Genomic DNA, 57,671 nt, shown 5'->3' on the forward strand with positions numbered 1-57,671 from the left:
ACGCCGGCCTGCCCAACGCGTTCGGTGGCTACGACGAGACTCCCGCCGTGACCGGTGGGCTGCTCCAGGGTTTCGCCGCCGATGGCCTGGTCAATATCGTCGGAGGCTGCTGCGGCACTACCCCGGCGCACATCGGCGCGGTTGCCGACGCGGTCCGTGGCGCCACCCCGCGCGTCATCGACCCGCCCGCCCCGACCACCCGGTTCAGCGGCCTGGAGCCGTTCGCGATCGGCCCGGACACCGGCTTCGTCATGATCGGCGAGCGGACCAACGTCACCGGCTCGGCCAAGTTCCGCCGCCTCATCGAGGCCGACGACCACCAGGCCGCCGTGGACGTGGCCCTGGAGCAGGTGCGCGGCGGCGCCAACCTGCTCGACGTGAACATGGACGCCGACCTGCTGGACAGCGAGCGGGCCATGGTCACCTTCCTCAACCTGATCGCCACCGAGCCCGAGGTGGCCCGGATCCCGATCATGATCGACAGCTCGAAGTTCTCGGTGCTCGAGGCCGGCCTCAAGTGCGTGCAGGGCAAGGGCGTGGTCAACTCGATCAGCCTCAAGGAGGGCGAGGGTCCCTTCCTCGCACAGGCCCGCCGGATCCGGGACTTCGGCGCCGGTGTGGTGGTGATGGCCTTCGACGAGCAGGGCCAGGCCGACACCCGCGACCGCAAGGTGGCGATCTGCGGCCGCGCCTACGACCTGCTGGTCGAGGACGGGTTCGACCCGACCGACATCATCTTCGACCCCAACGTGCTGGCGGTCGCCACCGGCATCGCCGAGCACAACGGGTACGCGAAGGCGTTCATCGAGGCCCTCCCGCTGATCAAGCAGCGGTGCCCCGGCGCCCGTACCAGTGGGGGTATCTCGAACCTGTCGTTCGCCTTCCGTGGCAACGACGTGGTCCGCGAGGCCATGCACTCGTCGTTCCTGTTCCACGCCGTCAAGGCGGGCCTGGACATGGGCATCGTCAACGCCGGCCAGCTCGCCGTCTACCAGGACATCCCGGCCGACCTGCTGGAGCTGGTCGAGGACGTGCTCTTCGACCGCCGCGAGGACGCCACCGACCGCCTGGTCACCTTCGCCTCCACGGTCACCGGCTCGGGCGCCAAGCGCGAGGTCGACCTGTCGTGGCGCGAGGCCCCGGTCGAGGAGCGGCTCAGCCACGCCCTCGTCCACGGCATCGTCGACTTCATCGAGGCCGACACCGAGGAGGCCCGGCTCAAGCTGCCGCGGCCGCTCGACGTCATCGAGGGCCCGCTGATGACCGGCATGGGCGTGGTCGGTGACCTCTTCGGCTCCGGCAAGATGTTCCTGCCGCAGGTGGTCAAGAGCGCCCGGGTGATGAAGCGGTCGGTCGCCTATCTGCTTCCGTTCATGGAGGACGAGAAGGAGGCGGGCTCCCGCGGCCAGGGCAAGGTCGTGCTCGCCACGGTCAAGGGCGACGTCCACGACATCGGCAAGAACATCGTCGGCGTGGTGCTGGGCTGCAACAACTACGACGTGATCGACCTCGGTGTGATGGTCCCGGCCGCCAGGATCCTGGACACCGCGATCGCCGAGGGCGCCGACGCCATCGGCCTCTCCGGCCTGATCACCCCGTCGCTGGACGAGATGGTCGCGGTGGGCGCCGAGATGCAGCGCCGGGGCATGAAGCTCCCGCTGCTGATCGGCGGGGCCACCACGTCCAAGCAGCACACCGCGGTGCGGATCGCCCCGGCGTACGACTCGCCCACCGTGCACGTGCTGGACGCCTCCCGCGTGGTCGGCGTGGTCTCCGACCTGCTCGACCCGGTCCGTGCCGGCCAGCTCGACGAGGCCAACCGGGCCGAGCAGGAGCGCCTGCGGATCCAGCACGAGCAGCGCCACTCGCAGCCGCTGCTCACCGTCGAGCAGGCCCGCGCCAACCGTGAGACGGTCGACTTCGGCGACCTGCCGGTGCCCGTGTTCACCGGCGTCCGCGAGGTGGCGCCGACCATCGCCGAGTTGCGCCGGCTGATCGATTGGCAGTTCCTGTTCCTGGCCTGGGAGCTCAAGGGCAAGTACCCGGCGATCCTGGACCAGCCGGTGGCCCGCGAGCTGTTCGACGACGCCAACACGCTGCTCGACCAGATCATCGCGGAGGGCTCGTTCCAGGCCCGCGGCCTGTACGGGTTCTGGCCGGCGCACGCCGACGGCGACGACATCAGGCTGGCGAACGGCGCCTCGTTCCCGATGCTGCGGCAGCAGACCGAGAAGCCGGCCGGTCGCGCCAACCGCTGCCTCGCCGACTACGTCGCTCCCGAAGGTGACCACATCGGCGGCTTCGCGGTGGCGATCCACGGCGCCGGGAAGCTGGCCGCGAAGTACGAGGCGGAGCACGACGACTACCGGGCCATCATGGTCAAGGCCCTGGCCGACCGGCTGGCCGAGGCGTTCGCCGAGTACCTGCACCTCAAGGCCCGCCGCGACTGGTTCGAGCCGGACGCCCAGCCCGTGCTCGCGGACCTGCACGCCGAACGGTTCCGTGGCATCCGCCCGGCCCTCGGCTACCCGGCCTGCCCGGATCACAGCGAGAAGCGCGACCTGTTCGAGCTGCTGGGCACGTCGTCGATCGGCGTCGGCCTCACCGAGTCGTACGCGATGACTCCGGCCGCCGCGGTCAGCGGCCTGATCTTCGCGCACCCGGAGGCCCGCTACTTCACGGTCGGCCGGCTCGGGAAGGACCAGATCGAGGACTACGCGCGGCGCCGCGGCGTTCCGGTCGCCGAGGTGGAGCGCTGGCTGCGGCCGAACCTCGCGTACTCGATCGACTGAGTGGTTCCGGCCGGGCCGCGGAGTGATCCGCGGCCCGGCCGTGCCTCAGCGACTGGCCCAGACGTCCAGGTTGAAGCGCTCCAGCAGGCTCGGGACGAACAGCCCGGCGATGGACAGCAGCGCGATCACGGTGAACGCGGTGCGCAGGATGACCACCTCGACCTTGCCGCCGACCTTCACCGCCATGCTGTTCGGGATGCCGACCATCATCCACATGCGGCGCTTGACCGGGATCGGCCACATGATCGGCACGCCGTTCTTGGTGATCATGTCGCCCAGGATGTGTACGAAACAGCCCACCCCGACGGCCAGTCCCAGCAGCGGATAGCCGCGGTCGCTGGGCAGGTTCGCCGCCGTGAACCAGGCGATCAGCGCGGAGCACAGCGTCACGATCACCCAGCCGGCCCGCTCCGCCCAGTCGTCGAACAGGCCGCGCAGCGCCAGGCCGCCCATGAAGAAGACGATCCCGATCACCGCCCAGTAGCCGTAGCGGTCGGCCAGCGCGGTCGTGCCCCAGCCGATCAGGGCACAGAACGGCAGCGTGTGGGTGAAGGTGCGGTGGCCGTTGTCGCGGCGCGGGTCCCGGCTCAGCTTCGTCGCCGTGTAGACGCCCAGCGAGAACTTCTCCACCACCTCGGCCACGAACAGCGACGCCACACCGAACGTGCGGGCCACCGTGGCGCCACCCTGGTTCCGGGTCACCTTGCCGGAGAGATCCAGGTCGGGCAGCAGGGCGCCACCGGCGCAGATCGCCGTGCCCACCGCCACCTCGAGTGGTGTCTGGCTCACGTTGGCGAACTGGTCGAGCGCCCAACTGCCGGCCAGCCAGGCGGCCGCGCCCGAGAGCGCGTGCGACGGACCCATCATCTTCTCTTGTCCCTCCCCGAACAAACTGGCCCACTCTGGCAGAGTGAACGGGGAAGATCAACGACCGTCGGGTCCATGTCGGAGTGGGGTCGGCCACCCGACACTTCCGGCGATCAACGACGGTGGTGGTGGCCGAACGTGTACTCCGGCCGCCAACGACCGTAGGCGGCGTGCTTGACCAGCCCCACCACCAGGAACGTCAGCGGGATCGCCGGCCAGAAGAAGCCCGAGCCCGAGATGATCCACAGTCCGGTGAGGACACCCGCGAGGATCATGACGAAGCTGGCGTGCCGGCGCAGCGACCGGCGTGTCGCGGCGCGCGCCTGCGGGGTCCGGGCCAGGGCATGCCGGCCGTCGCCGGGCAGATCGGCCGTCAGCGACGTCAGCTCGTCGCGATACTTCGCGGCGTACGCCGAGGCCAGCCGCTCCTCTCCCTCCACCATGTCGAGACGGCCCTCGGCCATCGCGGCACGCAGGATCTCGGCGACCTGCTCCCGCTCGGTGTCGGAGGTGCGCAGGCGGGCCGGAGTGGTTTCCATGATGTCGTCTCCCTCGATCGCGTTTCCCTGCACACCAGAGTGGGCGCCGGACGAGGGCGCGCGCGTCGGCCCGGTGAGGCATCCGTGCGGCGCATTCCGCGCCGTTCTCGATCTTCCTTGTACGCCCGGAGTCGTACCCGGCCCGCGGCGGGTGCGCCCCGGGTCGTACCGGAGGGAGCTACCGCGCGGCGATGTGCGGGCCCGCACGGTGCCGTAGGTTCGGGTGCATGAGGCAGGCCGACGACTGCGGGCCGCGTGCGGTGGACCCGGCCGGGCCGCCGTGGCGGCGGCACGGGAGGCATGCCAACTGGCCTCCCGGGGCCGCGGTGGCGGCGTCCCTCTTCCACCTGGTGGGCACCGGCGAGCTGGCCGACCGGGGTGGCGTCCACCTCGCCACCGGGCCGCTCTACTACTTCCTCCTGCTCGCCGGGCCGGTGGCGCTGCTCTGGCGGCGACGCGCCCCGCTCGCGGCCTTCGCCGTGTCGGCGGCCGCGTCGATCGCCTTCGCGAGCCACGCCGAGCCGTACTGGATGTATGCGGTCGCCCCCGCCATCGCCCTGTTCACCCTCGCCAAACAGGGCCGCCGGACCGCCGCCGCGATCGCCGCGTCCGCCGCCTGGACCGGGTACCTCCTGGTTACCGTGGTCCTCGCCGGCCCGCTGGACCTGCCGGCCGGAGTCAGCCCCGGGCTGCGGGAGTTGACGCTCGCCGCGGCCGGGCTCGGCGGCGCGGTGCTCGCCGGCATGGTGTCCCAGGTGCACCGCGACCAGATGGCGACCATCGCCCGGGCCCGGCGCGAGCGGGCCCGCGCCGAGGAGGAGCAGGAGCGGCGGCAGGCTTCGGAGGAGCGGCTGCGGATCGCCCGCGAGCTGCACGACGTCCTCGGGCACCACCTGTCACTGATCAACGTCCAGGCGGGAGTGGGTTTGCATCTGATGGACAACCGGCCGGAGCAGGCGCGGGAGGCCCTCTCGGCGATCAAGACGGCCAGCGCGGAGGCGTTGCGTGAGGTGCGGTCGGTGCTCGGCGTCCTGCGTACCGAGGACGAGGAGGCGCCCCGGCAACCGGCCCTCGGCCTGAGCCGCCTGTCCGACCTGACCGCCGGCGCCGGCTTCCCGGTGCGGACCCGTGTCGACGGCGAGGAACGCGAGCTGCCCGCCGAGGTGGACCGCGCGGCGTACCGGATCGTTCAGGAGGCCCTCACCAACGTGCGCCGCCACGCCGGCCCGGAGCCGACCGCCCTGGTCGAGATCCGCTACACCCCCGGGTCGCTGATGCTGTCGATCACCAACACCGGCCGGGCGGCCGCTGACCCGGCCGACGGCGCCGGTTCGCGGGGGAGTGGCATAGCCGGAATGCAGGCCCGCGCCGACAGCCTCGGCGGGACCTTCACCGCGAGGCCGTCCTCCGGCGGCGGCTTCCTGGTCACCGCGGTCCTGCCCACCGAGCCGGCCCGTACCCCCGTCGCCGAGCCGGCGCTGTCCGAGAACGGGCCGGGGGTGGAACGGTGATCTCGGTGGTGCTCGCGGACGATCAGGCGCTGGTGCGGGCCGGGTTCCGGGCGCTGCTCGACGCGGAGCCGGACATCGACGTGGTCGGGGAGGCGGCGGACGGGCTGCGGGCGGTCGAGGTGGTACGGGCCACGCGGCCGGACGTCGTACTGATGGATATCCGCATGCCCGGGGTGGACGGCCTGGAGGCCACCCGCCGGATCGCGTCGGACCCGGCCCTCGCCGGTACGAAGGTCGTCATCCTGACCACCTTCGAGCTGGACGAATACGTCTTCGAGGCGCTGCGGACCGGGGCGTCCGGGTTCCTGGTGAAGGACACCGAGCCGGTGGATCTGCTGCGCGGGGTGCGGGCGGTCGCGGCCGGTGACGCGCTGCTGTCGCCGAGCGTGACCCGGCGGGTGATCGGCTCGTTCACCGCGGCCGCGGCCCGGGGGCGGCCGCCGGAGCCGCCGCGTGAGCTGGACCAGCTCACCGACCGGGAGCGGGAGGTGATGGTGCTGGTCGCCGAGGGGCTCTCCAACGACGAGATCGCGGCCCGCCTGGTGATCAGCCCGGCGACCGCGAAGACGCACGTCAGCCGCACGATGATCAAGCTGGGCGCACGGGATCGCGCCCAGCTGGTGGTCTACGCCTACGAGGCCGGCCTGATCCGCCCCGGCTGGCTGGCCACCTGACCCGGCCGGGCTAATGGCCCGGGATCATGGTGTCGCCGGGTGGAGCGAACCAGGCGGGGCCCTCTTCCGCCAGCGACGTGCGGATACGGTGCAGCGCGTAGGGGTTGAGGTCCGGGAGCGCGTCCAGCGGGAACCAGCCGACGGCCAGCGACTCGGTGTCGTTGACCCGGGCCACGCCGGAGACCGCGCGGCAGCGGAACCAGGTGTTGACCATCTGGCAGTGGTCGCCGTTGGGGTAGGTGACCTCGTGCAGCGCCACCCCGGCCAGCCGGTCGATCCTCACCCGGACCGACGTCTCCTCCTCCACCTCCCGGATCACCGTGTCGGCCGGCTGCTCGCCGGGGTCCATCATCCCGGCTATCAGCGTCCAGCTCGCGTTGTCGCTGCGCTGGTGCAGGAGGATCTGGCCGCGGTCGTCGAAGACCACGGCGGTCACCGACGGGAACATGATCAGGCCGGGGCCGGTCTTGGCCCGCAGGCCGGTGACGTATTCGGAAGCTGGCACGTGGCCGACCTTAACGGGCGGCCGACAGGATGGCGCGGTTTCGGCCGGCGGCCTTGGCGGCGTACAGGGCCTCGTCGGCGTCGTGCAGCAGCGCCTCCGGGTCGGGGTCGACGGCGACGGCGGCGCCGATCGAGACGGTCACCGACAGCAGCTCGCCGCCGACGTCGACGGGGAGGCCGGCCATCTCCTCGCGGAGGCGCTCGGCGAGGGCGTAGAGCTCGCCGGGGCCGGTGTGCGGGGCCAGCACCACGAACTCCTCACCGCCGTAGCGGGCGATCACACCGCCGGCCCGGCTGCCGGCGGCCAGGCGCCGGGCCACCTCACGCAGGACCTGGTCGCCGGCCGGATGCCCGTACCCGTCGTTGACCTTCTTGAAGTGGTCGACGTCGATGATCAGCAGGCCGACGCCGTGGCCGGCGCGGGCGGCCCGGCGGCACTCGACGGCCAGCGCCTGGGTGAAGTGCCGTCGGGTGTGCAGGCCGGTCAGGCCGTCCGTGACGGCGGCCCGCCGCTGGGCCGCGACCAGGCCGTACATCCGGGCGAGCACGAGCAGGAACATGACCGCGCAGGCCGCGCTGATCAGCGGCACGCTGACCGGTGTGCCGCGCAGCCACTGGATGAACTGGACGCCCGGCGCCATCAGCACGGCGATGGCGAGGACGCCGAGCCGGCCCGGTGACGCGTCCGGCAGGGCGGTGTCGCTGCGCTTGTCGAATCGGCGGATGCCGGGGTGCAGGGCGGCCATGCCGAGCAGCCCGAGCGAGATCATCCACATGGCGTCGAGGTACGCCTCGTCGACCGAGCTGCCGTCGGCGATGCCCTCCACCGCGTACGCCGTGTCCACGGCGAACATGAGGGTGAGGCTGCTGAGGATGAGCCAGAGCACCGGCCCACGGTTGCCGGTGCCCATCACCAGACGAATCGCCAGGATCAACACCATCAGATCCAGGACCGGGTACGCCGACTGGGTCAGTTTCGCGTTGAGCGGCAGCGCCGAGTCGGAGGTCAGCGGCTGGAGCACGTAGATCCAGACGAGTAGGCCGGCGCTGATCGCCACGACCAGGGCGTCGATGCCGCCCGGCAGGTCCCAGCCGGGGGTGCGGCGCCGGATGAACACCACCACGGCGGCGCAGAGCAGCAGGTAGGAGGCGAAGTACACGAGGTCGGCCGGGGTGGGCTCGAGGAAATCGCCGAGCCAGTCGTCGCGCACCGTCATTCCGTCCGCGACGGCGTACACCACCTGGGCCGCGGCCAGCAGGAACCAGCCGGCCCGGTGCGGTGGCCGGTGCCGGTGCGTACCGATCAGCACGGCGACCGGCGTGCCGGCGCTGACCAGCATGTACGGCGCGACGGTAACCAGGTAGGAGGTGCCTGTGGTCCCGAAGCCCACCCGCAGGGCGACACAGACCACCATCACACCGGCCCAGGTGAGTCCAGCCCAGAGTTCTCGTCGCACGTCAGGAAGGATCCGGTGCCGGAGTTGCTCACCGGGTGCGGATTCGGGGGACCTCTGGTGCCGGCGTCCCGGGCCTTACATGTTTGACATATGAGCGTGACAGTCTCAGTGTGATCGACTCCGAAAGATGAATTCGGATGATGGGGGTGGGGACGGACGTGTCGGAGCGGGTACGCCTCGCACAGGCCGATTCCGGTGAGCAGCCGTGGCGCGCGTGGGGGCCGTACCTCGCCGAACGCGCCTGGGGCACGGTTCGTGAGGACTACAGCGAGCACGGCACGGCGTGGGACTACTTCCCGCACGATCACGCGCGCTCCCGGGCGTACCGGTGGAACGAGGACGGCATGGCCGGGCTCTGCGACGACCGGCAGACGTTCGCCTTCGCGCTCGCGCTGTGGAACGGCCGGGACCCGATCCTGAAGGAGCGGATGTTCGGCCTCGGCGGGGACGGCGGCAACCACGGCGAGGACGCCAAGGACTACTGGTGGTACCAGGACTCCACATCCACCCACTCGTGGATGCGCTGGCGCTACCACTACCCGCAGGCCGAGTTCCCGTACGACGAGCTGGTCCGGGTGAACGGGCAGCGGTCACGCAACGAGGCCGAGTACGAGCTGGTCGACACCGGGATCTTCGACGAGGACCGGTTCTGGGCGGTCACCGTCGACTACGCGAAGGCCGGCACCCACGACGTCTGCATCGCGGTCACCGTCGCCAACCGTGGCCCGGAGCCGGCCACCCTGCACGTGCTGCCCACCCTGTGGTTCCGCAACACGTGGTCGTGGGGGCTGCCCAACCGCCAGATCCCGAAGATCATCGGTACGCCGGGGCGGCTGTCCGGACGGCACCGCTCACTCGGCCGCATCACCCTCGACGGGCAGGGCACGCCCCGGCCGCTGATGTGCGACAACGAGACGAACGCGCAGCGGCTGTGGGGGCGGCCGGGGCACAGCCCGTTCCCCAAGGACGGCATCAACGACCACCTGACGCTCGACATGCCGACGGTGAACCCGGCCGGGACCGGCACCAAGGGGGCGCTGCACTACCGGGTGACGCTGGGGGCGGGGGAGAGCCGTACCATCCGGCTCCGGCTCACCCAGAGCGACCGGGCGCTGCCGCCGGCCGACCTCGGCGACGGCTGGAGCGCGGTGATGCGCGACCGGCTGGCCGAGGCCGACGAGTTCTTCGCCGAGGTGCTGCCGGAGGCGGCCACCGGCGACGAGAAGGACGTGGCCCGGCAGGCCGTCGCCGGCCTGATGTGGGGCAAGCAGTTCTACCACTTCGACGTCAAGCAGTGGCTGCACGGCGACCCGGGCAACGCCCCACCGCCACCGGGCCGGCGCCACGGGCGCAACAACGGCTGGTGGCACATGAACAGCTTCGACGTCATCAGTATGCCGGACCCGTGGGAGTACCCCTGGTACGCCGCCTGGGACCTGGCGTTCCACTGTGTCAGCATCGCCCGCGTCGATCCGGGATTCGCCAAGTCCCAGCTCCTGCTGCTGCTCCGCGAGTGGTACATGCACCCGAACGGCCAGATCCCGGCGTACGAGTGGTCGTTCTCCGACGTGAACCCGCCGGTGCACGCCTGGGCCGCGTTGCAGGTCTTCAAGATCGACGGCGGGCGGGACTTCGGCTTCCTGTCCCGCGTGATGCACAAGCTGCTGCTCAACTTCACCTGGTGGGTCAACCGCAAGGACGTCGGCGGCAACAACCTCTTCGAGGGTGGCTTCCTCGGCCTGGACAACGTCGGGCCGTTCGACCGGTCGGCCGCGCTGCCGGTCGCCGGGGTGCTGGAGCAGTCCGACGGTACCGGCTGGATGGCCATGTACGCGCTCAACCTGCTCGACATGTCGATCATCCTGGCCCTGCACGACCGGGCCTACGAGGACATGGCCACCAAGTTCTTCGAGCACTTCACGTACATCGCGGAGGCGGCGTACCGGCAGGGGCTGTGGGACGAGGAGGACAGCTTCTTCTACGACGTGCTGCGCCTGCCGGACGGCCACCGGGTGCCGCTCAAGGCCCGCTCGATCGTCGGCCTGCTGCCGCTGGCCGCCACCACCCGGCTCACCTCGGAGACCCTCGGCCGGCTTCCGGAGATCAACGCACGGGTCCGGTGGATGCTGCATCACCAGGGAGAGTTCGGTGACGTGATCAGCGCCCGGCGCCTCGGCGGCGCCGACCGGCGCCGGCAGCGCCTGCTCAGCATGGTCGGTCAGGACCAGCTGCTGCGCATTCTCGCGCGCCTGCTCGATCCCGAGGAGTTCCTTTCCCCGTACGGGCTGCGCACCCTGTCCCGTGCCCACCTGGAGAAGCCGTTCACGGTGTCGCTGGGCGGCTCCGACTTCACCGTCGGCTACGAGCCGGCCGAAAGTACCAGCGGCCTGTTCGGCGGAAACTCCAACTGGCGCGGTCCGGTGTGGATGCCGGTCAACTACCTCCTGGTCCAGGCGCTGCGGGAGTTCGCCGAGTTCTACGGCGAGGACCTGAAAGCCGAGTACCCGACCGGCTCGCAGTGCAAGGCCGGGCTCACCGAGATCGCCGACGACCTGTCCCGCCGCCTGATCGGCCTGTTCGTGCCGGACGCCGAGGGTCGCCGCCCGATCTACGGCGCCACCGAGCTTTTCCAGACCCACCCGGACTGGAAGGACCTGGTCGCCTTCCCGGAGTACTTCAACGGCGACAACGGGGCCGGCCTGGGCGCCTGGCACCAGGCCGGCTGGACGGCCCTGGTCATCGACCTGATCTTCAACCTGCGGAGTGGCCCCGACCGGCCTTAGACGCACGAAGGGCCGGTGGCCCAAGGTGAGGCTCTCGATCTCCTTGGACCACCGACACCTTCTCGCTACCCGGGGAGGGCCGGGCTAACCACGTCGGACAGAAGCGGCGGCAGAAGTTCGCGGAGCACGTCGACGCCGTCGCGGCTGAGGACGGACTCGGGGTGGAACTGGACGCCCGCGAAGCCGGCGCCGCGCAGCGCGTGCACCGTGCGGTCGGAAGGGTCGACGGCCAGTTCGGCCGGCCCGTACGGCGACGCCGCCACCGGCTCGTCCGACACCGCCGAGAAGCTGGAGTAGAAGCCGACCCGCCGGACCGTCCCGAACAGGTCGACCTCCCGGGCCAGACCCTGGTAGGGCGAGTCCCGCCGGGCCAGCGACAGCCCCAGCAGCGAGGCCAGGATCTGCTGCCCGAGACAGACCGCGAACAGCGGCCGCCGCGCCTCGAGCGCCTCCCCGGCGAGCCGGTGCAGGGTCGCCATCTTGGGGTCGGCCAGGTTCGAGGGGTCGCCCGGGCCGGGACCGAACACCAGCAGGTCGCCCTCCGGCAGGGTGGTCACCGACGTCCACGGCAGCAGGGTGACCCGCAGGCCGAGGGCTTTGAGCTGGTGGGCGAGCATGGCGGTGAACGTGTCCTCGGCGTCGATGATCACCGCGTGCCGGCCGGCCAGTGACGGCACGGTCAGCGCGCCGGGCGCCCGGGAGTCGAGCCAGAACCGGGCCAGTTCGTCGTTGCGGGCGGCCAGCAGTTCGCGTACCTCCGGTGTCTGCGCCGTACCCCGTACCGGAAGGGGTTTTGACGGAACCGCGCCCAGCGCGGAGAGCAGGCCGGACGCCTTGGTGTGGGTCTCCGCGACCTCGCCCGCCGCTGTCGAATGGCGGACCAGCGTGGCACCGACCGGGACGCGCAGCGCGCCGTCGGGGGTGATCTCCGCGGTGCGGATGAGGATCGGCGCGTCCAGCGTCTGCCGGCCCTGCTCGTCGTGGTCGAGCAGGGCGAGCACGCCGGCGTAGTAGCGGCGGCCGCGGCGCTCGTGCCGGGCGATGACCCGGCAGGCGTTCTCGATCGGGCTGCCGGTGACGGTCGGCGCGAACATGGTCTCCCGCAGCACGTCCCGGACGTCCAGCGAACCGTGCCCGGCCAGGAGGTACTCGGTGTGGGTGAGGCGGGCCATCTCCTTGAGGTAGGGGCCGGCCACCTGGCCGCCGTGTTCGGCGACCGTGGCCATCATCTTGAGCTCCTCGTCGAGGACCATGTAGAGCTCCTCGATCTCCTTCGGGTCGCGCAGGAAGTCGAGCAGGCCCGGGTAGCCGCCGTCGTTGCGGTAGGTGCCGCTGATCGGGTTCATCATGGTGACCCCGTCGGTGACGCTGACGTGCCGTTCCGGGGTGGCGCCGACCAGGATCCGCTCCCCGGTGTCGACCAGGAACGTCCAGTAGGTGCCCTGTTCCCCGGTGAGCAGCCGGCCGAACGCGGCCCGCGCCGCGGCGAGCGGATCGCCCTCGACGGTGGCCTCGTAGACCCGGTGGATGACGAAGTTGGCGCCCTCGCCGTGCCCGATCTCGTCGCGCAGCACCTCCTCGACGATCCGGCCGTACTCGTCGTCGGACAGGTCGAAACCGCCGTCGCGCAGGGTCAGCGGACCGGGCGGGAACGCGTCCAGGGGCTCTCGGCTGGTCGAGCGGACCAGCAGGCACTCCAGCGGGGCGCCGTCGTCGACGCAGTCGAAACCGCGTTCGCCGATCTGCCGGTAGGGGATCACCGCCAGCACCGGTGTGCCGGGATGCAGCGGGATGTCGGCGAGCGTGGCGACGGTGACGACGTCCCCGGTCAGTACCTCGACGTGGTCGGCGCCGTCACGGTGGAGCAGGGCGAAGGGCATCGGGTCCTCTTTCGGTCGAGGACCGCCGGCCGAGGGCCGGCCCACGAAAAACGGCCGCCTCGGAGAGGCGGCCGCGGTGGTCACGCGCGGGAAAGGGGCCGCCGGTCAGGCGGGCCACCACATGGTCAATTTCGCGCGCATGCCGGGAAGCTTACGGCCGGGCGGCCGGTCGCGCCAGACCCGTCAGGCGTACGGCGTACGCCTGACGGGCCGGCACTCAGGCGGTGAAGGCGAGCCGGACGGCGTCCCGGGCCCAGTTCATCCGTCCGATGGCACAGTCCGGGTGCTCGCCGTACTCCTGGGCGACGATCTCGGCGCAGCCGGACTCGCCGAGCTGGTCGACCATGGTGGAAACGGCTGTCCGGATCACTTCCGGAGTCGGCTCCTGGGAGCGCTGCACGTATGAGGCGAAGAGCGCTTCACTCCGTACGTCGTCGATTACGGCGTTCATCGTTCCTCCCAGTCGTTCGAGTTGCGCGGTGGTTGCTCTCGGTACAGCACACCGGCCGCGGGATGCATTGCCGGTCGCACCCGGGTTGCGGGAAGGTTGCAGACCGAACTTCCGAGAACTGCCTACATACCAGCTTTTATCGGTATAGCGTCCGAGCGCAAATCGAAGATCGGGGGAGCCGCGTGACGACCGTCCTGGTGGCCGACGACGACGCCGACATCCGTGACCTGGTGGCTCTCAAGCTGGAGCAGGCCGGGCTGGAGGTGCTCGCGGTCGGCGACGGGCAGATGGCGGTGGAGACGGCACGGGCCCGGCACCCCACGCTGGCCGTGCTGGACGTGTCGATGCCGGGGCTCTCCGGCATCGACGTCTGCCGGATGCTGCGGGCGGATCCGGCGACCGCCGGCACGCTGATCATCATGCTCACCGCCCGGGTCCAGGAGCATGACGTGGAGGGCGGGTTCGGCGCCGGGGCCGACGACTACGTGACCAAGCCGTTCAGCCCGCGCGAGCTGGTCTCCCGGATCCAGGAGCTGCTCGCGCGGGCGGAACGTCAGTAGTTGGCCGCGGCCACCAGCTTCTCCAGGTCACCGGCGCTCAGCGGGCTGCCCGGGAACGAGGCCAGCCGCGCCAGCGGCAGGCTGGCCAGCATCATCAGCATCTCCGGGTTGGCGGTCATCGCCGACATCGGGCCGTCGCCCGCCGCCTCCGCGAACGCCGCGCCCAGCACCTCGGCGCCGCGCGGGTCGGCGAACCACTCGCCGACACTGGACTCGGTGGTCAACGGCACCCGGTCCGGGTCGCCGGCCACGTGCACGGTCACCGACGCCCGTACGTCCCGGGACGAGGCGCCCACCTCGATCAGGTACTCGCCGCCCTCGACGATCCACCGGCCCAGCCGGATGTCCCAGTAGGCCAGGTCGTCGCGGTCGACGGTCAGGACGACGTCGGCGGTGTCCCCGCCCTCGACCGGCACACTGGCGAACGCCTTCAGCTCCCGCGGCGCCCGCCGCACCCGCGAGCCGGGCAGGCTCACGTACACCTGCACCACCTCGCGCCCGTCGCGCGCGCCGGTGTTGGTCACCGGGACGCGGACCTCGACGCCGGTCGCCGTCGCGGTGGCGCGGGCCGCGCCGTAGCCGAAGGTGGTGTACGACAGCCCGAACCCGAACGGGTAGGCCACCTCCTGCCCGCGCGCGTCGAAGCCCCGGTACCCGACGTGCAGGCCCTCGCCGTACCGGACGTGGCCGTGCTCGCCCGGGAAGTCCAGGTGGGACGGGTGGTCGGCGAGCTTCACCGGGATCGTCTCGGCGAGCCGGCCGGACGGGTTGACCCGCCCGAACAGCACGTCGGCGACGGCGCTGCCGCCGGCCTGACCGAGCAGCCAGCCCTCGACCAGGGCGGGCACCTTCTCGTCCCACGGCCGGGTGGCGAGGACCGCGCCGTTGGAGAGCACCACGACGGTCCGCGGGTTGGCCGCCGCCACCCGCTCGATCAGGGCCACCTGGGTGGCCGGCAGGTCGATCGAGGTGCGGTCGGCGCCTTCGGTCTCGTGGACGCTGCCGGCGAAGACGATCGCCACGTCGGCGGCCTTCGCGACCGCCACGGCCTCGGCCAGCAGACCCTCGTCCGCGTCACCCCGCACGGTGTAGCCGGCCGCGAACCGCACCTCGCCACCGGCCGCCGCGGTGATCTCGGTGAGCGCGTCGTCGAGCCGGGTCGGCGTGATCTGCGAGCTGCCGCCGCCCTGGTAGCGCGGGGTCCGCGCGAACTCGCCGATCACCGCGAGCGTCGACGAGGAGCCGAGCGGCAGCAGGTCACCCTCGTTCTTCAGCAGGACGATCGCCCGTCCGGCGATCTCCCGGGCCAGCGCGTGGTGCGCTTCGGCGTCATAGCCGCCGGCCGGTCGCTTCCCGGCCTTCACGATCATTTCCCGTACGCGCTCCGCGCTCTGCCGCAGCAGAGCCGGGTCGAGGTCGCCGGACCCGACGGCCGCGACCAGAGCGGCGTCGCCGTCCGCGTCCGGCCCGGGCATGGTCAGGTCGAGCCCGGCCGCGACCGCCTTCACCCGGTCCACCACGGCGCCCCAGTCCGACACGACCAGGCCCTCGAAGCCCCACTCGCCGCGCAGCACCTCGGTGAGCAGCCAGTGGTGCTCGCTCGCGTACACCCCGTTGACCCGGTTGTAGGCGCACATCACGGTCCACGGCTGGGCCCGGGTGACCACCCGCTGGAAGGCCCGCAGGTACATCTCCCGCAGCGTGCGCTCGTCGACGTCGGCGCTGATCCGCATCCGTTCGGTCTCCTGGCTGTTCACCGCGAAGTGCTTCAGCGACGCGCCGACGCCCCGGCTCTGGAGGCCGCGCACCCATTCGGTGGCCAGCATCCCGGTCAGGATCGGGTCCTCGGAGAAGTACTCGAAGTTGCGGCCGCCCAGCGGGGTGCGCTTCAGGTTGACGCCCGGCCCGAGCAGCACCGCCACGTCCTGCGCCCGGCACTCGTCGCCGAGCGCCTCGCCCATCCGGCGCAGCAGCTCCGGATCCCAGGTGGAGGCGCTGGCCACGGCCGGCGGGAAGCAGGTGGCGGGCACCCCGGCCAGCAGGTCACCGCCGGTCGCCTGCATGCGCACCCCGTGCGGGCCATCGGTGACGGTCACCGCGGGGAGGCCCGCCGACTCGACCGGCGAGGTGTGCCAGAAGTCGCCGCCGCTGGTGATCGCCGCCTGTTCCGAGGTGCTGAGGTCCATCGCCGCCCACCTTACTGAGTACCTACTAGGTATTAACTGACCCGTAACATAGCCAGGTCAGAGGCGGTCCGGCAAGAGGTTGCTGATAGGAAAGAGCAGTGCAGACCTCCCCACAGTTCCGGCGCGACCGCGCCCGGTTACCAGCCGCCGAGCGGCGCCGGCAGATCCTCGAGATGACCACGAGGCTGATCGCCGAGCGTGGCTTCTGGGGGCTGTCCATGCAGGACGTGGCCGACGGCTGCGGCCTCACCGTGCCCGGCATGCTGCACCACGTCGGCTCCAAGGACAGCCTGCTCGTGGCCGTTCTGGAATACCGCGACGAGGAGGACGCCCGCTCCCTCGCCGAAAAGCTCGGCCTGCCCGTACACCAGCTCTGGGCCGAGGAACCGCGCCGCGTCACCCTGCCCGAGGTCTGCTCGGCGCTGGTCCGCCGCAACGCCGAACAGCCCGAGATCGTCCGGCTCTTCGCGGTGCTGGAGGCCGAGTCACTGGCCCCCGGCCACCCGGCGCACGGCTACTTCAAGGCCCGGCAGCGGCGCACGCTGGACCAGTTCGCCGCCCTGGCCGAGGGCGACGTGCCCGGCCCGCGCGAACTGGCCATCCAGGTGGTCGCCCTGATGGACGGCCTCCAGATCCAGTGGCTGCGCGAGCCGGAGACGATCGACCTGGTCACCGCGTGGGACGCGGCGGCGGCCCGCCTGTTCAGGCCTTAGGGTCCGGTGCTCCGAGCCAGGAGCGGACCTCGGCGCACTCCTCCTCGGTCAGCGCGATCGCGGCCGCCTCGGCCCGGTTCAGCACGTTGTCCGCGAACGCCGTCGCGACCTCCTCGGCGTTCGGCGGCGGCGTCCGGTAGAGCGGGGCGCCGCCGAACGCGGTCCCCCGGGTGACGAACGCGATCGCCGACCGGCTCACGTCCACCCCCTGCTCGGCCAGCGCGTCCCGGGCCCAGCGGGTCGCCTCGGTGAGGTTGAAATGGTGGCCGGCGGCGTAGTCGGCCAGCGCCTGGTAGACCGGCGGCCACATGTCCCGCGGCAGCCGCGGCAGGCCGAGCGGGGCGCTCAGCCGGACCACCGGCTCCGGCGCGGAACCGGCCCCGCCCGCGGTCTCCGGCGGCCCGTGCCGGCTGTCGTCCCACACGAAATGGTTGGAGAACTTGGCGTGCGGCAGCCGCAGGCTCTCCAGCGCCCGGACGAACCCGCCGAACCCGAACCAGTTCGACTCGTCCACCCCGGTGCCCAGCTGACGGCGCAGGTCGTGGGCGAGCGAGGCCAGGTTGAGCGGGCCCGGCGCCGCCGTGAACCGCCAGGTGACCAGGTCCCGGAACTGGCCGAAGGAGGCCGGCGGCTCGGGTTCGCCGGACGCCGTCACCACCACCGGCTGCTCCTCGCTCTCCACCGGCTCGCCCTGCACCAGCTCCAGCAGCTCCTGGCTGGTGATCAGCCGGTCGGCCACCGAGGTGAAGGCGAGCGCGGCGTCGGCCGGGGAGACGATCGTGGTCCGCCGGTCGGCCCGCCGCAGCCGCACCAGCAGCGGTGTCATGTCCGAGTCGCCGGACGCGATCACGAACTCGTCGTGCTGCACCGGATCGCCGAGCGCGTCCACCGCGTCGACCACCATCCGGATGTCGGCCGCGTTCTTCGTGTGGGTCAGCCGCGGGCAGTCGATCACCTCGAAGCCGGCGTTCACGAAGTACGGCCGGAAGCGCGAGTAGTAGAGCCGCTGCGTCCCGGCGGACGGATCGGGATGCGGCACCCAGCCGCCCGGATTCATGTAGCACCGCAGGATGAGCCAACGGCGTGGACCGTCCACGGTCAACGACGTGGTCAACCGGGACAGCCAGGCGCCCGGCTCCTCGGCGAACTGGATGGCGACATCCGGGTCCTGCCTGATGAGGGCGCTGAACACGTTGTCGAAGTCCAGATACAGTGCAGCGCGTACGCGAGCCATGACCGAAACCTACCCCGCGTCGCACAACACGGGCGTCAGGGCTGCCCCGGAAGACGGTTGACTCCGATCGAAGCCTTGACGATCGGAGCACACCGTTGCAGCTCGCCCAGGTCCTCGACGTGATCGAGGCGCTGTTCCGGGCCGCCGCCCACCCGGAGATCGAGGCGGTGGAGCGCTTCGGCGCGGGCACCGCACCCGGCGGCCCGTCCCCGGCCGGCGTCCGCATCCGGTACGGCGACGGCGCGCTCGCGTACCTCTGGGGTGCGATCTGGCCGCAGGAGACCGACCTGCCGGTGCCGGAGGTGCTGCCGCCACCCGCGGGCCGCCGGCCGGACCGGGTGGTGGTGCTCGCCGTGATGCTGCTCGACGCCGCCCGCCCGGCCGCCTTCCGCTCCTGGCAGCTCGTCGCGCTGGCCGACCTCGGCCCCGGTGGGGAACGCGGGAAGGCGCCGCGCGGCGTGCGGATCGTCTGCGCCGACGGCACCTCGCTGCTGCTGCGGGCCACCGCGGCCGGCGGCCCGGACCGGGCCGCCGAGCAGGAGCCGTATCCGGACTACCGGATCCCCGCCGGCCTCGGTGCGGCCCTCAGCGCGGGCCTTCCGACCGGCGTCAGCGCGGGCCTCCCCGCAGGCCTTCCCGCCGGCGTCAGCGCAGGCTGAACACCTCGCCGCGCGGAGTGAACGGCAGGCGGGCGCCGCGCGGCATGAGGTACGCGTGCGGCCGCCGGATCCGCAGCACGTCGCACTCGCCGTCGGTGATCACCAGGATCGGCCCCTCCCGGGGGAAGTCGTCCGCGCGTTCCAGCAGGTCGATCGCCGGCTGGAGGCGGGTGCCGCCACGGCCGCGCACCCGCACCCGGCCGGCGATGTCGTCGACCGGCAGATAACCGGCGTCGTACGCGGCCGCGTCGCAGAACACCACCCGGGCGGCCGGCACGTCCCGGGCGGTGGCGTACGACGCGATCGCCCCCAGCGCCCTGCCCATCAGCTGATGGCTCATCGAACCGGAGGTGTCCACCACCACGCCGAACGTCTGCCGCCGGACCAGTTCCTCCGGGTAGTGGCGGCCGGGGCGCGGGATGTCCGGGGTCGCCGACTGGCGGCGGGACGGGCGGGCGTAACTCCGGACCGGCTCCACCAGCGGCACGTGCTCGTCGAACCAGCGGGCCAGCCGCACGTCCCACGGGAGCGGCGGCTGCTCCAGCACCCGGATCTCGGCGACCAGCCCGGCCGGCAGATCCCCACGGCCACCACCCCGGTGGTACGCGAACCCGGTCAGCAGCGCGCGGCGGCAGTACTCGTCCAGGTCCACTCCACCGGCCCGGCGGCCGGCCCACGGCAGCGCCTCGCCCAGCATGTCCCCGGCGCCCTGCCCGCGCAGCGTCGCCAGTTTCCGCATCCGGCGCAGGTCACCGGCGATCCGGTCGTACACGTGCTCGGCCGAGGCCCCGGCGAACTCCGGATCGTGCAGTGTCCCGTCCGGCATCACCCCGACCCCCATCTCCACGAGCCAGCCGTTGATCACGAAGTCGCAGGCCACGTTCCACAGGTACGGGTCCCGGCCGCCCACCCGGTCGGCGTGCCGCAACGCGACGTGCAGCAGCTCGTGGGCCAGCACGAACCGCCACTCCTCCTCGCTCAGCGACCGCCACGGGTTCACGTAGATCTCGCCCGCCTCGGCCGACACCGCCGCGATCGCGATGCCCTGGCTCTGCGCCAGCACGCCGTCGGCGACCAGCGTGAACCCGGCCGCCACCCCGCCGAGCAGCGGGTACGACCCGACGAACCAGCTCATCGCCCGCTGTGCCGGGCCCCGGTGGGGAGCCCGTTCGGTGATCGACCCGCGGGCGCCGCCGGCCACCTCCACCCCGGCCATGGCGGCCGCCGACAGGCCCGACGCGAACCGCTCCGGCCAGGACGGCTCCGCCCCCGGCCGGAACCGGACCGGGGCGGGATCCAGGTCCGGGGGACCGGCGAGCCCGTCCGGCACCCCCTCCCGGCGCCAGCGGGCCGCCAGCGTGGCCTCCTCCGCCGTCGGCAGCAGCTGCGGCAGCGGGTCCGGCTCGCGGCCCAGCTTCACGGCCCGCTGGAACCGGGTCACCGCCACGCAGGCCGCCGCCCGGAACGCGGCGTCGTGCTCGACCGCCGGATCGAAGTGGTCGAAACCCAGGTGCAGCAGGCAGTGCGCGAGCACCCAGCGCCACTCCGCCTCGTCGAGGCGGCGGGCCCGGCTCGCCGTGATCCGGCCGTCCATGGTGACCCGGGCGCTTCCCGGGACCGGCGCGGCGACCAGCGTCAGCGACGCGTCCGGACGGGGGTGGCCTCGCTCGCGGGTCATCGGCGCGAACAGCGGGTGCTCGCACAGCTCCCGCCACGCGGCGTGACAGGCGAGCGTGTTCGGATCGGTCTCCGTCGGCTGCGGTGCGCGGACCATGGCTACGCGCGGGCCGCGACCAGGCGCGGCAGGTCGCGGCTCACCTCGACGAGGAACCAGCCGGGCAGCACCGGGCCGCCGTCGGCGTCCGGCGCGATCACCAGGCGGCCGCACTCCAGCGACAGCTCGGCCAGCTCGACAAGCATCGCCTTGGCCCGGTGCGCGAACTGGCGCACATTGGCGGACACGTGCGTCTTGTTGGCCGGCAGGTCCTTGATCAACCGGGCCCGGAACGCCTCGGCGAGGAAGTAGAGCAGGTCCCGGTCGGACGGCGCGGACGGCCATCCGACATCGCCGCGGACGATCGCGTCCAGCCCGTACCGATGCTTGATGATCTTGACGTATCCGCCGAAGGCGGTGGCGTGCGCCGGGCTGAGCGTGCCCGCCGCGAGCAGGGTGAGCATCTCCTCGCCGATGCCGTCGCCGTAGGAGTGCAGGGCGTCGGAGAGCATGTGCCAGCTGCGCGGGGTGGAGAACGCCTCCTCCACCTTGGGCGGGGCGGACCACAGGTGATCCGGGCGCTCGGTCAGATAGCCGGTCACCCACGGGTGGATGCCCGCGCCCGTCGCCCACCGGTGCCAGTCCGTCCAGGAAGCCCGCAGATGTACGTGGATCAGACGGTTGACCAGCGCCGACGCCATCGGGCGGGCCAGCGCGTTGTCGCTCGAACGGTTGCCCGCGCCGATCACGATCGACCCGGCCGGCAGCTCGAAGTCGCCGATCCGGCGGTCCAGGATCAGCGAGTAGAACGCCTTCTGCACCTCCGGGCTCGACGCGTTCAGCTCGTCCAGGAACAGACAGTACGGCTGGTCGCGGGCGATCGACTCGGGCGGCGCGAACCGGCTGCGCCCGTCCCGCAGCTCCGGCACACCGATCAGGTCCTCGGCGGCCAACTGGGTGCCGACCAGGGTGACGCACTCCAGGCCCAGCGCGGCCGCGAAGTCACGGACCAGCGAGCTCTTGCCGATCCCGGGCGCGCCCCACAGGAAGACCGGCCGCACGACGGCCACGTGGAGCAGCAGGCCGGGCAGCTGGGCGGGAGTGACCGTGATCGCGGAGTGCATGGCGGACAGTCTGGCCCGGCCGGACCCGGCCGGGCACGCGAATTACGAGCCGCTCATCGAAGCCCCGACGCCGTTGCCGGTGCTCAGATAGTCGGTGCCGGGCAGCTTCGCGGCCGCCGTCCGGGCGCCCTCGGCGGCCGCCGGATCCACCGACCGGAACGTCGCCTCGGAGAAACCGGACACCTGCCAGCTGTTGCCGGTCGGCTTGGCGGTCGCCGACAGCGCCTGCTCGCCCCGGTCGTTGCCGATCGCCGCGTTGTTGCGCAGCACGGCCGCGGCGGTGGACATCGAAAAGCCCAGCCCGGTGTTCCGGAACGCGGTGTTGTTGCCCAGCTCGATCGCCCCGGTGTTGCCCTCGTCGACGAAGCCGTGACCGTCGTTGCCCCAGGCGGCGTTGTGCCGGACCTGGTGCGCCGCGCTCACCGCCGGGGTGCCGCCGCCCACCGCGAAACCGTTCGCCCCATTGGCGTACGACCAGTTGTACTGCACCGACACCCGGCTGCCGAACGCCCCCAGGTTGATCCCGTCGCCACCGTTGCGGAACGACCGGTTGCCGCGCAGCTGGTTGCCGTCGCCGTCGCCGAACTGCACCGCCAGCCCGGAACCCCGGTTCGCGGAGAAGTCGCTGTCCAGCACCTGGTTCGCGGCCGTCCCGGCGTCCCGCAGCATCATCCCGGTGCCGGCGTTGTCGTGCACCGACAGGCGCAGGTAGACGTTGTTCGTGCAGGACCGGCAGGTGTAGGCGGCGTCCCGCGCGCCGGTGATCTCCAGGTCCCGCATCGTCCAGTACGACGACTGCTGGGTGATCGCCCACTGGCCGGCCGGGATCGCCGAGGCGTCGATGACGGCCCGCTCGCCGGCGTACCCGCTGATCGTCACCCGCTTCTCCGCGGTGCCGCTCGTGCTGATCGATATCGGGCTCGTCGGGCGGTGGACGCCGCCGCGCAACGCGATCGTCCAACCCGGCTTCACCACCGCCACGGCCTTCGCGATCGAGGCGTACGGGCGGGCCAGGCTGCCGTCGCCGTCGTCCGATCCGCCCGGCGCCACATAGATGTCCGCCTTCGGCACACCCAGCCCCGCGACCGGCCGCGTGGTGGCGGTCGCGCCGGCCGTGGCCGACGGCGCTTTCGAGCCGGCCGTGGCGGCGGGCCGCGACGGGGTGGTCGCCGCCGGGCCGGCGGTGACGGTCAGCGACGGGCCGATGGCGGCGGGCTTCTCCGGCTCGTAGACCACGGCGTACGTCAGACCGCCCCCGACCGCGACGGTGGCCGCCACCGCGGCCGCCGCCAGGCTCTTGTGCGAGGCCAGCGACTGCACGTGGGCGACCAGCGAGAAACCGGACAGCGCGGACGGCGCGACCGCCGCGCCACCCGTCGCCGCGGCCTGGATCCCGGCCCACAGCGCCACCGGCACCGGCAGCGCCGCGATGCCCAGCAGCAACCGCTCCGGCGAGACCATTCCGCTCTGGTGGACGCGGCACTTCGGGCAGTCCCGTACGTGCCGGGCCAGGCGCTTGCGCCACACCGAATCGGCGCTGCCGTCCCAGAACCGGATCGTCTGCTGCAACTCCGGGCAGATCGGCTTCGCACGCAGCGCGCGGACCACCCCGCGGGAAAGGTCGAGCTGCGCCTTCATCCGCTGCACCTTCACCGCGGCGTGCTTCGGGTTCAGCTCCAGGGCGGCCGCCAGCTCGGCCCGGGTCAGGTCGCCGCGGGCCTCCTGCCACCACAGCCCCAGCAGCTCCCGGTCCCGGTCCTCCAGCCAGCGGGTCGCCTCCGCCAGCTCCCGCCGCTGCTCGGCCACCACCAGCTCGGCGGTGGCGCGCTCGGCGAAATCGCCGACCGGGTCCGGCACGTCCACCGGCTCCGGATGGCGGCGCCTCAGAGTCATCTTGCGGGAGCGCAGATGCATCTGGACACGGCGGTACGCGATCGCCACCAGCCATGATCTGAAACGGTCGGGATCGCGGAGGGATCCGAGCCCGTTGATGGCCTGGAGCATGGTGTCCTGCACCAGATCATCGACATCCGGATGCCCGTTCAGCGCCCGGCCGATGATGTTGTAGATCAGCGAAAGGTGACCGGTGATCAGCTGGTCACGGGAGGCGGCACGGCCCCGCTGGGCATCACGAACCAGGGCCGCGATGTCCTGGGCGAACGCGGTATGACTCTCCGTCACCGTCCCGCTTCCTTCGTCGAAGTGGCCCTCCGAAGACCTTCAAATATCGAAGCCTGTGGCTGCCGTCGGCCGGGTTCGTGCCTGCTAGCTGCAACAATGTTCGTCGATTCGTAATCGAGCCGTATCGTGGCACAGCTTTTCGGAACCTGTAAAGCTCGGTCCCGCGAGTTTTGGTACCGCTCCCATGCTGGGGCATCTACTCTCCGCCACCTTCCCCCGAAGCCGGCAGACAGGAGATCCCCATGCCCGGCGCCCGCTCCCCGCGGCACTCGCCGTGGCAGCACCCGGCGGCGCGATCACGTCCCGCCGCCCGCCGCGGCCACCGCTCACCGCGGCCACCGCTCACCGCGGCCACCGCTCACCGCGGCCACGTCCCGCCGCCCGCCACGTCCCGCCGCCCGCCGCGGCCACCGCCCACTGCGGCCGCTGCCCACCGCCCGCCGCGGCCGCTGCCCCACTGCGCCGCCGCCCCGCCCTCCCTGTCGTCCCCCGTCGTCCCTCCGTCCCCGTACCCCGCGTCCCCGTCGTCTCCCGCGGCCGCTGCCCACTGCGGCCGCCGTCCCCGTCGTCCCCGCTGTACCGCCGTACCGATGCCGCCGCCGTACCGCGGCCGCCACACCGCCCCGCCGCGGCTGCCGCCGTACCGCGGCCACCGCCTCCACCTCGGCTACGGCCTTCACCGCCGGAAGCCCTTACCCGTTCGGCCGTATCCCTTCTGCGGGGCGCCTGCTCCGCGAGGCCGGGTTCCGTCGTCGGGGCGGGGCCTTCCTCGGGGGCGGGCTCTTTCGCCCGGGGCTCGGCGGGAATGTCGTACCCGGCGCATAGTCTGCGATCGTGAGGGCGGAGCCGAGCATCCTGCACGTCGACCTCGACGCGATGTTCGCCGCGGTCGAGCAGCGCGACAAGGTCTCGCTGCGCGGGCGCCCGGTGATCGTCGGCGGCGTGGCCGGGCGTGGCGTGGTGGCCACCGCGTCGTATGAGGCCAGGGCCTTCGGCGCCCGCTCCGCCATGCCGATGGCCCAGGCCCGACGGCTCTGCCCACCCGGCACGGCGTATCTGTCGCCACGGTTCGCGGCCTACAAGAAGACCAGCACCGTCGTCATGGGCCTGCTCCGACACGTGTCCCCGCTGGTCGAGCAGGTGTCCATCGACGAGGCGTATGTCGACTTGGCCGCCGCCGACCACGACCTCAGCACGTCCGGGGTGACCGCGCTCGCCCTCCGGCTGAAGGCGGAGATCGCCGAGGCCACCGGCGGCGTCACCGGTTCGATCGGTGCCGCCTCCAGCAAACTCCTCGCCAAGATCGGCTCCGACCTGCACAAGCCGGACGGGCTGACCGTCGTAGCCCCCGGCGAGGAACTGGCCTTCCTACATCCGCTGCCGGTCAACCGCCTCGGCGGCGTCGGCCCGGCCACCGAGCAGCGCCTGCACCGCTCCGGCGTCCGTACCATCGGCGACCTGGCCACCGTCGCGCTGGACGACCTGGTCGACTGGTTCGGCAACGCCCACGGGACGGGCCTCTACCGCCTGGCCCGCGGCGACGACAGCCGCCCGGTGATCAGCGAGCGCGAGGCCAAGTCGGTCTCCGCCGAGGAGACCTTCGACGTCGACCTCACCGATCCGGCCCAGCTCAACCGCGAACTCGACCTGCTCTCCGCCCGCGTCGCCGGCCGCCTCCGCAGCAGCGGCCTGACCGGCCGTACCGTCAACATCAAGGTCCGTTCCCCGGATTTCACCACGGTGACCCGCGCCTTCACCCGAGACCAGCCCACAGACGACGGCCGCCTGCTGGCCCAGCTGGCCCGCCGCCTCCTGGCCGAGGTAAACACCTCAGGCGGCGTCCGCCTCCTCGGCGTAGGCGTCTCCACCCTGGCCGACTTCGCCCAGGACGACCTCTTCTCCGCGGCCGCCATGCTCCCCAACCCACCCATTCCCCCGCCCGCAGCCCCTGTCACTCATCTCCCACCCGGCGCCGCTGCTCACCCCGCTGCCGGTTCCGCTGCCGCTGCTCACCCCGCCGCCGCTTCCGTTGCTGGGCCCGCTGCCGGTTCCGCTTCCGCTTCTGTTGCCGGTTCCGCTGCTCACCCCGCCGCCGCTTCCGCTGCTGGGCCCGCTGCCGGTTCCGGTTCCGCTGCTCACCCTGCTGCCGGTTCCGTTGCTGGTTCCGCTGCTCACCCCGCCGCCGCTTCCGTTGCTGGGCCCGCTGCCGGTTCCGCTGCTCATCCTGATACTGATTCCTTCGCTCACTCCGCAGCCGGTTTCACCGGCCAGGACGGCGATGAGTCTGCTGTTGGTTCCGCTGTTCAAGCGGCTGCCGGGCCTGTTGCGCACCCTGCTTTCGGGTCTGTCGCTCAAACCGGTGCCAGCTCTGTTGATCAACCTGTGGCCGGGCCCGCTTCTCTCTCGTTCGCTGATCCGTCTGGTGAGTCCGTTGCCGGCTCATCCGCAATCCGTCCCGGTGAGTCTGTTGCCGGTTCACCCGCAACCCGTCCGGGCGAGTTTTCTGGCTACTCCTCCGCCGGCCTCGCTGATTCGATGGCATCCGCGCCCGACGCTCCGGCGGCAGTGACGGATCCAGCTTCCGCCGGGTCTCCACCCGCCCACTTCCCTGGTGTGGCCGACCTTCCTGCCGACGCCGGCGCTGCCGTCGATGACCACACCACCACCCCGGGCGATGTAGCGGCCCCAGCACCCGTCTGGCGACCCGGCCAGGATGTGCGGCACGACGATCATGGGACGGGCTGGGTGTGGGGAAGCGGCCTGGGCCGGGTCACCGTCCGCTTCGAAGGCCCGCACACGCACCCAGGCCCGGTCCGCACCTTCGCCGTCGACGATCCGCATCTGCATCCCGCCGACCCACCCGACTGGACCCTTCCACCCACCCCTTGACCCGCAGATCTTGGACGTTTGTCCCCCGGCGGCGGTAGTTGATCGTCCAAGATCTGGGGGGTTGGTGCGGGGCCGTCGCTGGCCGCTTGGTTGCGGTTCTTGGGGGGTTTGCGGTCCGGCGGATGGCCGATCGTCGAGGTACGGGGGAGCGCCGAGGTAAGCGCCTCCGTCCCCTCTTTACCCCGCTGTTCGCGGATCTTGGACGTCCTGCCGCCGGACGCGGTGGTAAAACGTCCAAGATCTGGGGGATGTCGGGGCGGGGCGCCTCCGCCTGCTGCCTGCTCCGCGGATCTTGGACGTTGATCCCCTGGAAGCGGTGGCTAGTCGTCCAAGATCCGGGAAAGCGCTGAGGTGGGCGCCTTCGGCTTCCGCTTGGCTTGCGGTTCTTGGGTGCTTGCGGTCCGGCTGGGTGGCCGATCGTCGAGGTGCGAGTAGCGCCGGGGTGTGCGCCTTCGTCCCTGCTCAACCCGCTGTTTGCGGATCTTGGACGCCTTGCCGCCGGATGCGGTGGTCGACCGTCCAAGATCCGGGGGAGTGCTGGGTGGGGACCTTCGCTTGCGGCTTGGCTTGTTGATGTTGGACGTTTGTCCCCTGGGTGGGGTGGCTGGGCGTTCAAGATCCAAGAGGGCTGGATCTTCGTGCCTGGCCGCGAGGGGGCCGAGGCAACGTCCGCGGCCGGCTGGATCTTCGTGCCTGGCTGCGAGGGGGGGGCGAGGCAACGTCCGCGGCCGGCTGGATCTCCCTGGCTGGGTGGTGAGGGCTGTTCGAAGGTTGTCCAGACAGCGCTCGGGGCCGGCCGGATCTTTTTGGAAGGCGTTGAGACGGCTTCCGCGCCGGCGGCTGGCTGTGAGGGCGAGGCAGGGGGTCAACGGAGTTGAAACGGCTCCTGGAGGCGGCGGAAGGGTGTGGACTGGGGATCGACGGGTACGCCGCATGGGCGATGGCGACCGCCGGGTTGTGCGGATGATGCACGGCCCAGGGGTTGATCCGTACTGATGGATGTGGCGCGGCTTGGCAACCAGGTCGCCGGGGAGTACGAACGGTCCAGGGAGGGCAATCCATATGACCGCAGTTTCCCCTCGTACCGTGCAGGCGCGGCCGTGGCCGGTGCGACGTGAGGTCAGGGGTTCCTGGCTGGCCCGGACGATCCGCACCACCGATGCCAAGCAGATCGGCATCATGTACATGGCCACGGCCATGGTGTGGTTCGTGCTGGGCGGGCTGATGGCGTTGCTGATGCGTGCCGAGCTGGGCCGGCCGGGCATGCAGATCCTGTCGCCGGAACAGTACAACCAGCTGTTCACCATGCACGGCACGATCATGCTGCTGTTCTTCGCGACGCCGATCGTGTTCGCCTTCGCCAACTTCGTGGTGCCGATCCAGATCGGGGCGCCGGATGTGGCGTTTCCGCGGCTCAACTCGTTCGCGTACTGGTTGTACTTCTTCGGCGGGATGATCGCGTTCGCCGGGTTTCTGGTGCCGGGCGGGGCCGCGGACTTCGGGTGGACCGCTTACGCCCCGCTGAGCACGGCGGCGCACTCGCCGGGCGTGGGCGGGAACATGTGGGTGGTCGGGCTGGCGATCTCCGGTGTCGGCACGATCCTCGGCGCGGTCAACATGATCACCACGATCCTGTGCCTGCGGGCGCCCGGGATGACCATGTTCCGGATGCCGATCATGACGTGGAACATCCTGCTCACGAGCGTACTGGTGGTGCTGGTCTTCCCGTTCCTGGCGGCGGCCCTCTTCGCGCTCGCCGCCGACCGGATACTGGGTGCGCAGGTCTTCAACGTGGGGACCGGCGGGCCGCTGCTGTGGCAGCACCTGTTCTGGTTCTTCGGCCATCCCGAGGTCTACATCATCGCGCTGCCGTTCTTCGGCATCATCACCGAGGTCATTCCGGTGTTCAGCCGTAAGCCGGTGTTCGGGTACAAGACCCTGGTCGCCGCCACGATCCTGATCACCATGCTGTCGATGAGCGTGTGGGCGCACCACATGTTCGCCACCGGTCAGGTGCTGCTGCCGTTCTTCAGCCTGCTCAGCTATCTGATCGCGATCCCGACCGGAATGAAGTTCTTCGTCTGGATCGGGACGATGTGGCGTGGGCAGCTCACCTTCGAGACGCCGATGCTGTTCGCCGTGGGGTTCATGGTGACGTTCCTGCTCGGCGGCCTGACCGGGGTGCTGCTGGCGTCGCCGCCGGTCGACTTCCACGTGACCGACAGCTATTTCGTGGTGGCGCACTTCCATTACGTGCTGTTCGGGACGATCGTTTTCGCGGTCTTCTCCGGCATCTATTTCTGGTTCCCGAAGATGTTCGGCCGGATGCTCGACGAGAAGCTGGGGAAGGTGCACTTCTGGCTCACCTTCGTCGGCTTCCACACCACCTTCCTGGTGCAGCACTGGCTCGGCAACGAGGGCATGCCCCGGCGGTATTCGGACTACCTGCCCGGCGACGGTTTCACCACGCTGAACATGGTCTCGACGGTGGGATCGTTCGTGCTCGGGGCCGCCACATTGCCGTTCATCTACAACGTGTGGCTGTCGTACCGGGCGGGCGAGGTGGTGACCGTCGATGATCCGTGGGGGCATGGGAACTCGCTCGAGTGGGCGACGTCGAGCCCGCCGCCGCTGCGCAACTTCGACCGGATGCCGCGGATCCGGTCCGAGCGGCCCGCGTTCGATCACAAGTTTCCCGAGCTTGCGGCCGCTGGGCAGTCCGTCGCCGGGCCGCCGGAGGGCGGGGCGCGCCCGTTCACCGAGGAATCCACCGGAGGAGCGACCTATCCGGAGGACCGTACCGATCGTTGAGATACACGGGTTAACAACCATGTATCCGGAAATTTCGGACAAGACGGTACGTGCGAATGGTGCTTTCTGCGCTTAAGCCCCGTAGCCCGCAAACCGTCACAGGCGATGAGAGATCCGACAACTCACCCCAGTCGGAAGGGATCTCATGCCGATCGCCCGTTCCTCGTCCCGTCCCGCCCACCTCACCGTGGCCGCGGCCGGAATGGCGGCCGCGCTCGTCCTCCCCGTGACGCCGGCGGCCGCGACCCCCGCGACGCCCGCCCCCGAGGGCTGCCATATCGGCGACTTCACCGCCCGGGCCGAGGCCGGGCTCGCCAAGATCACGGTGCTCGACCCGGGCCCGCTGGTGCGGGGCCTGCCCGCCCTCGCCGACGTCCGGCTCGCGGTGTCCGACGGCACCGTGAACAGCGCGGGCCGGCCGTTCAAGACGGTTGCCGGAGGCCGGCACGCCGACGCCAAGCTGCTGGGCATCCCGGGTGGCGGCACCGGGGCGCAGCACATGGCCCCGTCGAGGCAGCCCGGTCCGGTCACCGCCGAGCTGGCCCAGTTCCAGGCGGCCGGGCTCGCCACGGTGAAAGCCGGCAAGGCCACCGCCCAGGCGACCTGGGAGCGGGGATACCAGTGCGGCCGGACCGGGCCGCTGACCAGGTCGGCCGTCATGCTCGCCGGGCTGTCGCTGCTGGACGGCACCGGGCCGGTCCCGGCCATCCTCGCCGACCGGCGCCGGACCGGGCTGCTGCGGGTCGGGCCGAGCGGATCCACCCAGACCGCCACGGACCTCGTGCGGGTGGGGAGGGGCCGGATCGGCGTACGCTCCGCGGCCGGCGCCGCGCTCAGCGACCTGAGCCTGTTCGCCGGCACCCCGCAGGAGATCTCGATCAAGGTGATCAACCAGCCCCGGCTCGAGGTGATCGCGGGCGGCGACCGGGCCGACTCCAAGGTCACCTACAAGCCGGCGGTGCTCTCGGTGACCGCGGCCGGCGAATCGGCGCACGTGCTCAAGGACGTCGGCACGGCGGTCTCGCTCGACCTGCTCGGCGGGATCGAGGAGCGCAGCCCGGCGTCGCTCCAGGTCCGGGTCTCCCTCGGTGACCTGAAGCAGCAGATCAACGGACGACAGGTACGCGCCGAGGCGGCCAGCGTCCGGGTCGAGGTCAAGCTCGGCCAGGTGCACGTGCTGGACGTGACGCTCGGATACCTGTCCGCGGCGGCCTGCGCGCCGGCCGTCGTGCACGACGACAAGCCCTACGGCGAGCACCCGCGCGGCCGTACCTCCCCCACGCCCGCCGCGGTGCAGCCGGTCGGCCGGGTTCCGGCCGCGCCTTCGCCCGCCGCCTCGCCTTCGGCTTCGGTCTCGCCTTCCGGGGGTACGCGTGACGGCCAGCTCGCCCTGACCGGCACCGACGTGACGGCGTACGGCTTCGGCGGCGCGGCCCTCGTCCTCGGTGGACTGCTGGCCCTGCTCCTCGGCCGCCGTGGCCGCCGCAACTGAGGCGCCGTGGCCGCCGCAAACGACGCGCCGCGACCGGAGCGCCGTGGCCGCCGCGACTGAGGCGCCGCGGTCAGCGCACCTCCCTGAGGAAGTCCGCCAGGGTGCGGCGCGGGGTCCAGCCCTGGGCCCGGGCCCGGCCGACGTCCAGGATCACCGCGTTGGTGAGCTGTTCCACGGCGTAGCGGGTCAGCACCGGTGGCCGCCGGGTGACGCGGGCCAGGGTGGTCGCCATGGTCGCGGCGGCGGTCGCCACGGGGATCGGCAGATGGCGGACGCGGACGCCGCAGACCGCCTCGACGACCCGGTCGCGCTGATAGGGCCCGGCGTCCGCGATGTTGTAGGCCGCCGAGGGCCAGCCGGCGGCGGCCAGGCAGGCGTCGGCCAGGTTCTCCACCGCGGTCAGGCTGAGCGGGACGTCCGGGCCGGGGAGCAGCGCCCGCCCGCCGCGCACCACGCGCCGCAGCCGCGGCAGCAGGTGCGGGTCGCCGTGACCGTAGACGGCCCGGGGCCGCAGGACCACCGCGCCGGCCGCCAGGGCGAGGCGTTCTCCGGCCGCCTTGGTCCGGCCGTAGGCGGTCGTCCCGGCCAGCGGATGGTCCTCGCGGATCGGTTCCGGTCCGGCCGGGGCGTAGACGCTCGCGCTGCTCACCCACACGACCGTCCGCGTCCCGGCGGCCGCGAGGAGACGGGCCGCGCCGTCCACGTTCACCGCCCGGAAGGCGGCTTCGGCGACGCGGCCGGGCGGCGGGTCACCCACGGCGGCGGCGAGATGCAGCACGACGTCGGTCCCGGTCAGATCGGGCGGGGTACGGCGGGAAGCATCCCAATACCGGAATTCCCCCACCGGGCCGGGCCGTCGCCCGAGACAGACCACATCGGCCCCCGCCGCGGCGGCCGTACGAGCCACCACACCCCCGCAGAACCCGCTCGCCCCGGTGACCGCGATCCGCGCCGTCACCGGGCCGCCACGATCAGGCTGGACCAGCTGGGCAGGGCGCTGCGGCGGTCGGCGCGGGCCGCCCGTACCTCGGGGCGGTAGCGGGCCAGCGCCGTGAGGGTGTCGGTGAGCTGGAGCCGGGCCAGGCGCGCGCCGGGGCAGGCGTGCGGACCGGCGCCGAAGACCAGCTGGGCGATCCGGGACGGCGCCGGGTCGGTGGGATCGGGGTCGCGGTGGTGTGCGCCGGCCGCGTGCCGCGCCACCAGGATCAGCCGGTCACCGGCATCGACCGGGCAGCCGCCGACGACACCGCCGGCCGCCGCGACCCGGGGCAGCAGCGGGGTCGCCGCGGTCACCCGCAGCAGTTCGGCGGTCAGGGCCCCGGGGGCGGACCCGGCGTACGCCCAGAGATCCGCGTCGGCGCACCAGGCCACCGCGCGCGGCACCCCGGCGACGGTCGTGTTGATCGCGGCCACCGCCAGCATCGCCGCCAGCCCGTCCCCGGGAGGCGAGCCGGCTGGGGTGAGCAGGGCGTTCAGGCGGGCCGCGGCGCGGTGGGCGGCCCGGCGGTGGTGCGGGAGGGTGAGGCCGGGCAGGTGTTCGCGGGCGGCGGCCGCGGCGGCGGTGCGGGCCGCCGCGGCGAGGTCGCGGCCGTCCACGTCGACGCCGAGCAGGGCGGCCGCCGTGGTGCCGGAGAGTTCGGCGGCCACGTCCACCAGGTCGATCGTCCGGCCGTCGGCGAGTGGGGCCAGGCGGCGTTCGAGGACCGCGAGCCAGATCGGGCGCAGCCGGTCCACCCCGTCCGCGCCGAGCGACTCGGCGAGGGAGCGGCGGGAGCCTCGGTGGTCGTCGCCCTCCTGGTCGAACAGCAGGCCGCCGCCGGCCAGCCGCCCGGCCGCCCCGCCCGTGGTGCCCTCCGCGGTCCGGTCCAGCGGGACGCGGGTGAGACCGTCCAGGTAGGCCGTGGGGGAGTTGGCGATCACCGTCCCGCCGAGCCGGAGCGCCGCCCGGCGCCGGGTGGCCGCGAGCAGCGTGAACAGCACCGGGTGGGCGCGCAGATAGACCATCCGGTCCCGGCGCCGCGCCCGCCGCTGCCCGAGGTCGGCGCCGCTCATCGCGCCACCTCCGCTGCGCTCCGGCGTCGCAATGAGTTCATGACTGAGCTGAATGATTCGCTCGCAAGCTCGCTCATCGGACGTGGACCTCCGTCGAGGTGGGTGGGCGCCAGCGGCGGTCCCAGTACCAGAGGAGGGTGCGCCGGGCGCCCCACGCGCGCAGGCGGCGCAGGCTGGCCTCGACGACCACGTTCTCGGCCCGGACGATGCGGCTGGTCTCGCGGCGGGCGCGGTTGAGCATGGTGACGTCCTCGGACCCGTCCTCCAGGCGTTCCCGGGCGGTGCCGCCGCAGCGCTGGTAGAGGTCGGCGGTCACGGCCAGGTTGTGTCCGTGGATCAGGACGTACGGGGTGAGGTACGCCGGATCCCGGTGCGCCTTGCGGTAGCGGCCGTAGAGGGCGGCCAGCCGGACCGCCGCCGGGAAGACGTGGCGTTCCGCCCAGGTGGGGTTCTCGTCGCGGCGGGGGACGCTGCGCCCGCAGACCAGTTCCGCTCCGGCGGTCAGGTGGGCGCGGGCGGTCGCCACCCAGTTCGGGGCCGGGCGGCAGTCGGCGTCGGTACGGGCCAGCAGTGTCGCGCCGGTGGCGATGGCGTGCCGGAAACCGGTGTCGGCCGCGGTTCCGGCACCGGGCGACGATTCGGTGACCACCTCCACCGGGAACGGCGCGCCCACCGCGAACCGGCGGACCACCCCGGCGGTGCCGTCGGTGGACGCGTTGTCGACCACGATCAGCCGGAAGTCCCGGTCGGTCTGGGCGGCGAGCGCCTCCAGTACGACGCCGATCGTGGCGGCCTCGTCGAAGGCGGGCACGATCACCGCGAGCTCGCTCACCGGGCGTCCTCGGTGGACCCGTGCGGTGCTCCGTGAAAAGCGAGGACGGGCAGGAAGCGGGTGCTCATCCCCGTACCCCAGGAGGTTTTCTCTGATGTGGAATGCCGGCGGCGAGCGACGCGGCCGCGCCCCGGTCGGGTTTGCGGGAGCGGCCGGCCAGCGGGACCGGCGCGAAGAGCACGTGGTCCGGGCGGGCCGCGCCCATCCGGCGGAGCGGCTCGCGCAGCGCGGCCTCGACCGCGGGGCGGCTGGCGCCCGGCGCCGTCTCGACCACCGCGACCACGTGTTCGTCGCCGTCGCCGGCGGGCACGCCGACCAGGACCGCGAGGGCGACGCCGGGCACGTGCAGGGCCGGCTCGTAGAGGCCGGGATAGATGTTCTCGGCCCGCCGCAGGATCATGTCCTTGCAGCGCCCGGCCAGGACGACGCGGCGGCCCGTCACCGCCGCCACATCCCCGGTGGCAACCCACTCGTGCGGCTCCGCGCCGAGGTAGCGGTCGCAGACGCCGGCCCCGGCGAGCAGCAGCTGCCCGGTGTCGTCGAGGCGGGCCCGCACCCCGGGCAGCAGGTCACCGACCAGGTCGCCGTCGCCGTCGTAGGCGGCCTTCTCGCCGGACGCGACCGCCGCCGCGGGGAAGACCTCGGTGAGCGCGTAGACACCCCACGCCTCGTCGGCGCCGGCCGCGCGGACCCGGGCGAGCAGGTTCGCCGAGACCGGGGCGGAGCCGCTGTAGACCCGGCCGGTGAACGGTACGCCGGCGTCGAGGGCGGCCCGGATCTGCGGCGGCGTCAGGTAGGTGGCCTGCGGTTTCAGGCCGGTGACCTGCTTCGCGAGGGCGCGTGGGCGGCGGGCCGGCGCGGCGACCGGCGCTCCGGCGGCCAGCGACGGGACCATGACGAAGAAGGTGCCGCCGAGCACCGGGATCCCCGGGCTCGGCCGGACCAGGTCGTGTACGGCGCGCAGGCCGGTGCCGAGGCCGGAGCGGGTGTGCACCACGGCCCGGGGGCTGCTGGTCGTACCGGAGGTGAAGATGATGACCGCGTCGCCGTCGCCGTCGTAGGCCTTGGGGACGGGACCCGTTTTCACCACGAGCGAGGGAGCGTTGCCGGGCAGGCGCGGGCCCACGGTCGCTACCGGCGACATATCAGAAAAATCAGGCAATGATAGGCCGATTCGCCGCGCCAACGGGGCCGCCCAGCCCGCCACCGCCTGCGCCGCGGCATCCGCGATGATCAACGCGGGCGGGGCGAGCGCCAAACGCGCCCGGAGCACATCCGGTCCCGCCGTCGGATCCAGCAGGGCCACCCGGACCCCGAGACGGTAGGCCGCCAGCACCATGGCCAGCGCCCGCGGCCCCGGACGGATCGCGATCCCGAGCGTGTCACCCACGGTGAGACCCCGCGCGTGCAGGGCGGTCGCGTAACGGTCCCGCAGCACGGCCAGATCACCACGGGTCACCCGGCCGACGAGTGCGGGCCGGTCGTCGCCGGCCCGCAGGCCCGCGCTCAGCTCATCGAGCAAGGGGGATCCTCAACATGGTTCTCATCGGGGCCGGGTTCTCATCGGGGCCGGGTTCTCATCGGGGGCGGGTTCTCATCGGGGGTCGGGGGAGAGCGGGCCGCTGCCCCGGTCGAGATACCAGCGGGCGGTCCGCAGCACCCCGTACGCGCGCAGCCGCCGGGTCGAGTTCTCCACCACCATCGACCGGCTGTGCACGATCGATGAGGTGGTCCGGCGGACCCGGTTGAGGAAGAGCCGGTCGGTCGGCGACGGCCGCCGCGGCATCCCCCCGCAGGCCTCGTAGAGCGCTGCCGTGATCGCCATGTTGTTCCCGGCGTGCATCCGGTACGGCGCCAGGCTCCCGTCCCCCCGGTGCGCCGGCCGGATCCGCCCGAACGTCGCGGCCAGCGTCACGAGCAGCGCGAACACCGTCCGCCCGGCCGGACCGTGTTCGTCATGCCGGGCGGTGATCCGGCCGCACGCCATCCCGGCGCCGCCGTCCAGTGCGGCCCGGGCCGCCGCCACCCAACCGGGCCGGGGCAGGCAGTCGGCATCCGTACGCGCGATCAGGACCGCCCCGCCCCCGATGGCGTGCCGGAACCCGGTGTCGACCGCGCAGCCGACCCCCTTCTCCGGCTCGACGATCACGTGCACCGGGAACGGGGCGCACGGCGCGAACGCCCGGACCGCCTCGACCGTCGTGTCGGTGGAGCCGTTGTCGACCACGAGCAGGGTGAAGTCCGTGTCGGTCTGGGCGGCGAGGGCGTACAGGGTGGCGCTGATCCGGGCGGTCTCGTTGTAGGCGGGCACCACGACCCAGAGGCGGGTCATCGTTCCCAGACCATGGTCATGATGCTGACGCCGCCGCCGAGGCCCATGAACAGCACCCGATCCCCGGGCGACAAATACGGAAATGTCCTGTTTAACTGGACACCGAGCGTGGCGCTGGCCATGTTCCCCAGCGAGGTGACGGTGACCTCCAGCCGATCCCGCGGCACCCCGGTCACCTCGACGAACCGCTCCAGGTACGGCAACGTCACCTGATGCACCAGGATCTTCGCGTAGTCGGTGAACTCGAACCCGGTCCGCGCCCGCACCCGGTCCAGGATGCTGGCCCCGATCTTCTCGAACACACCGCGCAGCTTGTGCCCGTCACCGGTGAAGTACGAGTACTCGTCCCCGCGCGGATGCCGTGACCCGCCGCCCGGGATGCCACCGACCGTCCAGTGCTCGGAGAACGTCTCGGTGTCGACGTCCAGGATGCCGCCACGATCCACCGGCTCGACCACCACGGCCGCCCCGGCGTCGCCGAACGTGAACCCGGCGAACGACCGTCGCGCCTCCGCCATGTCCGCCACCCGCGGCCGCATCACCCGGCTCGGCGTCTCCCCGGTCACCACGAGCGCCCGCCGGGACCGCCCGGCCAGGATCATCGACCGGGCCAGGTCGACGCCGTTGACGAAGCTGTTGCAGGCGTTCGTGACGTCCAGGGCGTGCGCCCGGCTGCCGAGGGCGTCCTGAAGGATGTGCGCGGTGGCCGGCTCCACCATGTCCCGGCTGGCCGAGGCGAACAGCAGCAGGTCGATGTCGAGCGGGTCCAGCTCGGCGGAGTCCAGGGCGGCGCGGGCGGCGTGCAGGCCGAGGGTGGAGGCGTACTCGCCGTCGCCCGCGATGCGCCGCCGCTCGATGCCGGTGAGCCGGGTGAGCAGGCCGCGGGGCAGCCGGCCGATGCCGTCCTGGAGCTCGGCGGTACCGACCTCACGCTCCGGCAGATGCGCGCCCACCCCGGTGATCCCTACCCGCACTGTCCCCCCATAGCGGCCGCCGGTCGCTCAGCATGACGGTTCAGTGTCCGATAGGACGACCGTGCCGGAACAGCTCTTCCTGCTGGGAAACCTGGGCACCATGATCACCTATGCGGCGATCGCGGTGGCCATCGCGGTGCCCCTGGCCCGGGCGGGTCAACTGCGCGCCAACCGGCTCGCGGTCGCCACCGCGCTCATCTTCCTCACCTCGGCGATTGGGCACGGGCTGCACGCGTACCTGGCGTTCGCCAACCTGGACCGGGAGGAACACTCCGTGGCGATCGGCTGGCTCTGGGCGCTGGCCTGGTGGAACGTGTTCACCGCGGCGGTCGGCGTGTACTACTGGACGGTCCGCCAGAGACACGCGCCGCTGCGCGGCGCGATCTACACCGGCCCGCACCAGCAGCGGCTGCTCGACGAGGCGGACGCGCACCGGGCCACCCTGGAGGCGGTCGTCGAGCACACCGACGACGCGATCATCGGGCTGACCCTGGACGGCATCGTCACCGCGTGGAACGGCGGCGCCGAACGGCTCTTCGGCTACCCCGCCGCGGAGATCACCGGGCGGTCGGTGGCCCTCCTCGCCGACGAGGAGGGCGGGGTCGAGCAGGCGGAGATCCGGCGCCGGATCATCGACCAGCGGGAGCGGGGCGTCACCTACGAGACGCGGCGCTTCGCCAAGGACGGCACACCGATCGAGGTGTCGCTGAGCGTGGGGGCGATCCGGGACCGTACCGGCCGGCCGGCCGGCATCTCGGTGGTGGCCCGGGACATCACCGCCGTCAAGGAGGCCGCCGAACGCCGCCGGGTCGTCGAGGAGCGCACCCACCAGGCGCAGCGCATGGAGAGCCTGGGCAAACTGGCCGGCGGGGTGGCGCACGACTTCAACAACATCCTGGCGATCATCGTGAACTACACCGACTTCGCGGTCGAGGAGGCGGCCGGCAACGAGTCGCTGGAGACCGACCTCAAGCATGTGCGCAGCGCCGCCGACCGGGCCATCAACCTGACCCGCCAGCTGCTCACCTTCACCCGCGGCGACACCATCCAGCCGCGGGACGTCAACCTCAACGCGGCCCTCGCCGAGGTCCAGGCCATGCTCGAGCGGACCATCGGCGAGCACATCAACCTGATCACCGTGCCGTCCGCCGAGCCGGTCGTGGTGCACGCCGACCCCGGCCAGATCCAGCAGGTGCTGCTCAACCTGGCCATCAACGCCCGTGACGCGATGCCGGACGGCGGAACCCTGGTACTGGAGGCCAACGCCGCCGCCATCGACGGCGACGAGCTCGACATGCAGCCGTCGCTGCCCGCCGGAACCTACGCCCGCTTGCTGGTCAGCGACACCGGCGAGGGCATGACCGCGGACGTGGCGGCGCACATCTTCGAACCCTTCTACACCACCAAGCCGCGCGGTAAGGGCACCGGGCTCGGCCTGTCCACCGTCTACGGCATCGTCTCGGAGGCCGGCGGCAGCCTCAACGTCTACTCCGAACCCGGCGTCGGCACGACCTTCCGCATCTACCTGCCGATGGTCAGGGTCCCCGGCACGGCCACCCCCGCGGCATCACGCCAGGACGATCCGCCGCCCGGATCCGGCCAGACCGTCCTGGTGGTCGAGGACGAGCCCGCCCTGGCCCGGGTGGTCACCCGGATCCTGGCCGGCGCCGGCTACCACGTCCTCACCGCCACCGACGGCCGCCAGGCCCTCGCCCTCTTCCACCAGCACGACTGCGACGCCCTCCTGACCGACGTGATCATGCCCGAGATGTCCGGCCGCCGGCTCGCCGAGATCATCCACGGCACGCACCCCGACCTGCCGGTCCTCTACATGTCCGGCTACAGCAACGGCCTGCTCGGCACCACCCACGTGCTCGACGGCGACATCGCCTTCATCGAGAAGCCCTTCACCGCGAACGACCTCCTCCACAAGATCGCCGAGGTGGTCCCCACGGCCGTCCGCCCCTCCCGCTGACACCCCGCTCAGGTGCCGGAGCGGGGGCCGAAGGAGGCCAGGACCACGGTGAAACGGGCCAGCTCGGACGCCCACGACGAGCGGGGTGTCCGCCACTCGATCACATAGGACCGGCCGCCGCTGCTGGTCACCCGGCGCACCGCCCGCATGACGGTGCCGTCCGGGGCGCGGAACGTGTACTCCCAGACGCCGCTGAGCGGTTCGGGTAGTTCCTGGAGGCGCAGGCGGCGGTAACCGTCCAGGCCGGCGTCACGCTCGGCGTCCTCCAGTGAGGCGACCACGTCGCGGGGCGGACGGGCGAGCGGGGTGATGCCCAGGACGGTCCGGCCCCGGGTGCCGCCGGTGAAGGACAGCCCACCGGCCGTGGGTTCACCGGGCCGCCAGTTCGCGGGGATCGCCACCTGGAACCCGCTCGGGTCGATCCACCAGGTGAAACCGTCCGGGGCCGGTGGCGTCGACGGCACGACGGCGGGGATGCGGGTGGGGACCGCGGACGGCGTACCCGAGCGCTCTCCGCCCTCGGCGTTGGCCGCGACGGCGGTGAGGGTGGCGGCCAGGGTGACCGCCGCGGCGATCACCGGAACCCGGCGGCGGAACCGCGACCGGGACCGCTCCCGCCCGGCCTCGACGATCTTCCGGAGGCGGGCCTCCACCTCGGCCGCCGGCATCCGGCGGTCCGGTTCCCGTCGCAGCAGCCCGGCCAGCACCGGCGTGAGCGGACCGGCCAGGCGTGGCGGCGGTGGCCGGTCCGCGCCGACCGCACGCAGAATCTCGGTGGTGGTCTCCCGCTGGAACGGCGGCCGGCCCTCGACCGCCTGGTAGAGCGTCGCGCCGAGCGACCACAGGTCGGACCGCTCGTCGGAGACGTGGTCGAAGACGCGTTCCGGGGCGATGTACTTCGGGGATCCGAGGATGACGCCGGCGTCGGAGAGCCGCCGCACCCCGGCCGGGGTGACCGCCGGGCCGAAGTCGGTGAGCACCACCCGGCCGTCCAGCCCGATCAGGACGTTGCCGGGTTTGACGTCGAGGTGCAGCACCCCGGCCTCGCGGGCGGCCCGCAACCCGCCCAGTACGGCGAGGCCGATGACCGCGACCCGGGCCGGTGGCAGTGGACCGGACTCGCGGACCACCTGGTGCAGGGACCGGGACGGAAAATACTCCATCACCAGCCACGGCCCGTCCCACGACGGGAGCACGGCGAGGGTGCGGATGACGCTGGGGTGCGCGACCCGGGCGGCGGCCTCGGCCTCGGGGTAGGCCAGGCGGCGGATGAGCTCGTGCTGCGCCGGTGGCAGCCCGGCCGGGACGGTGCAGTGCTTGACGACCACGAACTCCGGCCCCGCGTCGCCGCCGGACTCGTCGGTGGCCAGCCAGACCCGGCTCATGCCGCCACCGGCGAGTGGGCGGACGAGACGGTAGCGCCCGGCAACGACCTCTCCCACCGTCGCCATGCAGTCACCTCGATATGCCTGGTCGGAAGCAGTCTCGACGCTACCGATGAGCCGCCACTCGAAACCGCGTGACGTAACTCTCGGGAGTCGCCTGATTATCCACTGTGACCAGCGGGACGACTGTCTCCCATCCGCCACGCGGAGGAGCGGAGACGGTGTTTACCCGCATCCCGAGTGATGGGGCGAAGCGGGCAACTACCATCGACCGAATGGTGATGCTCGATGTCCGAGGGCTCTCCCACACCTACCCCGACGGCCACCCGGCGATCGCCGGCGTCGACCTGAGCGTGGCCGAGGGCGCGCTGGTCAGCATCGTCGGCCCGTCCGGTTGCGGGAAGTCCACACTGCTGCGCTGCGTCGCCGGCCTGCTGCGCCCGTCCGCGGGCGAGATCCGGTTCGACGGCCGGCCCGTCGACGGCGTACCGGACGGGCTGGCCGTCGTCTTCCAGGACTACGGCCGCTCCCTCTACCCGTGGCTGACCGTCCGCGACAACGTCGCCCTCCCGTTGCGCCGCCGCGGGCTGGCCCGTCCGCAGCGGCGCGCCGCCGCCACCGGGGCGCTGGAGTCGGTCGGGCTCGGCGGATCGGCCGGGAAGTACCCGTGGCAGTTGTCCGGCGGCATGCAGCAGCGGGTGTCGATCGCGCGGGCGCTGGCCTACCGGCCCCGGCTGCTGCTCATGGACGAGCCGTTCGGATCGGTGGACGCGCAGACCCGGGAGGACCTGGAGGACCTGCTGCTCGGCCTGCGCGGCTCGTACGCCATGACGATCCTGCTGGTCACCCACGACATCGACGAGAGCGTCTACGTCGGCGACCGGGTGGTGGTGTTCGGCGGCTCGCCGGGCCGGATCCGCGCCGACCTGCCGGTCACCCTGCCCGCCCCGCGCGAGCAGATCACCACCCGTACGCTGCCCGAGTTCGTGAAACTGCGCGCCGAGGTGGGCCGGTCAATAAAGGCTCCCCGCACCGGCGGAGACCGCGACGTCGAGTAGGAACGGGCCGTCCAGCGCCCGGGCCAGCGCGCCCGGCAGTTCGGCGGCCCGGGTGACCCGCTCGGCCGGGAACCCGAAGCCCCGGGCCAGCGACACCAGATCCAGCTCCGGGAGGTCCACACCGGGCACCGCCGGGATGCCGATCCGGCGGCCGAGCGCGGACACCGCCTCGTACCGCCGGTTGTTCAGCACCACGACGGTGAGCGGCGCCCGGCGGCGGGCGGCCGTCCACAGTGCCTGGATCGAGTAGAGGCTCGACCCGTCGCCGACCACGCAGATCACCCGCTCCCCGGCGATCGCCCGGCCCACCGCCACCGGCAGTCCCCAGCCGAGCGCCCCGCTGCCGGTGGTCAGGTAGCCGTTCGGCCGGGTGACCGGGATCCGCTCGTGGAACGTGTCCTTGTGCGACGGCGCCTCCTCGACCAGCACCGCGTCCGGCGGCCGCAGCCGGTCCAGCACGGCGAGCACCGCGCCCGCGCCGAGCGGGTCGGTGAGCGGCGGCGCCGGCGGGCGGGCGCGGACCGGCGGATCCGGGCGGGCGCCCGGTTTCACCAGCCGGGCCAGCTCCTCCACCCCGGCCCGGACCGTGGTGAGCACGCTGGTCCCGGCGGCCGCCCACGCGGCCGCCGCCGGATCACAGTCCATGTGGAACAGCCGGGTGCCGCCGGCGAGGAACGGCCCCTCGCTGTGCACGTGGTAGGTGAAGACCGGCGCGCCGATCACCAGCACCACGTCGTTGCCGGCGAGCAGCCCGGCGACCGCCGACCGGACCGGCGGCAGGTAGCCCGCGAACAGCGGATGATCCTCCGGGAACGCCGCCCGGCTCGGCATCGGCGCCGCCCACACCGCCGCCCGTACCGTCTCGGCCAGCACCACCGTGGCGGCCCACGCGCCGTCCTCGTCGATACCCGGACCGGCCACGATCGCCGGGGCACGGGCCGCGTCCAGGGCCTCGGCGATCTCCCGCAGCGCCTCCGGTCCGGCCGTGAACGCGGCCCGCACGGCACGTCGCGGCACCGGGTCGGCGGGCTCCTCCCAGTCGTCCTCGGGAACGGAGAGGAACACCGGGCCGCGCGGCGGCGTCATCGCGACACGATGCGCCTCGGCCAGGGCGGTCGGTACGGCCGCGGCACGCTCCGGCTGGTGACTCCATTTGACGTACGGGCGGGGAAAGGCGGCCGGCTCGTCCGCGGACAGGAACGGCCGGGTCGGCAACATCGCCCGGGTCTGCTGGCCGGCCACCACGACCAACGGCACCCGATCCCGGTACGCGTTGAACACCGCACCGAGCGCATGCCCCACCCCACCCGCCGAATGCAGGCTGACCAGCGCGGCCCGGCCGGTGGCGACCGCGTACCCGGCGGCCGCCCCGACCGCCGACGCCTCCTGCAACGCCAGCACGTAGTCGAAGTCGTCCGGCCAGTCCCGCAGCATCCGCAGCTCGGTCGAGCCCGGATTGCCGAACCAGGTGGTCATCCCGGCGGTCCGGCACACCTCGAAGAACGACTCCCGTACCGACGTCACGGCTGTCCCCTCCACACCTGTCGCTCCACCACCCGCAGGCCCGCGTTGAGCGCGTAGCCCAGCATCCCGAGCAGCGCGATCGCCGCCCACACGGTCTCGTAGTCGAACCGGGTCGTCGCCTCCTGCAACCGGAACCCGATGCCGTTCGCCGCGCCCGGCTGCAACTCGGAGAAGACCATCAGGATCAGCGCCAGCGACAGCGCCAGCCGCAGACCGGCGAAGATCTTCGGGAGGCTGGCCGGGACGATGACGTACGCCAGCCGCTCCGGCCCGGTCAGCCGGAACGCCCGGGCCGTCTCCAGATGCAGCGGCTCCACCCGCCGGGCGCCGTCGGCCGCGTTCAGCAGCACCGGCCACAGCACGCTGAACACGATCGACGCGATCTGCGCGCGCGGCCCGATCGAGAACAGCACCACGAACACCGGCACCAAAGTCGGCGGCGGGACCGCCCGGAAGAACTGCAACACCGGATCCAGCAGCTGGAACACCCACCGGGACCGGCCGATCGCCAGCCCGAGAAGCACGCCGGCCAGCGAGCCCAGCACGAACCCGGCGCCCAGCCGCAGCAGACTGGGCAGCACGTCCCCGGTGCCGGCGCCGGCGCGGGCCAGGCCGTACATCTGCCGCCCGATCACCGACGGCGGCGGGAAGAACGGATCCGCGGCTGCCGCCGCCACCACCTGCCAGGCCACCACGCAGGCGGCGAACAGCAGCCAGCGCTGCGCGAAACCCCTCATCGGTACGCCCACCGGAACAACCGCCGCTCGCCACCGGCCAGCAGACCGTTCACGGCCAGCCCGATCAGCCCGGCCCACACCGTCGCGGCCAGCGTGTCGTCGATGCCACCCGGATAGTTCGCCGCCTGCGCGATGAAGATCCCGATCCCGGAGCCGAACCCGCCGAACATCTCCGCGGTCACCGCCAGGATCAGGGCCACCGCCGCCGCCATCCGTACCCCGGTCGCCACGAACGGCAGCGTGGCCGGCAACGACACCCGCAGCAGCACGCTCGGCTCGCCGAACCCGAAGGCCCGCAACGTCTCCTTGGCCAGCGGGTCGACCTCGCGCAGTCCGTACACCGTGTTGAACAGGATCGGCCAGACCGCCGCGTAGACGATCACCGTGAGCCGCATCCCCAGCCCGGCCCCGAGCATCATGGCGACCAGCGGGATCAGCGCCACCGACGGGATCGGCCGGAGGAACTCGACGATCGTGGTGACCGCCCGCCCGACCGGAGGCACACTGCCCAGCAGCAGCCCGAGCGGCACCGCCAGGCCGACCGCGATCAGCAGCCCCAGCCCCCAGGCGGTCAGCGTGGCCGCCACGTCGGCCCGGAACAGCGGGTCGAACGCCAGTTCCCCGGCCCGGGTGAGGATCACCGACGCCGGCGGCAGGAAGTCCCGGTGCACGATCCCGGCCCGGCCGAGCACCTCGCTCGCCGCCACGACCAGCGTGATCCCGGCGGCGCCGAGAACCCACCCGGACCTCGTCAAGGCTGGAACACGATCGTTCCGGCGTCGATCCGGTTGGTCAGCCGCTTCTGCTCCACCATCAGGTCGATCAGCCTCTGCATGCCGGCCGGGTCGCTGGTGGTGGCGAAGTGCGGCATGGTCATCACCTTCGCCACCTCCGGGTCGATGCCCCGCGCGTACGTCGGCAGGATCGCCTCCACCTTCGCCCGGTCGGCGGCGATCGCGGACGCCTTGCGCAGCGCCCGCTGGAACGCGGCCGCCGTCCTCGGGTTCTCCTTCGTCCACGTCTCCAGCGAGAAGTAGCCGTCCAGCGGCAGATCGGTGGCCGGGGCCGCGCCGCCGTCCGCGACCATCCGCGCCCCGAGCTTGCGGACCGCGTCGGTGAGGAACGGCTCCTGACTGTGGATCGCGTCCAGGTCACCCTTCTGCAGGGCGGCCGCCATCTGCGGGAACACCACCTGCCGGTAGTCGATCCTCGACGGGTCGGCCCCGCCCTGCGCGGCGATCGCGTCGAAGGTGATCGCCTGGATGTTGTTGAGCACGTGCACCGACAGGCTGTGCCCCTCCAGGCCCTTGATATCGGTGATCGGCGACTCCGGCATCACCAGCACGCCCATGAACCTCGGCGTGAGCCGGGTCCCCTCGGCCACCAGGTTGATCCGCAGGTCACCCTTGTCGTGCCCGAACAGCATCGACGCGTTGTTGGCGAAGACGATGTCCACATCCCCGGTCTTCAGTGCCGGGTACGCCTGCGTGCTCTGCTGCACCGGCTGCGTCCGCACGGTCAGCCCTTCGGCCTCGAAGAGCTTCTCCTGCACGGCGATGTAGTACGGCGCGTTCACCACCAGCGACAACATCGCCACGTTGATGGTCGGCCTCTCCAGCCCGTCCCCGCTCTGCCGGGGCGCGGGATCATCCCCGCAGGCGCTCAGCAGGGCGAGAACGAGCGGGATGCCGAGAAGCTTCCGGAACCGGCCCATCTCCGCACCATATAGCAGATTGTCGATCCATGGACCACCTCCGGCCCACCCTGCAGACGCCCCGCGATCGCCCGGCCCGCGCTCGCAAGAACCCCGCGATCGCCCGGCCCACCTCCGCAAGGGCCCCGCGATCGCCCGGCCCGCGCTCGCTGGGCGCCCTTCAGCTGCCGATGGACGCGCCGAACCGTGCGGGGAGCGGAGGTGTGGCGTTTTCGTGGCACCCCTGAGTCCTCTTCTTCGGCTGTCCGCGGCCGAATCCGCAATCCCTCGCAGCGGGCCGCGTCACCCGGAGCGATCTTGGTCGATTTGCCACCGTCTCGGGTGGCAAATCGTTCAAGGTCGCACAGCGTCGGCATGCAAAGCGGGCGAAACGGGCACTGTTTCCGGCGAATGCCCCAGTTCCGCCTGATGATGCTGGCCGGGCCGCTCTTTCCACACCGAGGAGAGCCCCCTCCTGTTGCGTCGTTCGCTCGCCTCGTCCTGACCGCCGGGCTGGTGCTCATCGTGGCGGGAGGGATCCAGAACGCACGTCACAAGCGGGCGACGGAGGAGATGAACCGGCGCCGGATGGGTGCGGGCTGGCAGCCATGCCCCATCTGCGGCGGGTCCGGACAGATCGTGGTGGGACGGACCTACTCCTCGCCCGATGCCGGCGGCGGGGACCGCGCCATCATGGACAAGCGCGGCAGTTGCTTCGGGCATGGATGGTTCAGCCCTTCCGTACCCCACACGCCACCGCCGTTGTGATCTTCCAACGCCCCGTGCGCAGGGAGCAGCCGATGATCCGTTCCACCGTCGCGATCGACGCCGAATCATCCCCGCATGCGCGGGAAGCAGTTGGCGGCCGTGACGCTACCGGTCTCCTCAAACGGATCATCCCCGCAGGCGCGGGGAACAGCCACGCGCGTACGCGGCGGTGATCCGCACCCAGGGATCATCCCCGTGTGCGGGAAAGAGGCCCAATAGGGCGGCAGCCGCCGGTCGATCCATGGAGCATCCCCGCATGCGCGGGCAAGCAGGCCGCCGCGATGCTGTGCACGTGGGCCTACGGCGGATCATCCACGCGTGCGCGGGGAGCAACTCCAGCCCTTGGCCAGCGCGTCCTGAATGAACGGATCATCCCCGCGTGCGCGGGGAGCAGGGACAGGCGCATGATGTCGCCGACGTCGCCGAGGGATCATCCCCGCGTGCACCCGGATCAGGAGGAACTACCGCGAGCGCCGTCACCCCGTACCCCGGAAGAGGGGGAAGGAGTAGCACGTGGCCGCAGCGGAGGCAGCGACGGCTTGGTCGTCAGGATGAGGACGTCCAGCCGGGTGTGGGCCCGGCTGGACGTCGCCAGGTCAGACCTGGGCCTCCGCCCCGGTGGGCTTCTGGGCGAGAGAGCGAAGCCGCAGCTTGGTGATCGCGCGGCCGGTGATCTCGACGACCTCGGCGGTGTGGCCGTCGATGGTGACGGTCTCGCCGGGGACGGTGGGGATGTGGCCGAGCCGGGCCAGGAGCATGCCGGCCACCGTGGTGTAGTCGCCGGCGTCGGTCTCCTCGATCTCGACGCCGATGTCCGGCAGGTCGTGGATCGGGAAGGTGCCGGGCAGCAGCATGGCGCCGTCGTCCTCGTGGATCACCGACTGGACGTCGCGGTCGGTCTCGTCGTAGATCTCGCCGACCACCTCCTCGACCACGTCCTCCATGGTGACGATGCCGTCGATGGCGCCGCGCTCGTCGACGACCAGGGCGAGCTGCTGCCGCTCGACGCGCAGCTGGCGCATGGCGTCGGACACCTTCAGCGTCTCGGGCAGGAACAGCGGGGTGAACATGTGGTCGCTGACCGAGCCGTCGGCGGCGATCAGGTCGCGCAGGTGGACCACGCCGAGCACGTCGTCGAGGCCCATCGGCCCGGTGACCGGCGCGCGGGAGTGGCCGGCCTCGACGAGGCGGGCCAGGCCTTCGGCGGCGGGCAGGCCGGCGGGGAGGATCAGCACGTCCCGGCGCGGGACGAGGATCTCCCGCAGGATGCGGTCGGCGATCTCGAAGGCGCCGCTGATGATGGTGCGCTGCTCGGCGGTGATGTCCTGCTGGGCGGCGACCATGTCGCGGATCTCTTCGGTGCTCACCTCCTCGCGTCCGGCGGCCGGGTCGCCGCCGGCGAGGCGGACGACCAGGTCGGTGGACTTGCCGAGCAGCCAGACGACCGGCCGGGAGAGGGTGGCCAGTATGTCGAGCGGCCGGGCCACCAGCATCGCCCAGCCCTCGGCGCGCTGCATGGCGATGCGTTTGGGTGCGAGCTCGCCGATGACCAGGGTGAAGAACGTCAGGACGATGGTGACCAGGATGATCGACACCGGTTCGGCGGCGCCGCCGAGGAAGCTCAGCGGCTCGATCAGCGGCTGCGCCAGCGACACGGCCGCGGCCGCGGAGGCGAGGAAACCCGCAAGGGTGATGCCGATCTGAATGGTGGCGAGGAACCGGTTCGGGTCCCGCGCCAGCTTGGCGAGGGTCCGTCCGGTGCGTGACTGCTTCTCGAGACGCTGCAACTGGCTCTCCCGCAGCGAGATGAGCGCCATCTCGCTTCCTGAGAACGCCGCGTTGAGCAGCACCAGCACCACGACGAGGACGACTTGCCAGCCGTATCCGCCCACGGCGGACATCAACTCCTTCATAAAGAGGCGAAGGTCCCAGGCTATCCGGAGACCCTGAGAACATTCCCAGCGAGATCGGGAGTTAAGCGGCGCTATTACACCCTTTTGCACCGGTACGACCGAGGCGTCCCGCGACCGCAATAGCCAAGATCACATTCCTGGGCAATGTCCGATTGTTTTCCTTGACTACCGTGAGGGCCGGGTGTCGAATCCGGTTCATGCCGCTGAAGAGATACGGGGTATTACGCGCCGCCGTCGTCGACCGCCGCGTGGAGACCACCGGTACTCCGCATTATCAGATTCATCTTCGGGCGGCCGGGACGGATTTCCGGGCGGCTGTCAACGTGCGTTCCCAGCAGAGCCCGCCCGACCTGCTCTACCTGGGCGTCGAGGACTTCCGGCACCCGATCCTGGACCGGGTTCGCGCATTTCCGGACGGCTTCACCGGGATCGAGAGCCGGCCCGGCACGGCGGCGGTCGACTACATTCGCGGAAATCTTTTCGACCGGACCAGGATGCGCCCGGTTCCGGCCGCGGCGCCCGGGCCGGATAATGATCTCGGCGATTTCCTCGATCATCATGTGCGGCGGGCGCTGGGTGATCTCGACGCCCGGGCGTACGTCTTCGGTGAGGCCTGGGGCCCGGAGGCGAAGGCCGACAAGGTGTTCGGTTTCCGGCCCGGCAACGGCATCCACGACGTGCACATGAACCAGGGCAACAACGGCCGGTTCGCCGGTGACGACGGCGTCTTCCAGGACGGCGCGCTGCTGCTGCACTTCCCGGCGGCCGACGAGTGGGTGGCGATCTTCCTGGCCTTCCAGTCGCAGGTCTGGCACACCGACGACATCACCGGCCACCGCGTGCCGGGGATCCCGTCGCCGGGCCCGGCGCCCGCCCCGTCGCCGGAGGAGCCCGACCACCTCGTCCGGATCGTCGCGGCGCTGGTCAACCCGCCCGGCCCGGCGCCCGAACCGGAGAGCGTGACGCTGCTGAACACCACGCCGCGGGAGATCGACCTGGCCGGCTGGTCGTTGACCGACCGGACCGGGGCCCGGCACCCGCTGAGCGGCCGGCTGGCGGCCGGCGCGGTGCTCCAGGTGCCTGTGGCGCCGGCGCAGCTCGGCAACGGGGGCGGCACGCTCACTCTCCTGGACGCCCGCGGGCTCAAGGTGGACGGCGTGGCCTGGACCGGCGATCAGGGCCGGCGCGAGGGCTGGACGGTCGTCTTCTAGGGCGGGGCCCGCCGGATCAGTCCGGCAGGAAGACGCCGTCGAGCACCAGGTCGACGGCGCGGTCCGCGGCGGCGTGGGCGGCCGTCACGTCGGCGGTGGCCTCGGAGACGCTCTGCACCATGGTGAAGAGCAGCACCAGGTCGTCCGGGGTGAGGTCGGCGCGGACGTGCCCGTGGTCGCGGGCCCGGCGCAGTGGCGTGGCGAAGGCGGTGACCAGCCGCCGCATGTAGCGCTGCTGGGTCGCGAGGTCGAAGCGGCGGGCCAGCCGGACCAGGGCGCGCATCCCGATCAGCGAGTGCAGTACGTCGCGCAGCAGGAGGCGGAGCCCGGCCGGGTCGGTGGAGTGGGCGGCGATCCGGGTCTCCAGCAGCTCCATCTGGTAGCCGAGGACCGCGCCGGTCAGTGCGGTGCGGTCCGGGAAGTGCCGGTAGAGGGTGGCCTGTCCGATCCCGGCCCGGCGGGCGATCTCGGGCATCAGGGCGCCCGGCTCCTCGCGGGCCAGCACCTCGCTCGCCGCCTCGAGGATGGCCGCGCGGTTGCGCTGGGCGTCACGGCGACGTGCTGTCGGGGTTCCGTAGATCACTCGCGCCCCCTTGCTACCGACGAGTCACGTTACTAGCCGGTAACGAGAAAGTCACCATCTTCAAATTCTCGGAACCGGTTCCTACGCTGCCGCCACGTTCGCTCCGACCACCGAGGAGTGTTGATGGCGCTTCGTCGTCTGATCACGCTGTTCGCCGCGTTCGCCCTCGTGGCGTCCACTTCGACCATCCCGTCGCCGGCCCACGCCGCCGTGGCCACGACCGGTTTCAGCGCCGTCGACATCACCGGGGACGGCGGCGTCGTCCTCAAGGCCAACGTCATCGCGCCCTCGGCGGCCGGGCGGCACCCGGCCGTGATCCTGCCGTCCAGCTGGGGCCTCAACGACCTGGAGTACCTGGCCCAGGCCCGGGTGCTCGCCGGGCGCGGCTACGTCGTCGTGTCGTACACGCCGCGCGGGTGGTGGCTGTCCGGCGGCGAGATCGACACCGCCGGGCCGAAGGACATGGCCGATCTGTCCAGGGTGGTCGACTGGACGATCGCTAACACCGCCGCCGACCCGGCCCGGATCGGGGCGGCCGGCATCTCGTACGGGGCCGGGATCAGCCTGCTCGGCGCCGCCTTCGACAGCCGGATCCGCGTGGTCGGGGTGCTCTCCGGCTGGACCGATCTGGTCTACTCGCTCTACTCCGACTCGACCCGGCACCGGCAGTCGGCCGGCCTGCTGGAGCTGGCCGCGCAGATCGTCGGCAAGCCGAGCGCCGAGCTGACCGCCATGCTGGGCAACTTCAACGACAACCGGGACGTCGCCTCGGTGATGGCCTGGGCGAAGGTGCGCTCGGCGGACACCTACATCGACGCGATCAACGCGAACCGGCCGGCCGTGCTGATCGCCAACGGCTGGGGCGACACCTTCTTCCCGCCGAACCAGCTGGTCGACTTCTACGGCAAGCTGACCACCCCGAAGCGGCTCGAACTGCGGCCCGGCGACCACGCGATCGCCGAGCTGTCCGGGGTGCTGGGCCTGCCCAACGACGTCTGGACCAGCCTGTACTCCTGGCTCGACGAGCACCTGGCGAACGGGGCGGCGCAGGCGAACCCGATCTACCTGAGGCCGCTGAACGCGTCGGGCGAGACCTACCCGACCTGGTCGGCGCAGACCACCTCGACGGTCCGGCACGGTCTCGGCCGGATCCGCCTGCTGGACGGGACCGGCCTGCTCGGCGGCGCGGTCAGCAGCGGCTGGACCAAGCAGATCCCCACCGACGAGGACACGGTCGCCTCCGGCGGCGTCGTGCTGCTCACCAACGGCGCGGCCGCGATCACCGGTGAACAGCCGGAGATCTGGCTGCCGTTCGTGGATCGTGGGGAGGCCGGCGTCTGGGCGGCCGAGCGGCCGTCGACGGTGCAGCGGATCCGCGGGGTGCCGAAGCTGCACCTGGAGCTGTCCGGCACCGAGTCCCGGGGCACCCTGGTCGCCTACCTGTACGACCTGGACGCGGTCGGCAACGCCAAGCTGATCACCCACGCCCCGGCCACCTGGCTGACCGGCACGGCCGGCGCCCGCAGCGTCGACCTGAGGATGCCGGCCGCCGCCTACGACGTGCCGGCCGGGCACTCGCTGACCCTCGTGGTGGACACCGTCGACCCGCTCTACTACGAGGAGAACGCCGCCGGCGACTCGATCACCATCGGCGGCGGGTCCTACCTGGACGTGCCGATCGGCTGAGACCTGAGCACGGACATGGATCACCGGTCGCTCGGCCGGTGATCCATATCCTTTTAGGACTCCTCTGCCGGACTGGGAAACAGCACCGAATCACGAGTGTCACTGCGGTTTCAGCCCGGGGCCCCGGGCCCGCAATGAACGGCCCATAGCTTGGGGCATCGTGAGAGCGCGATCGGTAATGGTCATCGTCGCTGTCCTGGCAGCGGCGCTCCTCGGGCCGCCGCCGGCGACCGCGGCCCCGCCGGCGGACTTCCAGACCTCGCTCGTGGTCGGCGGCGATCTCGACGAGCCGTCCGGCTTCGAGATCGCCCCGGACGGGCGGATCTTCATCCTGGAGCGGGCCGGGACCGTCAAGATCTTCAAGGACGGGCACCTGCTCGCGACGCCGTTCGCCGTGCTGCCGTCCGAGCCGACCGGCGACCGGGGACTGATCGGCATCGCCTTCGACCCCGGGTTCGGCGTCGCCAACCACTGGGTCTACTTCTATTACACCGGCCTGGACCTGCACAATCGCCTGGTTCGATTCGATGCCTCGGGGGATGTCGGCACCGACGGGCCGTACACGATCTTCCGTACCGAATCGCTCTCCCAGCATCTGCACGTCGGTGGCAGCATCCGGTTCGGGCCGGACGGCAAGCTGTATTTCGCGGTCGGCGACAACGGCTACTCCAGCAACGCGCAGATCCTCTCCAACCCGCACGGCAAGATCCTGCGGATCAACCCGGACGGCACCGTCCCGGCCGACAACCCCTTCGCCGGGCAGGCGGACAAGGAACAGGCGATCTGGGCGTACGGGTTCCGCAACCCGTGGCGCTTCCAGTTCGACAGCGTGACCGGGCGCCTCTACGGCGGCGACGTGGGCGACTACACCTGGGAGGAGATCAACCAGATCGTCAAGGGCGGCAACTACGGCTGGCCGCTCAAGGAGGGGAAGTGCACCGCCGGCTGCGCCGGGTTCATCGACCCCATTCATGTGTACGCCCATGACGGCGAGAGCGCCGCGGCCACCGGCGGACCGGTCTACCGGGGATCGGAGTTCCCACCGGAGTACCAGGGCAATCTGTTCTTCGCCGACTACGCCAAGGGTTTCATCCGCCGCGCCGTGCTGGACGACGCCGGCAACGCCACGGCGGTGCACGACTTCGACGCGCAGGCCGGCGCGGTCGTCGACCTGAAGGTGGCGCCGGACGGCGACCTCTACTACCTGACCTACATCCCGGGACGGCTCTACCGGGTCACCTACAGCCTGGGCAACCACTCGCCGACCGCGAACGCCACCTCCGACGTCGACAAGGGACTGAACCCGCTCACGGTGAACTTCTCCAGTGCGGGCAGCAGCGACCCGGACGGCGACGAGCTCACCTACGCCTGGGACTTCGGCGACGGCGGGAGCAGCACGGCGGCGAACCCGGTGCACGTCTACGACGACGTCGGCGTCTACACGGCCACCCTCACCGTCACCGACAGCGAGGGGCGCACCGGCACGTCCGTACCGTTGATCGTGCAGGTGGGGATCGCGCCGACGGTGACCATCGCGGTGCCGGCGGACGAGTCCACCTACCGGGCCGGGGACGTCGTCACCTACAACGCGTTCGCCCAGGACGCGGCCGGGTTCGACCTGGACGACAACGGCATCCGGACGACCGTGATCCTGCACCACCACACGCACATCCACCCGTTCCTCGGGCCGCTCACCGGACGGGCCGGGCAGTTCACCGTCCCGGACACCGGCGAGTCCTCGGCCGACACCTGGTACGAGATCCGGGTGACGGCCACCGACACCAACGGGCTGAGCACCTCGAAGTCGATCGAGATCCGGCCGGTCACCAGCACGTTCACGGTCGCCACCAGCCCGCCGGGGCTCACCGCCTACCTGGACGGGGTGCCGGTGGAGACCCCGCACTCGGTGCTCGGCGTGGAGAACTTCCAGCGTGAGCTGTACGCCCCGCCCACCGCGGTCGGCGCGGACGGCACCGTTTACCAGTTCCAGGGCTGGTCGGACGGGAAGGCGATCCGGCACACCGTCGCCATCCCGGCGGCGGACACCACCTACACGGCCACCTACGTGCCGTCGCCGCCCTTCACCGCCACCTTCTACGACAACAAGAACCTGGCCGGGACCCCGGTGCTGACCCGCTCCGACCCGCGGATCGACTTCGTCTGGGGCGAGGCCGCGCCGGACCCGGCGGTGCCGGCGAACGCGTTCTCCGCCCGGTGGACCAAGAGGCAGCACTTCGCGGCCGGCCGCTACCGGTTCACCACGGTCTCCGACGACGGGGTACGCCTCTACGTCGACCGGCAGCTCGTGCTGGACCGGTGGCAGGGCCAGTCCGGCACCGCCTACGACTGGATCGGCGACCTCGGCGAGGGCGTGCACACGATCACCCTCGAATACTTCGACGAGGGCGGCGACGCGATGGCCAAACTGGACTGGGCCGCCTCGATCGACCAGCCGTCCGGCGACTGGACCGCCGAGTACTGGAACACGCCGGGCGCCGGATCGGCCCCGACCGTGCCCACCACCACGCCCACGCTGACCCGCGCCGAGCCGAACGTGGACCACGACTGGGCGCTCGGCTCCCCGGACCCGGCGATCACCCCGGACCACTTCACCGCCCGCTACCGCCGCACGATCAACCTCTCCCCGGGCGAGTACGAGTTCACCGCCACGGCCGACGACGGTGTCCGGGTGACCGTCGACGGACTGCGGATCATCGACGCCTGGGCCGACTCCGGCGCCACCGCGCACACCGCCACCACCCTGCTCGGCGGCGGCCCGCACACGGTGGTGATGGAGTACTACGAGAACGGCGGCGACGCGGTCGCGCGGCTCGCCTACCGGCAGACCGCGGAGGCGGCCGATCCGCCCGACTGGACCGGTGAGTACTTCACCGGCATGGACCTCGCCGGACAGCCGGTCCTGGTCCGGCCGGACACCACGATCGGCTTCGACTGGGGTGGCGGCCCACCCGATCCGGCGCTCCCGGCCGACGGGTTCTCGGCCCGCTGGAGCCGCACCGACACGCTGCCCGCCGGGATCTACCGGTTCGAGGGGCAGAGCGACGACGGCATCCGGGTCTACCTGGACGGTGTCCCGATCGTCGACAAGTGGGTCAACCAGAACGACACGTTCCGCACCGACCGGCTCGTGCTCGCCGGGCCGCACCAGATCCGGGTCGAGTACTTCGAGAACGGCGGCGGCGCGATCGCGAAGTTCGGCTACCAGCGGATCGGCGACGTCGGGCCGGTCGGCACCTGGAACGCCGAGTACTTCGCGAACCGCACCCTGGACGGCACCCCGGTGGTGACCCGCGCCGACGACGCGGTCGCCTTCGACTGGGGCGCCGGCAGCCCGGATCCGGCCGTCCCGGCGGACGGGTTCTCCGCCCGCTGGACGCGGACCGCCACCTGGGAGGCCGGGACGTACACGTTCACGGCCACCGGCGACGACGGGATCCGGGTCCGGCTCGACGGGGTCACGGTCGTCGACGGCTGGTCCGACCACGGCCCCACCACCTTCAGCGCCGACGTCGGCATCGGCGCCGGGGAACACACCGTCGTCGTCGAGTACTACGAGGCCGGCGGCGGCGCGGTCGCACGATTCCTAACCGAGAGGGAGTCCCGGTAATGGCGGACATCGCCCCAGTTCGGCTCGCAGCGCCACCGGCGGTCAGCGTCGTGGTGCCCACCCGCAACGAGGCGGAGAACGTACAGCCCTTGGTCGAGCAGCTGAAGCAGGCGCTCGGCGGAACACCCAGCGAGATCGTCTTCGTCGACGACAGCGACGACGACACCCCGGCGACGGTCACCGCACTGTCCGAACGGGACCCGGACGGCGTACGCCTGGTCCATCGCGCCGCGGGTGAGCGGACCGGTGGCCTGGGTGGCGCGGTGGCCGCCGGACTGGCCGAGGCGCGGGCGCCGTGGGTGGTGGTGATGGACGGCGACCTGCAACATCCGCCGGAGACCGTGCCCGCGCTGCTGGCCGCCGGCCGGCGGAACCGGGCCGACGCGGTGGTGGCCAGCCGGTACCGCACGCCCGGCCGCGTGGACGGCCTCTCCGGTGGCTTCCGGCGGCTGGTGTCCCGTGCCTCCGGCACCCTCGCGAAGGTGTTCTTCCCGCGCCGGCTGCGGGCGGTCACCGACCCGATGAGCGGGTTCTTCGCGGTCCGGCGTGAGGCGGTGGACCTGGACGCGCTGCGGCCGCGGGGCTACAAGATCCTGCTGGAGGTGGTGATCCGCAGCCGGATGACACGGGTCGACGAGGTGCCGTACACGTTCCGGCCGCGGGCCGCCGGGGAGAGCAAGGCGTCCTTCCGGGAGGGGGTCCGCTACCTGCGGCACCTGAGCCTGCTGCGGCTGGCCGCCACCCGGCATCCCGCCTCGCCGCTGGGCCGGATGACCGGGTTCGCGCTGGCCGGCGCGGCCGGGACGGCGGTCAACTCGGCGGCGCTGTGGGCGCTCGGCGAGGTGGCCGGACTGCCCTACCTGCTGGCCGCGTTCCTGGCCGTGCAGGTGGCGATCGTGTGGAACTTCGCGGTCATCGACAACCTGGTGATGCCGCCCGGCGAGCACGCGCGGCGCCGCCGGTTCGGCCGGTTCCTGCTGTTGAACAACAGCCTCACTCCCGTACATCTGGGGTTGCTCTTCGGTCTTGTGCAGTGGGGTGGCCTGCACTATCTGCCCGCCAACCTGGTGGCGATCGTCGTGGTGTTCACCCTCCGGTACGCGGTGACCAGCCGATGGGTCTACGGCGCGCCACCGTCCGGGATGGTGACCACGGTCCGCCGGGCCGTGCAGACCCGCCTGCTGCTGGCCGTGCTGCTCACCGCGCTGGCCTTCCCGGCCCTCGTCGCGATCGCCTGGAACGGCCTGTGGACCCGCGGTGACGCGGTGCCGCTGCTGATTCCGCTGGCCGCCGGGGCCGCGCTGGTCGCCGGCCGGATCCGGCCCGGTCCCGCCGAGCCGGACGTCCACGACCGGCAGGTGGACGGCCTGCTCGCCGCGGTCTTCCTGACCGCCGCCGGTACGCTGCTGGCGCTGATGCCATCGCCCGGCTGGCTGGTTCCGGCGGCGCTCGCCTTCCTCGCCGGCTCGGCGATCCTGCTGGTGGGGACGCGCGCCGTGGCCCGGCTGCGGTGGGCGCTGCTGCTGCCGCTGGTGGCGATCGGCGGGGTGATGCCGGCCGTCAGCGGCGCGGTCGACACCGGGCTGCGGGCGGTCGTCACCCTGCTCGGCCGTCCGGCCGGCCCGACCAGCAGCGACGGCGGGCTGGTCACCGCGTACCAGGGCGCCGAACTGTTGCTGCCCGCACACCAGTTGCCCGGCCTGGCCCTGGCCGGTGGGGTGGTCTGTCTGCTGATCAGTGCTGTGGTGATCTTCGGGTTGCGGGGGCGGGCCGTGCTCCGGGCGGCCGCCGCCGCAGCCTTGCTGGCCGCGGTGACCGTCGGCGCGGTCCTGGCCGTGCTGCTGGTGGGCCGGCTCTTCGGTCCCGCCGCGTTCCGGATCGCCCTGCTGCCGGTCTTCACCGACATCCTGCTGGCCGTCGTCGTGGCGACCGTCGTGTCCCGCTGGTCGCCCGGGCCGGAGCGGGCCCCGGCCCGGACGGTTCGCCAGCATCTGCCGCGCGGCCGGTTCGTTCTGGTGGCCCTGGTGGCCATGGCCGTTCTGCTGAGCGCCCAGACGCTGCCGCAGATCGAGTGGATCACCGCCGGGGGTGTCCGGTGAACCCGTTCTCCGCGCGTACCGTGCTGTCCCGGGCGCAGCGTGCCGGGCTGATCGTGGCGCTCGTACTGATCGCGGTGTGGGCGGTGCTGCGCCCGATGGCCGTGCTGCAGACCGTGGTGGCGGTCGTGACCGTGGCCTACGGCGCCGCCATCGTCTTCCGGGTGGTGCTGGTCTGGGCGGCGAGCCGCGGCGAGCACCTG

41 protein-coding genes (2 of these 41 cut by a window edge) are annotated in these 57,671 nt (G+C 72.0%); 17 read left to right on the forward strand and 24 right to left on the reverse strand.

The genetic code is table 11. The annotated features are described in order from the left end of the window. Positions 1 to 2,792 carry the 3' portion of a methionine synthase gene (metH, locus tag BJ964_RS19185; protein WP_188121935.1) on the forward strand. It extends 811 nt beyond the left edge of the window, so only the last 2,792 of its 3,603 coding nucleotides appear in the window; its start codon lies off the left edge, out of view; its stop codon occupies positions 2,790 to 2,792. A gap of 45 nt (positions 2,793 to 2,837) precedes the next feature. Here the strand turns inward: metH and BJ964_RS19190 are convergent, their stop codons facing one another. After that, positions 2,838 to 3,659 (reverse strand): metal-dependent hydrolase, encoded by an 822-nt coding sequence (locus BJ964_RS19190; protein WP_183217707.1) that lies wholly within the window; start codon positions 3,657 to 3,659, stop codon positions 2,838 to 2,840. A 113-nt stretch (positions 3,660 to 3,772) separates the two neighbouring features. Beyond that, positions 3,773 to 4,198 (reverse strand): DUF1707 SHOCT-like domain-containing protein, encoded by a 426-nt coding sequence (locus BJ964_RS19195; protein WP_188121936.1) that lies wholly within the window; start codon positions 4,196 to 4,198, stop codon positions 3,773 to 3,775. Positions 4,199 to 4,425: 227 nt separating this feature from the next. Here BJ964_RS19195 and BJ964_RS19200 point away from each other — a divergent pair, with 227 nt between their 5' ends. Then, entirely contained in the window at positions 4,426 to 5,709 is a 1,284-nt protein-coding gene (locus tag BJ964_RS19200) for a sensor histidine kinase (RefSeq protein ID WP_188121937.1), read from the forward strand. Then, positions 5,706 to 6,383 (forward strand): response regulator, encoded by a 678-nt coding sequence (locus BJ964_RS19205; protein ID WP_188121938.1) that lies wholly within the window; start codon positions 5,706 to 5,708, stop codon positions 6,381 to 6,383. The genes BJ964_RS19200 and BJ964_RS19205 overlap by 4 nt, the downstream gene beginning before the upstream one ends. Positions 6,384 to 6,393: 10 nt before the next feature. Here the strand turns inward: BJ964_RS19205 and BJ964_RS19210 are convergent, their stop codons facing one another. Next, positions 6,394 to 6,888, reverse strand: a complete 495-nt coding sequence (locus BJ964_RS19210; RefSeq protein WP_188121939.1) for an NUDIX hydrolase — start codon at positions 6,886 to 6,888, stop codon at positions 6,394 to 6,396. A 10-nt stretch (positions 6,889 to 6,898) separates the two neighbouring features. Continuing rightward, a complete protein-coding gene (locus BJ964_RS19215; RefSeq protein ID WP_229807010.1) occupies positions 6,899 to 8,344 on the reverse strand; it encodes a GGDEF domain-containing protein in 1,446 nt (481 codons plus the stop codon). A gap of 146 nt (positions 8,345 to 8,490) precedes the next feature. Between BJ964_RS19215 and BJ964_RS19220 the strand changes: the two genes are divergently transcribed. Continuing rightward, the gene (locus BJ964_RS19220; RefSeq protein WP_229807011.1) at positions 8,491 to 11,127 is read left to right on the forward strand and encodes an MGH1-like glycoside hydrolase domain-containing protein; all 2,637 of its coding nucleotides are present in this window, start codon (positions 8,491 to 8,493) and stop codon (positions 11,125 to 11,127) included. Positions 11,128 to 11,192: 65 nt separating this feature from the next. Here the strand turns inward: BJ964_RS19220 and BJ964_RS19225 are convergent, their stop codons facing one another. After that, positions 11,193 to 13,007 carry an anthranilate synthase family protein gene (locus tag BJ964_RS19225; protein WP_188121940.1) on the reverse strand — a complete coding sequence of 605 codons (1,815 nt, stop codon included), beginning with the start codon at positions 13,005 to 13,007 and terminating at the stop codon, positions 11,193 to 11,195. A gap of 217 nt (positions 13,008 to 13,224) precedes the next feature. Beyond that, complete coding sequence (locus tag BJ964_RS19230; RefSeq protein ID WP_188121941.1) at positions 13,225 to 13,458, reverse strand: hypothetical protein; 234 nt, start codon at positions 13,456 to 13,458, stop codon at positions 13,225 to 13,227. A 182-nt stretch (positions 13,459 to 13,640) separates the two neighbouring features. Here BJ964_RS19230 and BJ964_RS19235 point away from each other — a divergent pair, with 182 nt between their 5' ends. Then, a complete protein-coding gene (locus BJ964_RS19235) occupies positions 13,641 to 14,018 on the forward strand; it encodes a response regulator transcription factor (protein WP_188121942.1) in 378 nt (125 codons plus the stop codon). On the opposite strand, the gene BJ964_RS19240 is transcribed toward BJ964_RS19235, so the two are convergent. Continuing rightward, complete coding sequence (locus tag BJ964_RS19240) at positions 14,012 to 16,204, reverse strand: glycoside hydrolase family 3 C-terminal domain-containing protein (protein WP_188121943.1); 2,193 nt, start codon at positions 16,202 to 16,204, stop codon at positions 14,012 to 14,014. The genes BJ964_RS19235 and BJ964_RS19240 overlap by 7 nt on opposite strands. A 173-nt stretch (positions 16,205 to 16,377) precedes the next feature. On the opposite strand from BJ964_RS19240, the gene BJ964_RS19245 reads away from it, so the two are divergent. Continuing rightward, entirely contained in the window at positions 16,378 to 16,917 is a 540-nt protein-coding gene (locus BJ964_RS19245) for a TetR/AcrR family transcriptional regulator (protein WP_188121944.1), read from the forward strand. On the opposite strand, the gene BJ964_RS19250 is transcribed toward BJ964_RS19245, so the two are convergent. Next, entirely contained in the window at positions 16,907 to 18,151 is a 1,245-nt protein-coding gene (locus BJ964_RS19250) for an NYN domain-containing protein (RefSeq protein WP_188121945.1), read from the reverse strand. The two genes, BJ964_RS19245 and BJ964_RS19250, sit on opposite strands and share 11 nt — an antisense overlap. A gap of 95 nt (positions 18,152 to 18,246) precedes the next feature. Between BJ964_RS19250 and BJ964_RS19255 the strand changes: the two genes are divergently transcribed. Next, positions 18,247 to 18,810, forward strand: a complete 564-nt coding sequence (locus BJ964_RS19255) for a hypothetical protein (RefSeq protein WP_188121946.1) — start codon at positions 18,247 to 18,249, stop codon at positions 18,808 to 18,810. On the opposite strand, the gene BJ964_RS19260 is transcribed toward BJ964_RS19255, so the two are convergent. The 3 genes from BJ964_RS19260 to BJ964_RS19270 are packed head-to-tail and all read right to left on the reverse strand — an operon-like array spanning position 18,797 to position 23,829. Further along, positions 18,797 to 20,584: a vWA domain-containing protein gene (locus BJ964_RS19260; RefSeq protein ID WP_188121947.1), complete on the reverse strand. Its 1,788-nt coding sequence runs from the start codon at positions 20,582 to 20,584 to the stop codon at positions 18,797 to 18,799. The two genes, BJ964_RS19255 and BJ964_RS19260, sit on opposite strands and share 14 nt — an antisense overlap. A 2-nt stretch (positions 20,585 to 20,586) precedes the next feature. Further along, positions 20,587 to 21,648 (reverse strand): AAA family ATPase, encoded by a 1,062-nt coding sequence (locus BJ964_RS19265; RefSeq protein ID WP_188121948.1) that lies wholly within the window; start codon positions 21,646 to 21,648, stop codon positions 20,587 to 20,589. 42 nt (positions 21,649 to 21,690) lie between these two features. Beyond that, positions 21,691 to 23,829, reverse strand: coding sequence for a sigma-70 family RNA polymerase sigma factor (locus BJ964_RS19270; RefSeq protein ID WP_188121949.1), 2,139 nt, complete (start codon positions 23,827 to 23,829; stop codon positions 21,691 to 21,693). Positions 23,830 to 24,663: 834 nt separating this feature from the next. On the opposite strand from BJ964_RS19270, the gene BJ964_RS47995 reads away from it, so the two are divergent. From BJ964_RS47995 to BJ964_RS19290, 3 genes are all read left to right on the forward strand, one after another. Beyond that, positions 24,664 to 26,718 carry a DNA polymerase IV gene (locus tag BJ964_RS47995; protein WP_229807012.1) on the forward strand — a complete coding sequence of 685 codons (2,055 nt, stop codon included), beginning with the start codon at positions 24,664 to 24,666 and terminating at the stop codon, positions 26,716 to 26,718. A gap of 1,062 nt (positions 26,719 to 27,780) precedes the next feature. Beyond that, entirely contained in the window at positions 27,781 to 29,529 is a 1,749-nt protein-coding gene (ctaD, locus tag BJ964_RS19285) for an aa3-type cytochrome oxidase subunit I (RefSeq protein WP_188121950.1), read from the forward strand. A 145-nt stretch (positions 29,530 to 29,674) separates the two neighbouring features. Further along, positions 29,675 to 31,021: a hypothetical protein gene (locus BJ964_RS19290; RefSeq protein WP_188121951.1), complete on the forward strand. Its 1,347-nt coding sequence runs from the start codon at positions 29,675 to 29,677 to the stop codon at positions 31,019 to 31,021. Between the two features lie 70 nt (positions 31,022 to 31,091). Here the strand turns inward: BJ964_RS19290 and BJ964_RS19295 are convergent, their stop codons facing one another. The 6 genes from BJ964_RS19295 to BJ964_RS19320 form a co-directional block, all read right to left on the reverse strand. Beyond that, the gene (locus BJ964_RS19295; protein WP_229807013.1) at positions 31,092 to 31,979 is read right to left on the reverse strand and encodes an NAD-dependent epimerase/dehydratase family protein; all 888 of its coding nucleotides are present in this window, start codon (positions 31,977 to 31,979) and stop codon (positions 31,092 to 31,094) included. Continuing rightward, a complete protein-coding gene (locus BJ964_RS19300; protein ID WP_188121952.1) occupies positions 31,976 to 33,073 on the reverse strand; it encodes a cytochrome P450 in 1,098 nt (365 codons plus the stop codon). The genes BJ964_RS19295 and BJ964_RS19300 overlap by 4 nt, the downstream gene beginning before the upstream one ends. 73 nt (positions 33,074 to 33,146) lie before the next feature. Next, positions 33,147 to 33,905, reverse strand: a complete 759-nt coding sequence (locus BJ964_RS19305; protein WP_188121953.1) for a glycosyltransferase family 2 protein — start codon at positions 33,903 to 33,905, stop codon at positions 33,147 to 33,149. Between the two features lie 64 nt (positions 33,906 to 33,969). Next, positions 33,970 to 35,427, reverse strand: a complete 1,458-nt coding sequence (locus tag BJ964_RS19310) for an AMP-binding protein (RefSeq protein ID WP_188121954.1) — start codon at positions 35,425 to 35,427, stop codon at positions 33,970 to 33,972. A gap of 72 nt (positions 35,428 to 35,499) precedes the next feature. Further along, positions 35,500 to 36,237, reverse strand: coding sequence for a glycosyltransferase family 2 protein (locus tag BJ964_RS19315; protein WP_188121955.1), 738 nt, complete (start codon positions 36,235 to 36,237; stop codon positions 35,500 to 35,502). Then, complete coding sequence (locus BJ964_RS19320) at positions 36,234 to 37,211, reverse strand: 3-oxoacyl-ACP synthase III family protein (RefSeq protein ID WP_188121956.1); 978 nt, start codon at positions 37,209 to 37,211, stop codon at positions 36,234 to 36,236. Before BJ964_RS19320 ends, BJ964_RS19315 begins: the two co-directional genes overlap by 4 nt. 43 nt (positions 37,212 to 37,254) lie before the next feature. On the opposite strand from BJ964_RS19320, the gene BJ964_RS19325 reads away from it, so the two are divergent. Beyond that, positions 37,255 to 39,186, forward strand: a complete 1,932-nt coding sequence (locus BJ964_RS19325; RefSeq protein WP_229807014.1) for a PAS domain S-box protein — start codon at positions 37,255 to 37,257, stop codon at positions 39,184 to 39,186. A gap of 8 nt (positions 39,187 to 39,194) precedes the next feature. Here the strand turns inward: BJ964_RS19325 and BJ964_RS19330 are convergent, their stop codons facing one another. Beyond that, positions 39,195 to 40,637, reverse strand: a complete 1,443-nt coding sequence (locus tag BJ964_RS19330) for a serine/threonine-protein kinase (protein WP_188121957.1) — start codon at positions 40,635 to 40,637, stop codon at positions 39,195 to 39,197. 209 nt (positions 40,638 to 40,846) lie between these two features. Here BJ964_RS19330 and BJ964_RS19335 point away from each other — a divergent pair, with 209 nt between their 5' ends. Beyond that, on the forward strand, positions 40,847 to 41,629 hold the full coding sequence (locus tag BJ964_RS19335) for an ABC transporter ATP-binding protein (RefSeq protein WP_229807015.1): 783 nt from the start codon (positions 40,847 to 40,849) through the stop codon (positions 41,627 to 41,629). On the opposite strand, the gene mdlC is transcribed toward BJ964_RS19335, so the two are convergent. The 5 genes from mdlC to BJ964_RS19360 form a co-directional block, all read right to left on the reverse strand. Beyond that, positions 41,585 to 43,153 carry a benzoylformate decarboxylase gene (gene mdlC / locus BJ964_RS19340; protein WP_188121958.1) on the reverse strand — a complete coding sequence of 523 codons (1,569 nt, stop codon included), beginning with the start codon at positions 43,151 to 43,153 and terminating at the stop codon, positions 41,585 to 41,587. The two genes, BJ964_RS19335 and mdlC, sit on opposite strands and share 45 nt — an antisense overlap. Next, positions 43,150 to 43,890, reverse strand: coding sequence for an ABC transporter permease (locus BJ964_RS19345; RefSeq protein WP_188121959.1), 741 nt, complete (start codon positions 43,888 to 43,890; stop codon positions 43,150 to 43,152). Before BJ964_RS19345 ends, mdlC begins: the two co-directional genes overlap by 4 nt. Continuing rightward, positions 43,887 to 44,645: an ABC transporter permease gene (locus tag BJ964_RS19350; protein WP_188121960.1), complete on the reverse strand. Its 759-nt coding sequence runs from the start codon at positions 44,643 to 44,645 to the stop codon at positions 43,887 to 43,889. The genes BJ964_RS19345 and BJ964_RS19350 overlap by 4 nt, the downstream gene beginning before the upstream one ends. Beyond that, on the reverse strand, positions 44,642 to 45,604 hold the full coding sequence (locus tag BJ964_RS19355) for an ABC transporter substrate-binding protein (RefSeq protein ID WP_188121961.1): 963 nt from the start codon (positions 45,602 to 45,604) through the stop codon (positions 44,642 to 44,644). The genes BJ964_RS19350 and BJ964_RS19355 overlap by 4 nt, the downstream gene beginning before the upstream one ends. A gap of 1,343 nt (positions 45,605 to 46,947) precedes the next feature. Further along, the gene (locus BJ964_RS19360) at positions 46,948 to 48,252 is read right to left on the reverse strand and encodes a hemolysin family protein (protein ID WP_188121962.1); all 1,305 of its coding nucleotides are present in this window, start codon (positions 48,250 to 48,252) and stop codon (positions 46,948 to 46,950) included. Between the two features lie 209 nt (positions 48,253 to 48,461). Between BJ964_RS19360 and BJ964_RS19365 the strand changes: the two genes are divergently transcribed. Continuing rightward, the gene (locus BJ964_RS19365; protein ID WP_188121963.1) at positions 48,462 to 49,475 is read left to right on the forward strand and encodes a DUF2278 family protein; all 1,014 of its coding nucleotides are present in this window, start codon (positions 48,462 to 48,464) and stop codon (positions 49,473 to 49,475) included. Positions 49,476 to 49,491: 16 nt separating this feature from the next. Here BJ964_RS19365 and BJ964_RS19370 read toward each other — a convergent pair whose 3' ends face one another. Continuing rightward, entirely contained in the window at positions 49,492 to 50,058 is a 567-nt protein-coding gene (locus BJ964_RS19370; protein WP_188121964.1) for a TetR/AcrR family transcriptional regulator, read from the reverse strand. Positions 50,059 to 50,181: 123 nt separating this feature from the next. Here BJ964_RS19370 and BJ964_RS19375 point away from each other — a divergent pair, with 123 nt between their 5' ends. From BJ964_RS19375 to BJ964_RS19390, 4 genes are all read left to right on the forward strand, one after another. Continuing rightward, positions 50,182 to 51,744, forward strand: coding sequence for a CocE/NonD family hydrolase (locus BJ964_RS19375; RefSeq protein ID WP_188121965.1), 1,563 nt, complete (start codon positions 50,182 to 50,184; stop codon positions 51,742 to 51,744). Positions 51,745 to 51,904: 160 nt separating this feature from the next. Then, complete coding sequence (locus tag BJ964_RS19380; protein WP_188121966.1) at positions 51,905 to 55,372, forward strand: PA14 domain-containing protein; 3,468 nt, start codon at positions 51,905 to 51,907, stop codon at positions 55,370 to 55,372. Then, on the forward strand, positions 55,372 to 57,471 hold the full coding sequence (locus BJ964_RS19385) for a glycosyltransferase (RefSeq protein ID WP_188121967.1): 2,100 nt from the start codon (positions 55,372 to 55,374) through the stop codon (positions 57,469 to 57,471). Before BJ964_RS19380 ends, BJ964_RS19385 begins: the two co-directional genes overlap by 1 nt. Beyond that, positions 57,468 to 57,671: the 5' portion of a glycosyltransferase gene (locus BJ964_RS19390; RefSeq protein WP_203832464.1), read on the forward strand. 1,188 nt of this gene lie beyond the right edge of the window; the window shows 204 of its 1,392 coding nt (coding positions 1-204); the start codon lies at positions 57,468 to 57,470; its stop codon lies beyond the right edge, outside the window. Before BJ964_RS19385 ends, BJ964_RS19390 begins: the two co-directional genes overlap by 4 nt.

This window comes from Actinoplanes lobatus, assembly GCF_014205215.1.
Taxonomy (GTDB): Bacteria; Actinomycetota; Actinomycetes; order Mycobacteriales; family Micromonosporaceae; genus Actinoplanes; species Actinoplanes lobatus.

Excerpts from the sequence above, each read along its gene's own strand:
- BJ964_RS19355 (WP_188121961.1), bottom strand. The coding sequence starts at position 45,604 with ATGGGCCGGTTCCGGAAGCTTCTCGGCATCCCGCTCGTTCTCGCCCTG.
- ctaD (WP_188121950.1), top strand. The coding sequence starts at position 27,781 with ATGACCGCAGTTTCCCCTCGTACCGTGCAGGCGCGGCCGTGGCCGGTG.
- BJ964_RS19335 (WP_229807015.1), top strand. The coding sequence starts at position 40,847 with ATGGTGATGCTCGATGTCCGAGGGCTCTCCCACACCTACCCCGACGGC.
- BJ964_RS19345 (WP_188121959.1), bottom strand. The coding sequence starts at position 43,890 with ATGAGGGGTTTCGCGCAGCGCTGGCTGCTGTTCGCCGCCTGCGTGGTG.
- BJ964_RS19260 (WP_188121947.1), bottom strand. The coding sequence starts at position 20,584 with ATGGTCCGCGCACCGCAGCCGACGGAGACCGATCCGAACACGCTCGCC.
- BJ964_RS19300 (WP_188121952.1), bottom strand. The coding sequence starts at position 33,073 with ATGAGCGGCGCCGACCTCGGGCAGCGGCGGGCGCGGCGCCGGGACCGG.
- BJ964_RS19265 (WP_188121948.1), bottom strand. The coding sequence starts at position 21,648 with ATGCACTCCGCGATCACGGTCACTCCCGCCCAGCTGCCCGGCCTGCTG.
- BJ964_RS19290 (WP_188121951.1), top strand. The coding sequence starts at position 29,675 with ATGCCGATCGCCCGTTCCTCGTCCCGTCCCGCCCACCTCACCGTGGCC.
- BJ964_RS19250 (WP_188121945.1), bottom strand. The coding sequence starts at position 18,151 with ATGGCTCGCGTACGCGCTGCACTGTATCTGGACTTCGACAACGTGTTC.
- BJ964_RS19190 (WP_183217707.1), bottom strand. The coding sequence starts at position 3,659 with ATGATGGGTCCGTCGCACGCGCTCTCGGGCGCGGCCGCCTGGCTGGCC.
- BJ964_RS19330 (WP_188121957.1), bottom strand. The coding sequence starts at position 40,637 with ATGGCGACGGTGGGAGAGGTCGTTGCCGGGCGCTACCGTCTCGTCCGC.
- BJ964_RS19360 (WP_188121962.1), bottom strand. The coding sequence starts at position 48,252 with ATGTCCGCCGTGGGCGGATACGGCTGGCAAGTCGTCCTCGTCGTGGTG.
- BJ964_RS19385 (WP_188121967.1), top strand. The coding sequence starts at position 55,372 with ATGGCGGACATCGCCCCAGTTCGGCTCGCAGCGCCACCGGCGGTCAGC.
- BJ964_RS19195 (WP_188121936.1), bottom strand. The coding sequence starts at position 4,198 with ATGGAAACCACTCCGGCCCGCCTGCGCACCTCCGACACCGAGCGGGAG.
- BJ964_RS19245 (WP_188121944.1), top strand. The coding sequence starts at position 16,378 with ATGACCACGAGGCTGATCGCCGAGCGTGGCTTCTGGGGGCTGTCCATG.
- BJ964_RS19230 (WP_188121941.1), bottom strand. The coding sequence starts at position 13,458 with ATGAACGCCGTAATCGACGACGTACGGAGTGAAGCGCTCTTCGCCTCA.
- BJ964_RS19240 (WP_188121943.1), bottom strand. The coding sequence starts at position 16,204 with ATGGACCTCAGCACCTCGGAACAGGCGGCGATCACCAGCGGCGGCGAC.
- BJ964_RS19375 (WP_188121965.1), top strand. The coding sequence starts at position 50,182 with ATGGCGCTTCGTCGTCTGATCACGCTGTTCGCCGCGTTCGCCCTCGTG.
- BJ964_RS19200 (WP_188121937.1), top strand. The coding sequence starts at position 4,426 with ATGAGGCAGGCCGACGACTGCGGGCCGCGTGCGGTGGACCCGGCCGGG.
- BJ964_RS19365 (WP_188121963.1), top strand. The coding sequence starts at position 48,462 with ATGCCGCTGAAGAGATACGGGGTATTACGCGCCGCCGTCGTCGACCGC.
- BJ964_RS19225 (WP_188121940.1), bottom strand. The coding sequence starts at position 13,007 with ATGCCCTTCGCCCTGCTCCACCGTGACGGCGCCGACCACGTCGAGGTA.
- BJ964_RS19315 (WP_188121955.1), bottom strand. The coding sequence starts at position 36,237 with ATGACCCGCCTCTGGGTCGTGGTGCCCGCCTACAACGAGACCGCCCGG.